We start from the raw sequence: 57671 nt of genomic DNA, 5'->3' as shown, positions 1-57671 counted from the left end.
GGCCTATTCATAGACGGTGTCGATCATGAATGGTGCTGGCGAGCCAATAAGCTCGGTTTTTCTATATTCCAGTCTTTATCAGTATGCATGCCGCACCGTCAAGGTGATGATCGTGCAAAGGTGCTAGGCCTAACCTTCAAGCAAGGTGCACCAATTCGACTTTACTACCAAATGAGGAACGTATTACTCTTAGCTAGAAGGGGGTATGTACCACTTTATTGGAAGTGCCGTCATCTTCCCGCAATACCGCTACGATATATTGTTAATCGGTTCTACTTTCCTGATGGTAAGAAACGTGGGCATTATTTACTGAAAGGGCTAATTGACGGCATCAGTGGGAAGCAAGGAAAGATTCAAGAGCGTAGTGCAAAGTAGGCTTTAAGTTGTTTATGCAATGGTTTTAGTTGGATTTTTAAAAGCATTGCTTAATGAACGTAAAGTTTCACCAAAGCTGTGCAGATGATGATTGTTGGTGCATGGTGATGAATTAAAAAGGGGCGCTTATTGAGCAAATCCTTTTATTTCAAAAACATTATTTTTCAATGGTATTACGCTAATCAGCACCAGTTGTATGTATTGTGAATTGAAATATGTGCTTCACGATGAAGCTTTTTATTTTTTATAATAGAAATCATTATGAAGTGAACTTTACGTTTTATTAATGCGTAACCGTTTCGAGCCAAAATGAAGTTGTTAGTATGGAATGTGGATTGCATACTTCATTTTAGGTTGAGGATTATCAGTACAAGGACATTAAATTATGAGTCAAGTAAAGAAAGCCGTTATTCCAGTTGCGGGTCTAGGCACCCGAATGCTTCCTGCTACAAAAGCAATTCCTAAGGAAATGCTTCCTGTGGTAGACAAGCCACTAATTCAGTATGTTGTGAAAGAATGTGTTGCAGCAGGGATCAAAGAAATCATATTGGTAACCCATGCTAGTAAGAACAGTATCGAAAACCACTTCGATACGTCTTTTGAGCTTGAAGCCACATTGGAAAAGCGTGTTAAGCGTCAGATACTTGAAGAAGTACAGTCAATTTGTCCAAAAGATGTCACCATCATGCATATACGCCAAGGTGTGGCGAATGGTCTAGGTCACGCTGTATTGTGTGCCCGTCCAATCATTGGTGATGCGCCTTTTGCGGTAGTATTGCCAGATGTAATCATTGACGATGCAGCAAGCGATCCGAAAAAAGATAACCTTGCAGATATGGTTGCTAAGTTTAATACCACTCGTGTTAGCCAAGTTATGGTAGAGCAAGTTCCTCAAGAAGATGTGACCAAATTTGGTATTGCAGACCTTGATGGCGCGGCGATTGAGCCTGGTGAGTCTGCTAAAATACACAAAATGGTAGAAAAGCCTGCCCTTGATGAAGCGCCGTCTGACTTAGCGGTTGTAGGTCGCTACGTGCTATCTGAGAAGATTTGGGACTTACTTGAGTTCACGCCTCCTGGTGCTGGCGATGAAATCCAACTTACAGATGCTATCGATGCATTAATGAAGGTTGAACAGGTTGACGCTTACTACATGAAAGGCAAGAGCCATGACTGTGGTAGTAAACTAGGTTATATGAAAGCTAACGTAGAGTACGCACTTAGACACCCAGCGTTAGGCCAAGAATTTAAAGAGTATATTTCTAGCCTAAGCATCTAAAATTACAGCTATTTAAAAGCGCGCTTACGGCGCGCTTTTTTGTGCGTGTCTTCCAAACTGAGTAACACCAAGTGAATTATTCAGTCTTTTACTACAACATAACCTTGTAGCTTAGATAGCATCTTTTCACCAATGCCTTTTACTTCGGTTATTTGTGCAACTTCTAAAAACGGCCCAACATCTTGTCGGTAAGCGATAATCGCTTTTGCCTTAGAAATACCTACGCCAGGTAATGTTTGAAGCTCTTCAATACTAGCGACATTAAGGTCGATTTTTTTAGCGATACCAACACTCACCATTGATGATGAAGCATCATTATCTAATGGGGTAGCCGATATGGCTGGTGTGTAAATAAATAGCGCAGATAAAACCATAAGGCTTGTTAATTGTCTTTTCATTGTCATTCCTTGTTTAAGGTGTACACCATTTGTACAGCGTTGATGTTACCTACAGAGGCAAATATGAAAAGACCAGTTTTGGGACAGTTTTATCGAAGTGCCAACACTAGGTTGAGGCGTGCCATATTTTTTCTTTTCTTTTCTTTTCTTTTCTTTTGTTTTCTTTTTTTTGGGGGGAAGAGGGAGAGGAAGCAGGGGAAAAATGTATGCAGTAAGAGACAGATACAAAAAAGCGGGCTTTAAGCCCGCTTTATCAATAACGTCTATTTAACCTTAAAGGCGGTCAATCAACGCTTGAGTAAATTCATTTGTACCGGCTTCACCACCAAGGTCGCGAGTAGTGCGGTCACCAGTTTCAATAACGTCTTTTAATGCGCTACGAATTTTTTCTGCTTTATCACCCATGTTCAAGTATTCAAGCATTTGAGCTGCAGCAAGAATAACAGATGTTGGGTTAGCCAAGTTCTTACCAGCAATATCAGGAGCAGAGCCGTGAACAGCTTCGAAAATAGCACAGTCTTCACCGATGTTAGCGCCAGGAGCCATACCAAGGCCGCCAACAAGGCCAGCACATAAGTCAGAAAGGATATCACCGAATAAGTTAGTGGTAACAATCACGTCGAACTGGTGTGGGTTCATTACTAACTGCATGCACGTGTTGTCTACAATCATTTCTGTAGATTCGATATCTGGGTAGCGTTCGCCCACTTCTCGAGCCACTTTCAAAAACAAACCTGAAGTTGACTTCAAGATGTTAGCTTTGTGCACTGCGGTAACCTTCTTACGGCCTTCGCGACGCGCTAATTCGTAAGCGAAAGTAACGATTTTTTCAGCGCCGTCACGAGTAATTTTACTCATTGCTTCAGCTTCGTTACCGTCTTCAGAAACCACTTGTCCAAGGCCTGAATACATACCTTGAGTGTTTTCACGCACGGTAATGATATCGATATCTTCGTAACGCGCTTTAGTGCCTTTGAACGAGATCACAGGACGTAAGTTTGCGTAAAGTTTAAATTGCTTACGCAAGCTAACGTTAATTGATGTGAAACCTTCGCCAACTGGTGTAGTTAGTGGGCCTTTAAGTGCAACTTTGTTTTTAGCAATAAGGTCAAGTGTTGCTTGTGGCAGAAGTTCACCATGCTCTTCAAGGGCAACTAAGCCTGCATCTGCGTAGTCATAGGCAAAATCACAGCCAACTTTATCTAAAATTTTAGTGGTTGCATCAATAATGTCTGGGCCAATGCCGTCACCGCGAATGACTGTAATGTGTTGCTGAGTCATGTGGAAGGATCCTCTGATAATTCTATTGTCAAAATCGTTAGGTTTACTACATTTTAGCTTAGCGAGCGAAACGCGCCAAAGAAGACCGCCTCATCTTTTTATTATTATGAAAATTAGGGGTAGTTTTTTGAAGCGGCGCTAAGCGGCGTATTTTATACGATAGCGGGGCTAAGTTATAGCCATTCGTAAAGATTAATTTTACTAGTGCAAATTAAGTGGGCAAAACAGATATTCGCCAAGTCTTTCCATCACGTTGCGGATATCTTCTCTTTTCAAGTTAATGCTTCTTACTAAGGTGTCGAAGGTATTATCTGTGGCTGCATCTCGTGCATCTAACGGGAACAAATACTCTCTGGCAAGGCCAAAAGCGAGTTGTAAAATAGCGTGTTCCTTTTTCAAAGACGCGGCTACCTCTGCGTGTCGTCTGCCTGACTGATGAATTACCGCTCGCCATGTTGCACTTTGGTGCCAATTTCCAGCAAGTTCACCTGAAATAGCGTGCCATGAAGAAACGCCTTTAACCTTGAAGGCTTTATCTATCTGAAAGTAGTCTTTTTGACAAACCGGTAGTTTCGTCGCGACTTTTAATCCTGGCAGCGTGAATAAGGGGGCACATAAAAATGTGGTTACTAGCGCGGCAGATTGAGGAGTAAATTTGGTTTTTGTTATTGATGCTAACTGCGCTGCAATACCACACGCCAAAGAGGTAAATTGTTTGCTAATGGCAAGCAACGGATATTGGTGTTGGGTTAAGCGTTCTATCAAAGCATGTTGTACCAGCATATCGCCCACTCTTTCCAAACCATAGGTTAGTATCGCTTGTTTAAGGCTTGTTACGGTGAGCTTAAGGCGATTGTCTAAGCTTGCAGTGGAAAGCAAGAATTGCTGGAAGCTGGGTACCTTCTCTACCTTCTGACATAAACTAGGTACATCCACATCAGTTTTTTGTAATTCGTCAATAATCGCTATTAGGGCAGAGGGAGGACGCTGAATAGGGAAAGTGGCGGGTAAAAAAGGCTGCTCCCCTTTCACGCTTCGGGCATTCTCACATGCTTGATATTGACCAGTGAATGCTTCAAAACTCAGGTACAGGTCTTTGGGGGCCAAAAGTGCAGTACGTTCAACCCATAGTATTTTCTCGTCTTCGTCTCTACTAGGTGAATGCACAAGCGCATGCTGTTTTTGTATATCAATTACAATGGCGGGGTGCGCTTTTACGTACACGCTAGCCCCAGGCGAAGGTATTGAAATGAGTGATGCAATAGGATGCAGGAAAGTTCGCTGCATTGTAGGTACACGCTGAGCGATAAACGCCAGAAGGCTCGACCTTGAGTGGGTTTCAGAACAATAGGAGAACACACTGGTTATCAAACTTATGCGCTGCAAAGATGTTAATTTTGCTTCGCCGACATGCTTTATTGATTGTGAGCTGAAAAGCACTTTTTGCAACGCAATAATTTGTCGCCACATGGTGAGATGATGGTCGTTGATGAACGCAAACAGTGCTTTTTTCTGACTGATTGCCTCATCTTTCGATTTCTTAGCTAAATTAGAAGAAGCCAGATTAGAAGCGACTAAATAGTACGTAGCCAAGTGAGCCGCAATAATATGCTGTAAAAAGTGGTCGTTATAGTTATTGAGCTTGCCAAACAGTGCTAGGTTCAACATATGCCGGGTGAGAGTATCAATATCACTCGTACATTTTTGAAGGGCTAAAGGAATGGCGGGGTGGGCTTGAGCAAATGAAAGTGTAAGCTTAGCTCTCTGAAGACAAGTGTTAACAGTGTTTTGAGGCGATGAAGTCAGTGCAGGTAGCGAAAGCAGAGCGTCCGAAAGCTCAGAAGCATCATTGAGCTCCATTTGGCTAGCTTTGCTGGTAACTTGAATACGCCCCGTCGCCCCACGCAATTAGTTTCTCGTTTTCAAACAATAATGGCGTGCATTCGTCTTGCGTGGTTAAACCATCAGCACGAACGTGCTGGGTACGGTAAAACATCACTTGAATAGCATTTTCATTTTGTCGTTTGGCTTCGGTAATATCAGGCGAACCAAGCAAGGCCAGCACTTCCTCTCGGGTGCTACCCAGCTTTAATTTGGTAATTTGCACGCGGTTATATTCTTCGCGGTCTTTCCAGTCCATATTTTCAGGTTTATCGGGATAAACTGAAATCACTAGAAATACAAAAGCTGCATACAATGCTATGCCAGCAAAAATGAGTCGAATTACCTTGGAGTTCATAACCCTAACTTTTCGTTTTTCTGCGCTAATATAAACAATTTACAACATGTATATAGGTTACAAACTGTAATTTCGCAGTTCCTTTGTTTGAATAACTACTTAAGTCTACAGTGTACCGTAAAAAGTTCGTCGACGGTAAGTGTTAAACGTAAGGAAATGCGTCTAGTTATTTCTCAATTGTGTAGCAAGGTGTGTATGCAGAGCCAGGAAGCTTCATTCTTTGTTGAGAAACAAAAGATTCTAATAGTGTATCAACCCGCTCCATTAACTTGGCATCCCCTGTTAGCTTAAATGGTCCATGCTGTTTAATGTGCTGAATACCTTCCGCTTTGACGTTGCCCGCCACAATACCTGAAAATGCCTGCCTTAACGCTATCGCTAGCGAGGCATTATCCTGATCATGATGTAAAGCTAAACCTGACATGCTTTGATGAGTAGGAATAAAGGGGCGCTGAAAATCTTCTTCTATTTTCAGTGACCAATTGAAGCTGTAGGCGTCGCCCATTGCTTCTCGGTACTTCTTAACTCGCCCAAGCCCTGTGCGCATAACCCGAGCTACTTCTTCAGGATCGTCAACAATGATCTGGTATTTACTCTGTGCTTCTTTCCCTATCGTCGCACCGATGAATTCATCAATGGCTTCAAAGTAAGCCTCAGAACCCGCTGGACCGGTAAGGATCACAGGGAAGGGCTGCTGGGCATTTCGTTCATTCATTAAAATGCCAAGCAAATAAAGCAACTCTTCGGCAGTACCCACACCGCCAGGAAAAATCACAATGCCATGGGCTAGGCGAACAAAGGCCTCAAGGCGTTTTTCAATATCTGGCATGATGACAAGTTCATTAACAATCGCGTTGGGTGGCTCTGCTGCGATAATGCTAGGTTCAGAGATACCAATGTAACGGCCTGCCTTATAGCGTTGTTTTGCATGCCCAATGGTAGCCCCTTTCATTGGGCCCTTCATTGCACCTGGTCCACAGCCTGTGCAAATATTCATTTCTCTAAGCCCTAACTGGTATCCCACTTCTTTTGTATATTTATACTCAGTTAGATTAATAGAGTGCCCGCCCCAGCACACCACAGTATTAAGGCTATCGTTTCCTTCAAGTGCCTGAGCATGACGTAACATGTCAAACACCATGTCGGTAATGCTCACACTATCGACAGGCGCACTTTTGTGGGTAAAAGCATACTTATTACCCATGAAAAGCAGGTCGCGAAGCACTGCAAAAATATGCTCATGCACACCAGTAACCAAGGTGCCGTCAACAAAAGCTACTTCGGGTGGATTGACTAATTCAATTTTGACGCCACGCTCTCTTCGAACCAACTTGATATCGAAATTTTCGTAAGGTGCAAATAGCACTTCATAATCATCTTCATCGACACCACTATTGAGTACTGCTAAACAACAGTTTCGAAACATGCCGTAAAGTGCGCTATTTGTTGTATCTTGCAATTGAGCCACTTCAATTTGCGACAACTGACTCATCCAACCAACAGGATTTAACTGCACTTTCTTCATACTTATTCGTCTCTGTCAGTGATAACGCGATTTCGACCGCTATTTTTAGCTTGATATAGCAAGTTATCAGCCCGTTCAAAAACGGCGTCTGGTGTGTCACCTTTTTTGAAAAATGAAGCGCCAAATGATGCCGTTATGGTGACTTTTTCTTGCTTAAATTTAAACGGTAAAGAGGCGAGTGTAGTTCTCATAGTTTCAAGCAAACTGGTGACTTTTTGCTTACTCATGCCTGGCAGAAGCAAAACAAATTCTTCACCGCCCCAACGGGCCATAAACGTGTTCTCTGTTAATTGTTGTTTAAGATTCTTGCCTACCACTTGTAGTGTTTTATCACCGGCGGCATGACCGAAACGGTCGTTGATTGACTTAAAGTGATCTATGTCGATGACGGCCACCGCCAAGTCATCGCCGTTATCTTGCCAAGACTGAACCGCCTTCGATAACTTTTCATTATAAGCTTGGCGGTTAGGCAAGCGGGTAAGCGGGTCGGTTTGACTGAGCATCATTTGTTCAGCCAGCTTCTTTTTATAGGTAAGCGTTTGCTTTTGTAGCTGCTCAATTCTGCTTTGCATTGAGCCAAGTAACCCCATTAATGACTCTTGGCCTTGAGAGTCTAACTGCGCTTGTTCATTCAATGTGCTGGCAATATTTTGAACACAGAATTGCGTATGCTCTTTAAGTGACTCCAAAGAGTCGCTGTGTGATACCGCTTCTTCAATACTTTCAATATGTGATTGCAACTGCGCATTACCAACTTGTCGCTGCTCAAACTGAGTGCGGCTGTTTTCCATACTAAGCTGAACGTCTCCGCCCATTTTGCCTAAGGAGTTATGCAAGCTTTGAATAACCTTGCCGGTTAAGCTGGCTTCAGCCATCGCGTCTTGCACTATCATTCGAAGAATAACAACACAGCTTTTCAGCAATTGGTCTTCCGACATGCCTTCCGTTAGTTTTTTCTGTATATCAACTAATTGACTATCATCAGGTTGGCGTTGGGCGTAGCTGGCAATAAGTTGGTTTAGTTCCTCTAAAATAGACTTATAAAGAGGGTTTACCGTATTGTCTTTATTGCTCTTTTTATTATTTTCTAGTGCAGGTGCTTCACCTTTACTATTTCCAACCGCAGGCTCACTTGCTGCGCTACTCGCCAATGCCGCATGATGTAACTCAATAGCTTGCTGGAACAGCTTGTAAATACTAAAAATATCCCCAACCGGCTGGTTCAGGGTTATCAATTGCTGTGTGGCTCGTTTTTGAAGTACTTGATCTTCAAACACGACTTTTTGAAGACGCTTAGTTGCACTTTCTAACAAGGCGACGGTTTCAATACTGTATTTTTTTAAAGTCAGTTCTTGATGTTGAAGCGCGCTATTAAGCTTATTGATGCTCACCGTGGCAAGAGTAAAGTTTGGCGTACCAGACAAATGCCCTCTCAATATTTGTAGTTCACTATCAATTTTGTCGGAAAAACCTTCATAAAAGGCAGACAAGCGAACGATAAATTGTGAAAGTAGCGTATTGTGTTGCTTGTAGGTTTGAAGCTGTTTGGCGTCCATAATCGTTGTTTACTCAACCTTAGGTGAAGTCATCCTGCACATTTAGTGATTTTTATTAAATCTGTGCGCTAAATTACTGGCGAGCTTGCCTTTTATTTGCATAGGGCGTTTCAAAATTTGAACGGAAAGGATTAATGTCGAGCCCTCCTCGCCTTGTGTAACGCGCGCATACTGTCAACTTCTCAGGTTGGCAGTGTTGCATAATGTCACAATAAATACGCTCTACACACTGTTCATGAAATTCATTGTGTTGCCTGAAGCTAATCAAATATTTCAGTAGCCCTTCATGATCTAAGCCTTTCCCTTCATAACGAATTTGCACACTTGCCCAGTCAGGCTGACTGGTAATAAGGCAATTCGATTTCAGCAAATGAGAAACCAAGGTTTCGGCTTTTTTATCGCTTGTTACTTTTAAGAGCGATGTGTCAGGCTCGTAAGTTTCAACAGCGATATCTAGTTCATCAAGCAGTACACCTTCAAATTCTTTGAATGTTAGTGTATTGAATTGATTGGGAAGCGTTAAGCTAACCATTACGGGTTCACCCGCACATTTTGACAGGTCTGATGCCAATGTGGCGTGCACATCCTCAGAGCTTTCAAAAGCGGTTTGATTAAAGCTGTTTAAATACAACTTGAATGATTTCGACTCTATGAGATTTGCCGAGGTGATAGGTACATAACATTCAAGCAAGGCTACGTTAGGCTTTCCCTTTTTGTTGAGCCAAGACAGCTCATACCCAGTCCATGTATCAATACCGGTAAAGGGCAGGGCGTTAGCATCCAACGATAACGTATCTCGGCTTAAGCTACGGGGCACGCCCTGAAGTAGGTCGGGGTTGTAATGAAATTCATATTCAACCTGCTTTCCCAATGAGAGATCTTTGGGGGCAGAAATAGAAATTTTATCGTTTGCCTTCGAAGTCATATTTACCTATATATTTTAACTGTTTTAGATGTGCCGTCTTACTTGAACTTGGCACCTTATACCTATAGTGTACCTCAAAAATATTGGTGTAACCCCATAATGGCCTTAACAATTAGTAATGAATTAACCCAACTTATCGGTGCATTCACTTCTCGCTACGAGGGCAGTGGTAGCCCGCTGACCATACCTTATGATAGTCAATGGCCCTCACCTTGCTACTTAAAGCAGGGAAATGAAGGAGAATTGGTACCGTGGGAGCCTAAGCGCCAAAGTGATACTCAGCATTCAGCGCTAAGTTTTAAGAATGTCGAAGAGGCATTGGACATTACGCTCAACGCAGATTTTTGTCAGTTCTTTACTCAATTCTTCAGTAATAATTTACCGGTAGTAGCTGAACATGGGTCTTGTGAGCTATTGCAAGTTTGGAATGAAGAAGACTTTGAACGGCTTCAACAAAACTTAATTGGGCACCTGTTAATGAAAAAGAGACTTAAGCAAGAGCCTACTCTCTTTTTCGCCTTAACCGATGAGGATGATTTTGTTTTAAGTGTGTTAAATAGCACTGGAGAAGTGGTATTAGAGCAAGTTGGGAGGCCACCTAAAAAAGTTATTTCGCCAAGCCTACCTGCATTTATCGCCACACTACGACCTGAATAAGGTCCTGTGTCATGCCGGTTAGAATATACACGGCATCTAATTGTTACCCATATTGGTAGCGCTGAAGTAGCTGGCACTGAAGAAAGAGGCGCTGAATGCGAGCAGCGTCATTGTCTATTAAGCGGTTCTGCTGTAATACGAGACTAGGCCCTTTTAAGGAGGGTCTATTAAGAGGGCTTAATAGATGCTTCTAGCCGCTGTTGTAGCACCGTCATTTGCTGTTCAAGCACTGCAACCCGCTTTGAAAGCGACGCAATTGTCTCTACGTCCTTCCCGTTAATAGATGCAGGATCAGATGCGCCATTGGCAGCATTGAAATGTTTAATAGCCTCAATAGCCTCTGTTACCGATGCTTTAAAAGGCGCTTTTGCTCTAAGTAGTGCAACAGAAGGCGAAGTCCCTTTTTGCACCATTTGCTGACATACAATCATTAATTTCTGCAGATTGTTATTTTGCAGTGACATTTCGTTGACCAATAAATTACAAGACGTTCAGCTTATCCATTCCAGATTGATTTCGCTAGGTTTTTTAACCAATAATTTGTGTCAAACTGACCATTAATTAAGGTAATAAACCACGCTTTATAAATACAACCACCACTAATTTAAAATAAACCTATTAAAATCAGCATCTTAAATAGTTGGTCTCATTCTTGATTACTCTATTGCATATAACAAAATTATAAACGATAAAAATCAGAGGAAACCACATGAAATCGATTATCTTACCGCTCGCATTAGCATCATCATTTTTACTTACGGGTTGCGTGGTATCTGTAGGTGGGGGAAGTGATAGCCATTACGGTACTGATGTAGAAGACCGAGAGTACAATAACCGCAAACATATCTCGAACCTTGAAAAAGGAATGAGCTATGAAAGCGTCTTAAGAAAAATGGGTGTGGCTGATTTCAACGAGCTTTATGAAAAGCAAGACGGTACCTATCGCGTATTGTTTTATCGTACTCAAAGAACCATGGGTGATGGCATAACAACGAAAGATGAATGTACCCCAATAGTATTTAAAGATAGTGGCCTAGTAGGTTGGGGTGATAGCGCTTACCACCTAATGAATTAAAGGTAACATTAATTTAACATCTTGGTGTTTTTACCGTAAAGTGACCATTAATTGGTCACTTTTTGCTTTCTGTGACTATAAATTCGTAGATTAATGAGGGCAGCACCCATGACAAATGACACCCTAACCGACAGCCAAGTGATGAATACGCAAGGGGGGGAGCAACCCACAGTCAATGACCCCATAGCCAATGACGCTATAGTCAATAAAGCAATGGAGCCACTAGTGTCTTCCCTTGAGTCTATCAAAGCAATTTACCTCGGCGTGGACGATTTGAAGGTTGCTGCTTCTATATTATTTAATGCGTACGTAGACGACCCACTTTTTAGCGACATATTTCAAGCTGAAAAAGAAGGTTATGAAAGCCGGTTGCGCTCTGCTATCAGAGAAGAGTTGAACGCTTTTTGGGTGGCAGAACAGCCTATTGTTGGGTTGTTCGATGGCGAGAGACTACTCGCGGTTGCTTGCCTTACCGCGCCAGATGCTGCATTTGGTTCTGGGCGTTACTGGCATTGGCGTTTGCGTATGTTACTTACCGCTGGCCTTTTTGGTACAAAGCAAATGCTAGAAAAAGAAGAAAAGGTACGCGCATTAGTTCCTGCTGTTAACTTTCATATGCTAAGTTTTATTGCCGTTCACCCTGATTATCAGCACCATGGACTCGGTCATACACTATTGGGTGCTATCGACAGTGTGGTGGAAGAAGATGCTAAAAGTGAAGGGGTAGCAGTGTTTGTTACAGTAGCTAAACATAAGCCCTTTTTTAACGACGATAACTATGACGTGGTGGGAGAGCTAAGCCTATCTCACGTGAAAGGAGATGTCATGTTTAGGCGAAAGCCTGCATAAAGTGTCATAAAAAATGCGCACACTGGGTTAAATTTTACGTCATTATTAATAAGGAAGTACGCTGATGCTAAGCGCGCAAGGAAGTTGCCTGTGTGGGGCTATTAACGTTGTTGCAGAGAATATTAATCCTAAATTCACAGTTTGCCATTGTGATTCTTGCAGACAGTGGGGCGGCTCGGCGCTGTTCGCATTACAATGCGGTACGCAGGTCAAATTTGAAGACACAACCTCCGCTGGCAATAATGTAAGCATTCATCAGTCGTCAGACTGGGCTTCTCGCGGTTTTTGTGGCAACTGTGGTTCCCACCTTTTTTATAGGCTTAATGAGACCGGCGAGTACAATATTCCTGTCGGTATATTTCAAGCACTAGATGGGCTGGAAATGGATATGCAGTACTTCAGCGATCAACGCCCACACTATTATTGCTTTTCGAATAAAACGAAAGAAATGACCAAGGCTGAAATCATGGCGTATTTTGCTCAAAAGTCTTAAGTTACTTGTATGCAATGCTCGCAACTTTTGTAAAAGCCAGAGCAAGCTATCCAGCGTCTCAACATTTAATTTTCGGGATCTCTTCCCAACGGGTAGTGGCTCTTTTCGTCAAAAAGTCTCTTTTCATGGCAAAATTTTGTTGAAAGCCCCTAGCGCCAAAATGCATCGTGTTTTTGCCATACCTAGTATTGGTACTATCAAGCACTGCCATTAATGCCGAGTTGTCTGTACTGGGCGTAAACAAATCGTCTTGGCGATGTGTCTCGTCGCAAATGTCCAACAGACCCACCCCCACTTTGTAATACCGCACGCCTGGAATAAACAGTTTATTGAGCGCTTCAGATGCTGCGTGAATAATATGTCGCGTATCATTGGTAGGCACAGCAAAGTTAGAAAGCGCCGATTGCTTTACATACCTGCCATCGTCATGAGGAGAATTGGCCGCAAAAAAGGTGGCGCTGTGAGCAAGGGAATGTTGAGCGCGGAGTTTTTTAGTGGCTATTTCAGCGTGGGTCGCTAACGCTGCTCTTAATTCATCTTGTGTGGTCACTCTATTTCCAAAACTACGGGTGCTATAAATTTCTTTTTTAGCGGGTCTTATTTCATCCCACGTCATTCTTAGTTCCCCTTGAAGTTCTCTAACGGTGTTCTCCAGCACAATAGAGAAATACTTACGCATTTTAGCGGGAGATTGTTGTGACAGTGTGTAGGCATTATTAATGCCCATGGCCATCAATCGTTTTTCCAAGCGCCCACCAATACCCCATACATCTGCTACTGCCATACGGGATAATAATGCCTGCTTTTCCTGTGGCGTATTAATAACCGCTGAACCTCGAAAACCGTCTAGCTTTTTTGCAGCGTGATTAGCGGCTTTAGCAAGAGTTGGAGTAGGACCAAACCCAACACCCACGGGAAGCTTTACCTCCCGCCAAATGGTTTTTCTTATCTCATACCCTAGGGCTAGCCATTCGCTATCGTTTAGGCGTGGCGAAAAGCGCATAAAAGCTTCATCAATACTGTACTCGTGCAATTCATCACAGAATTGCGCCATCACAGAAAACATTTTTGAAGACACGTCGGCATACAACTCATAGTTAGACGAGCACACAACAACCCCAGCTTTTTTGGCTTCCTCTTTTACCTGAAAGTAGGGAACAAACTTTTTAAATCCTAATCTTTTGGCGATAGGGCAGGCCGCGACCACACAGCCATCGTTATTACTCAAAACCATTACAGGTTTGTTTCGCAGGCTAGGGTTGTAGATTTTCTCTACTGATGCATACATGGACGTGACATCTACCAGCGCAAACACTACTCACCTCCTAGTCGGTGGGAAAGTTTTTTGTGAAGCCTAATAGAGCGCGTTACCACCCCTTCTATTGAAAACTCGTCGCCTTCTTTTAAAAAGTAAGGTTTGTACAATGGGGATGAAGAACGCAAGCAGCCGTGGCGTTTGTCTACACGCTTACACACGAACTCGCCGTTTAAGGTCGCCACAATAATGCACATGTCTAAAATGTCTTCAGCCCTTGAGACAATCAGTAGGTCGCCATCGTGAATGCCATCGTCCATCATCGACTTGCCTTGCGCGTAGCCAATGAAGGTAGCAGCCGGTTTGTCGATAAGGAGGGAGTCTAGACTCAAACCTAGCTCTGTATATTCTGCTGCTGGCGATTCGAAACCAACGATGCCCGCTTGCGCTGTGATAGGAATAAATTTAAGCATACACTTCTATGATACTGTTTATTTATACAGTATTTTAGTGGGTTCACACTCATCAATCAATCATAGTACATAAAATACACGTCTGAATGGCGCCTCTAATGGTCGACAAAATTCGCAATTGGTCATAATGACGACAAGCTTTGTACGACATTTCCTACAAAAGTGTAGGAAATGTGGTTTTTTTTTCGTGGTCCATATCTAGACTAAAGTCTAAGGTTGTTGATTTTTATAGTTTTTTTATTTTTAGATCATATTAACTCCTTATTTTCTCCTTAATTTATTGTAATTCTGCATAGCGGGAATTCTTGGTAGGGATATTATTAATGGCGTCACAGGGAAACACGATGAGTCAGGATGATTTTAAGGACAACCTTGGACAACTTAAGGAAGAGAATCCCTTAACAGGAGTGAGGGGAGAGGGAAAAGCAGGAAGCATCACAGGGATGATAAGCGCACCGGACGTGCTGAAATGGAATTACCAAAGGGACAAGCAAGGAAAGCGTAAGCGATAAGGAATTGCAACAGGAAGTAGAAAGGATTTGGCGAAGGATCGTCATAAAAAGGAAAGATATAGGATATATCGTAAAGGAAAGCTTGGAAGGCTTAAGCAGGGATAGTTTGCGCAGGATGCGTAAGAGCAAGGCAGCTCAGGAACGAACGGACCGCTTATGGATTGAGCAAGTTGCACAGGATGTGTAATGCAGAAAGGATGAAAGGATAGGAACACCAGCTTTTGCTGGCAAGGAACAGCCTTAGGATGAGGCCCCCACGTGTAGGATAGGTGGGATGTTAAGGATAAATGGAAAGGGACTTACGCAAGGATGGGTAACTCGCACTGGAACACGCGAGAGAAGATGGAAAGGGGCGTATATGGATTTTAATCGGGAAGATTTTAGTCGCAAAGGAACGCAGAGAGGGAAACTCAAAATTCCAGGAAAAGGGGTAGCAGAGAGGCTACCCCTTTTTTTGCGTAATTTTTAGCGTTACCACTAAAAACGTCAATTTTGCTAGGTGTTAATTTTACTAGCCATCCAGTGTTGTTCGGCACCGTTATTATTGTTAATGACTATTTGTATAGCGGGTGGCACAAGCCTGACAAACTTAATTTACCCTATGGGGTGGCAAGGTAGTTCTAATAATATGTTTACCTACCAATTCAACTTCTCCGCTGTATCTGTCTTCCCCATTGCCTGAAAACTCAAACACAAAAATGTTATGCCAATCGGGCTTACTGTAGTTGAAGGTAATGCGGGTTTTGGCTCTGGCGATACTGAGCAGTTGCAGTTGATTGTTTTTACAATACTGGCGCAAGTAACTATCGGTAAATTCCGAAATACTTCGTATGCGCCAAAACTGAAAGGCGACAAAGCCCAAGCCTAACCATAACGTTAATTCAAGAAGCGTCATTCATTATCCCTTGGTTTGCGAGAACAAAGTACCAATTGCGCTGGCAAGTAAGTCACTGCGTTCTGGGGTTCTTAGTATGCCTAGCACTAATTCACGTAACTGGGGTACTTGAACAAGATCTGAGAAGAAGCCGCGGAATACTTCGCCATTGTAGTTTTCTTTGCTATCAACCTCGGCAACCGCTTCAAAAAATAGTAACAATAATTTCTCGTCCATTTGTTGAAAATGGCGTGCGGCAATAACACTTAATATATCCAAGCGATTCAATTTCTTAGCTTCAAATTGCGAAACTAATTGCGTATAGATAGTGTCGTTTTTGGTTTCACAAGATAAACCACGTAGCGCAGCTAAACTCACTTCATCGCCGTCTAACACCGAAAGCATGCATTGGTTAAGTGGCTCAGATACGGTGGCAACTTCGGCCATTTCCATAAAAGCCCGTTGAAACGGTTCAGCAAAAAGCGAAAAGTTACTGAGCACACAGTCTTGCACTTCTTGCCCATTCTCCATGGTTTCTAGCCGAGTAACTACATCCGCAATCCCTTGTAAGGGAATATTTTGCCAATCAGCCACCTGAGGCGCTTTTACATAGGCGATAACGTGTTGTGCGCTGGCGCTAATGGGCTGGTTTAGCTTTGCACGAACCAGTGCGTTAAATTGCGCAAGTAATGACTGCGCAGGCACAAATGAATAGGGGTTATCTGGCAATGTATTGGCCGCTTCAGAGTCATCAGAAATAGATTGGCCTAGTGCATCAACGATAATTTGAAGGAAATGGTTTCGTGTAGCTGCAACAACCAACCCTTGCTCGTCCAGTGGCAATTTAATAAACCAAATATAGTGCTGGTTTGAGCTGTTCTTATTCCAAAAAACGATGCCGAACCACGCATGTTGCTGGCGAGGGAAGGGCGCAACGGTTGAACCATTCTCTATATCCAAAAACGCCTGATTGTCCAAAGCAGTGAGTCTTCGACCCATATCAAAAACAATATATTCTGTACCTGCATGCAATAAAAATTCGCTGATAGAGTTAATACTGTTTGCGTTCATTTCAGGCGTTCTCACTTCATAAAACTGATTTTAGGGCGCAAAGTTTAGCATATATTACCCGCCGACTGGCAAAGGCATTGTTCTTTTAAAGGCGCAAGCGGAATGCGTGCTGCCTCTGGTATACTGCCGCTCTGATTTACATGCCAAGCCGTTAACCCTGTTATGACGATGAAGTTGATAGAAGAATTCGAGCATCATTTAAATGCGCTAGAAGCTGCGCTGCGCCAAACGCAACGTTGGCCGAGCAAAGCACCTAGCGAAGCGCAATTAGCCAGTACTGCGCCTTTTGCTATTGATACCTTGTCTTTTTTCGAGTGGCTGGCCTATGTCTTTGTGCCTAAATGTCATCAGCTAATAGCAGTAGGCCAGTTACCAGGGAAGATGGCAATTTCGCCTGCAGCGCACATGTATGCGCCAGACTGTCCCGACCCTATCCTAGTTCAGTTGCTTGCACTTGATAAACTGACCGAACGCAATAAGAAGTAAATTATGCCTGAAGAATTTCCTTTAACCCAATGTGAAACCCCAAGTAAAAATGCTGGCAGTACGAGTGAGCAACCATATCCACCGCTCAATATTTTATATCAAGATGAGCATATCGTGGCCATCGATAAACCGCCTGGCTTATTAGTGCACAGAAGTCCTATCGACAGGCATGAAACGCGTTTTGCGGTGCAGACCTTAAGGGATCAGCTTAACAAGCATGTATTCCCCGCCCACCGATTAGACAGACCTACATCTGGTGTACTCTTGTTTAGCTTCGACAGTAAAACGGCAGCGCAGCTTGGCCAGCAGTTGATGAATAAGCAGGTACAAAAACAGTATCACGCTATTGTGCGTGGCTACGTTAAACACTCAGGGCTTATCGATTATGCGCTCAAATATCGCTACGATAAAATTGCCGATAAACACAAGCGCCCGCAACAGGCACCGCAACAAGCCACAACGGTATACGAAAGTTTAGCGAACTATGAGCTACCTTTCGCCGTAGGTAAATATGAAACCGCCCGCTATTCGTTGGTAAAGCTTTTGCCGTCCACAGGCCGTAAACATCAATTGCGGCGTCATATGGTGCATATTAGGCACCCTATATTGGGTGATACCACTCATGGCGATGGAAAACAGAACAAATTTTTGCAAACCCACTTTAGTTTTCAAAATTTGGCCTTAAGTTGTACGCAGATGGGTTTTTATCACCCGATAACCGGAAAGTGGCTATCGGTGTCTGTTAGAATGCATTCAGAAATGCAACGAGTGTTAAATGCGTGGCAAGAATATCAGGTTTAAGGTTTGGGCCATGAAAGTGTGCTGCCTAACCGGGAAACCCATACGATTTGAAAAGATGATGAGGAAGTAATGGCAACATTAAAAATTTTTGCAGGTACCGTGTATGGTAATGCGCAACATGTAGCAGAGCAGGTTGAAGAAAATCTTGCAGAGCAAGGCGTAGATTGCGAGCTTGAGAGCGACCCTTCAGTAAGCGACTTTACCGACGCTGACGCTATCTTATTGATTACTTCTACGACAGGCCAAGGCGATGTTCCACCAAATTTAGAGTTTGTTTTCTCTGATTTAAAAGATGAGTTTCCATTGCTAAATGACAAACCTTTTGCTGTTGCTGCGTTAGGTGACAGTAGTTATGGGGAAAGCTTTTGTGGTGCTGGTCGTCAATTCAACGAGTTGTTGTTAGAGCTGCAAGGCAAAGCGGTAGCTGATATGCTAGAAGTGGATGCCCTTGAAACCCTTGAACCTGAAGCCATGGTTATTGAGTGGGTTAACAGTATTAAAGGGCAGTTGGGCGTGTAACGCGTTTCGAATCAAATTTCGAAAAACAAAAAAGGGCGCTAAGCGCCCTTTTTTAATGCAAAACGTTTAATACGTGAATACAGACTTATTCAACACCGCGTAGTAGGGCATTAATTCCTACTTTAGCACGGGTTTTAGCGTCTACTTTCTTCACGATAATGGCAGCGTATAGGCTGTATTTACCGTCTGGGCTTGGCATGTTACCAGAAACCACTACTGAGCCCGCAGGTACGCGGCCATAATGTACTTCGCCGGTTTCACGATCATAAATACGGGTGCTTTGGCTAATGTAAACGCCCATTGAAATAACCGCGCCTTCTTCAACAATAACGCCTTCAACAATTTCAGAGCGTGCGCCAATAAAGCAGTTATCTTCAATGATAGTAGGGTTCGCTTGAAGTGGCTCTAAAACACCACCAATGCCTACGCCGCCAGATAAGTGAACGTTCTTACCGATTTGTGCGCAAGAACCCACCGTTGCCCATGTATCTACCATGGTGCCTTCATCAACGAATGCACCAATGTTTACGTACGAAGGCATAACAACCGCATTTTTACCCACGAAGGTACCAGTACGGACTGCAGCAGGAGGCACAATACGCGCGCCATCATTAGCAAATTGTTCAGCAGTATAGTTGCTGTATTTTAAAGGCACTTTGTCGTAGTAACGGCTTTCAGCGCCTTCAATAACGTCGTTGTTGTGTAGGCGGAAGAAAAGCAAAACGGCTTTCTTTAACCACTGATGAACAACCCATTCGCCCGCGATTTTTTCAGCTACACGCGCTTTACCGCTATTTAGCAATGCAATAGCATCGGCAACGGCTTGTTTCACTTCTGCTGGAGCAGAAGAAGGGCTAATGTTGTCGCGGTTTTCGAAGGCGTCTTCAATAATGGCTTTCAATTCATTCATGGTATCGTGATATCTTCAAGTTGATCGAGTTTAAACAAAATGCGCTTTTTCAAGCTCACTTGTTGTTCTTGGGTTAATGCTTTGCCAGCATCATTACTGACAATAAATATATCTTCTGCGCGCTCGCCGATAGTCGCAATTTTTGCCAGCTTTAAGGTGACATTGGTATCAACAAAAGCATGGCCAATTTTAGCCAAAATGCCGGGCGCGTCTAGTGCTTCTAACTCAACGAGTGTGGCTTCATCGCTCACACCGAAAAAGCGTACTTTAGTTGGCACGTCTAGCTGTTTCATTTGACGAGGTAGTTTACGCTTATTTTCGTGTGAACGGCCTGGTTTTTCAAGCTGGGTGCTAATCGCTTTTTCTAGCGATTGAATACGGGACTCAGATGTTAGCCTCGAACCATCATTTTCAAGCACCAACATACTGTCAAACACATAGCCATCGCGGGTTACGGTAACATGGGCATCGTGAATAGAGCAATTACGACTGTCTAATACGGAAGCTACTTGTGCAAATAAGGCTTTTCTATCTTTACCGAAAAGAAAAATTTCCGTGCCGCCTTTTGCACTGTTGTCATTGGCTTTAACGAGAAGCTGGTCGCTATTTGGTGTTAGCCAATCATCCTGAGCCTTAACGATTTCTTCAGTATGCCATGCAATTTGGGTGGGCTTGAATCGTACAAAATAGTCATCATCTAACCGCGCCCATAATCCATCAATCGATTCAGAGCTAACCCCGCGTTCGTGCAGAATTTGTTGCGCTTGATATTTGTGAGTGGTCACTCGCTCACTTAATGTTACTTGGCATTGTAACCCGTTATCTAATGCTTTTTGCGTCATTAAATAAAGTTCTCTGAGCAGAGATGCTTTCCAATCATTCCACAAATTATCGTTAGTTGCCCGAATGTCTGCAAGGGTAAGGGTATAAAGTAAATTTAAGTGGTTGTGGCTTCTTACCGCGCTAGCAAATTCACTGATAACGTCTGGGTCGTAAATGTCTCTGCGTTGTGCCACTACCGACATTAGCAGGTGGTTTTCCACTAGCCAGCTTATCATGGCCGCGTCGTTCGCCGGTACGTCATGCTGTTCACAGAACTTAGCAACATCAATCGCGCCTAGCGTTGAGTGGTCGCCGTTACGACCTTTAGCGATATCGTGAAATATAGCGGCAATATACAACACTTCTGGCTTGTCTAAATTACGACAGATGCGGCCGCAGCGTGGAAAATCTTTATTCTCTTTCGAGAAAAAGTAATTCACGTGCTTCACTAAGCGGTGTGTATGTTCATCCACTGTGTAGGCGTGAAACAAATCAAATTGCATCATCCCTACAATGGCATCCCACTCAGGTAAGTAAGCTTGTAAAATGCCGTACTGATGCATAATGTCCCAACCAAAATTAAAAAAGTCGGGTTGTTTAAGCAAGACCATGAGCTTTTCACGGCAGGCGGGGCGCTCTACAAAGTAAGCATTCTCAAATGCACGATGTGCGTTTCTTATTTGGCGAATACAAGTGGTGCTTAAACCTTGAACTTCAGGGGTATTAGTGACCACATTTAAAAAGTCTAAAAGGGCTTCTGGCGAAGAAAATGCATTTTCATGGCGAGGCGAAATCATATTATCGAGTAATTCGAAATCGTCGTTAATAATCGCGGTACGCTGAACACTCTGATTAAGCATGTCATACTTGAACCGTTGCAAAAGCATTTGATTCAATTCAGAAACTCGGGCAACGGTGCGGAAGAAGTCACGCATCATTTTTTCAACTGAGCTTTTTCCTTCTTCTCCATACCCCAACATGGTGGCAACATCAGGTTGGTAATCAAAAAGAAGGCGGTTTTCACTTCGCCCTGCAACCAGATGTAAGGCACAACGCATTTTCCACAAATGCATTCTACAGGTAATTAATTCGCTGTGTTCTTGCTCGGTAAAGTAACCGTGACCTACAAGGTTCCAGCCGTCATATTCTTTAAAGTGTTTTTTTGCTACCCAACCAATAGACTGGATATCCCTTAAGCAGCCTGGGTTTTCTTTGATGTTAGGTTCCAGGTTGTAGGCTGTACCGTTAAATTTAGCGTGACGTCGCTTTTGTTCATCGTACTTGGCCGAGAAAAACGCTTTACTCGTCCAAGAATTTCGCCCATTAACTTCATCCCATAGCTTTTCAAAAATAGATTCGCTGCCACAAAGCAGTCGACTTTCCACTAGGTTAGTAGCAATGGAGATGTCATCTTTTGCAAGGCTGACGGTTTCTTTGATGGTACGCACCGACTGACCCACATCAAGCTTAATATCCCAAAGCAACGTAATGAAACGACTGACTTTTTCTTGGGTAGTAGGCTTAAGGGTTCGTTTGCTCACTATCAGTAAATCGATGTCAGAATAAGGTTGAAGGTGCCCCCGTCCATAGCCACCTACAGCACATAATGCTAATTCACTTTCATTGTCTAAACCATAGAGGTGCCACAAGTGACACAAAAGGGCGTCAACAAATTGGGCACGCCCCGTGACAAGTTGGTTAACAGGAATACTATCGAATGACGCTTTTATCCATGCGTAGCTATCTTCCACACACGACTTGATGGCAACTAAGTCGTCAACCGACGTTATTTGATCAATATTTTTTATTAGGGATTGCAGCGTCAAATTACACCTTCTATGCGTACAGCTTTTTGAACACACCGAACCTTATCACGAAATGAAACGAAATCGCAGTGCCGATTAGTTGCATACCCAAGGTCTAATTGTGAATAAATATACAAAAATGTTATAGGTCTGCTGCGACTGTAGGATGTAATAAGAAGGCACTGTTTTCAAGACAGGCAAAATGATAGTTTAAAACAGCCAATGCATTAGCTTAAAAGAACAGCGCGGTAACTAGCATGCTGTCGCTTTTATAAAAAAGATTTGGCGTTACAATCGTAGCCAGTAATAGTAGCCACTAATAATAAAAAGGAAATAGAAAGGAATAAGAAAAGAAGGTGTAATAGAGGTAGAAAACATATAGCAACCAAACAAGGTTTACGCTGCTATATGTTTAGATATCCGCTATAAAACACTAGGCAAAGAGGTGTTTGTCGAAACTGACCAATGATTTGTCAGTGTGCGAAAATTTAGCTGTGCGAAATGACGCGTGGAAGGTCTTCTTCGTCACGCAGGGTTAGTACTTCTACACCGTCTTCAGTCACAAGTAAGGTATGCTCCCACTGTGCACTTAAACTTCTGTCTTTCGTTACCACGGTCCACTGATCAGGAAGAATTTTCGAGTAACGCTTACCGGCATTCACCATAGGTTCAATGGTAAAGCACATGCCTGCTTCAAGTACATCGCCAGTACCAGGTTTACCGTAATGCACAATTTGTGGCTCTTCATGGAAGCTAGCACCAATACCATGGCCGCAGTACTCGCGAACGATTGAATAGTTATGCGCTTCTGCGTGGGTTTGGCAAATATGACCAATATCACCCAGCGTCATGCCTGGTTTAACTTCTTTAATCGCTTTGTATAAACATTCTTGCGTAATGCGAGTTAGACGCTCAGCCAATATTGCAGGTTTACCTACTGTGAACATCTTTGAAGTATCGCCATGATAGCCATCTTTAATCACGGTGACATCGATATTGATAACATCACCATCTTTCAATTTTTTATCAGACGGAATGCCGTGGCAAATGCAATGGTTTACCGACGTACAAATTGATTTAGGAAAAGGCGGGTGACCATAGTTTAATGGCGCAGGTATAGCTTGCTGCTCATTAACAATATAATCATGGCATATCGTATTTAACTCATCTGTGGTCACACCCTTTTTCACATAGGGGCCAATCATAGTGAGTACATCGGCTGCTAGTTTTCCAGCAACGCGCATTTTTTCGATTTCTTCAGAGGTCTTAATAATAGCTGACACAGCGTCTCTCTATTCGTTTATTTAGGCCGTTACGCTACCGCTTGTAAAATAGGGCAGAGGTTAACGCGCAGAATTTATCTATATATAGGTATATTTTAGCCATTAGGATTGAATGTGTATAGGGGCAGTCTTAAAGAATGCAAGTAATGGCTAAACTGGCAGTAAAACTTGAGTGGATACGCTTAATATGGTATAAAGCGCGCGCCCTGACGGAATGCCCTCAAAAGCACTTGGTCAAAAGGGTAAATTAAATTTAATTAAAACACACATATACCAACACTGCGTATCGGGGTGTTCTACTTATTTTATAGGTGGGATCGATACAATGGGTATATGGAGGCCTAACCCCGAGAGGAAATTAAAATGGCAAATGTTTCTATGCGTGACATGCTGAAAGCCGGTGTGCATTTCGGTCACCAAACTCGTTACTGGAACCCTAAGATGAAACCTTACATCTTTGGCGCACGTAACAAAGTTCATATCATCAACCTTGAAAAAACAGTTCCACTTTTCAACAATGCTCTTAACTACCTATCAAGCGTAGCATCTAAGAAAGGGAAAATCCTTTTCGTAGGTACTAAGCGCGCTGCTGGCGATGCGGTAAAAGATGCAGCTGTTAAATGTGACCAGTTTTACGTTAACAAGCGTTGGTTAGGTGGTATGTTGACTAACTGGAAAACAGTTCGTCAATCAATCAAGCGTTTGAAAGAACTTGAGCAGAAAAGCCAAGACGGTACTTTCGAAAAGCTGACCAAAAAAGAAGCTCTTATGCTTCAGCGTGAAATGGAAAAGCTTGAAAACAGCCTTGGCGGAATCAAAAACATGGGCGGCTTACCAGACGCTATCTTTGTTGTTGATGCAGACCACGAGCACATTGCTATTACAGAAGCACGTAACTTGGGTATCCCAGTAGTTGGTGTTGTGGATACTAACTCTAACCCAGATGGTGTTGATTACATCATTCCTGGTAACGACGATGCAATCCGCGCAGTTCAACTATACTTGGACGCCGCTGCTGACGCTGTAATCTCTGGTCGCGAAAGCAACCTAGAAGTACAAGCTGAGCAAGACGACTTCGTAGAAGCAGCAGAGTAATTCTGTTCGCTTTACTGTCATATCAAAAGCATATGATAGTGCAACAATACGAAACGTATTGAGAGGGGCGATAACGCCCCTTTTACCTAACCGAATTTATATTTATTGCTGAGGAATTGAAAAATGGCAGTGACTGCAGCACTAGTTAAAGAACTGCGCGAGCGTACAGGCGCAGGTATGCTGGATTGTAAGAAAGCCCTGGTTGAAACGGATGGCGACATTGAGCTAGCCATTGAAAACATGCGTAAATCAGGCCAAGCGAAAGCAGCTAAAAAAGCAGGCCGTATCGCAGCTGAAGGTGTAATCCTTACTAAAGTTCAAGACGGTCGTGCGACTATGCTTGAAATCAACTGTGAAACAGATTTCGTAGCACGTGACGAAGGTTTCCTTAAGTTTGGTAACGAGTTGCTAGAAATAGCAGCAGCGAACAACATCAACGATATCGACACGTTGAATGCGTCTGAACTTAACGGTGCTAAAGTAAGCGACGTTCGCGACACATTAGTAGCGAAAATCGGTGAAAACATCTCTCCTCGTCGCGTTATTAACGTGGAAGGCGATACATTGGGTGCATACGTGCACGGCGGTCGTATCGGCGTAATCTCAATTCTTACTGGTGGCAGCGAAGAGTTGGCTAAAGACATTGCAATGCACGTTGCAGCGGCTAGCCCTCAGTTCGTTAAGCCTGAAAATGTTCCAGCTGAAGTTGTTGAGAAAGAGAAAGAAATCCAAATCGGTATTGCAATGCAGTCTGGTAAGCCAGCTGATATCGCAGAGAAGATGGTTGCAGGCCGCATGAAGAAGTTTACTGGTGAAGTAAGCTTGACTGGTCAGCCTTTCGTTAAAGATCCTTCAATCAGCGTTGCTGAGTTGCTTAAAAACAACTCTGCTGATGTTGTTAACTTCGTACGTTTCGAAGTGGGTGAAGGTATCGAGAAGAAAACTGAAGACTTCGCAGCAGAAGTTGCAGCACAAATGGAAGCGGCCAAGAAATAATTGGGCGTTTATCTTTTGCATTGTGCTAATGTCAGATAAACTACAAGGCACCTCTTCGGAGGTGCTTTTTTATAGCTAGTACCCGCGAGTTACCGTTTTGCTAGGATAATTTAATTCGCAGAGCGGTAAAATCTTTAAACGTTTACGAAAGCATTTTGTCCTATTCTTTTTACCTGCGAAGGCAGTGTGCAAACAATAGAAAAGCATAAGACAAAATGGGTTTACGAGGACATATCGAATAATGAGTATCACACCGAAATCAGCATATCGACGCATTCTGTTAAAGCTAAGTGGCGAAGCCCTTATGGGCGAAGAAGGCTTTGGCATCGATCCTAAAGTACTTGACCGTATGGCCCAAGAAATCAAAGAACTTGTTGAACTAGGTGTTCAAGTAGGTTTGGTTATTGGTGGCGGTAACTTGTTCCGCGGCGAAGGGCTTGCAAAAGCGGGCATGAACCGCGTTGTAGGCGACCACATGGGTATGCTAGCTACCGTAATGAACGGCTTAGCCATGCGTGATGCTCTGCATCGTGCCTTTGTTAATGCGCGTATGATGTCAGCTATTCCGTTAAATGGCGTGTGCGATGCTTACAACTGGGCAGAAGCAATTAGCTTATTAAAATCTGGCCGCGTGGTTATCTTTTCAGCGGGCACAGGCAATCCTTTTTTCACAACCGATTCAGCCGCATGTCTACGCGGAATCGAAATCGAAGCCGATGCCGTACTAAAAGCCACAAAAGTTGATGGCGTTTATAGCGATGATCCAGTTAAGAACCCAGACGCTACTTTATATGATCAACTTTCTTATCAAGAAGTACTTGAGAAAGAACTTAAAGTGATGGACCTGTCAGCGTTCACACTTGCTAGAGATCACAGCTTACCTATTCGTGTATTTAACATGAACGAAGCAGGTTGTTTGAAACGTGTTGTTATGGGTGAGCAAGTTGGCACCCTAATTTGTCACGCTGACAATAGTTAATTAAGAAAATAGGAAATATAACGTGATTGATGAAATTGAATTAGATGCGCAAGAGCGTATGGATAAAAGCATCAGTGCACTTAAAGGCCAGTTTAGCAAAATTCGCACAGGCCGTGCTCATCCAAGCTTATTAGATGGCATTATGGTACCTTACTACGGTACAGATACACCGCTTAAGCAAGTGGCTAACGTCATTGCGGAAGATAGCCGTACATTGGCACTGACTGTTTTTGATAAAAGTGCTATTCAAGCTGTTGAAAAAGCCATTATGCAGGCAGATTTGGGATTAAACCCAATGAGCGCTGGTGGTTCTATTCGAATTCCACTTCCTCCGCTTACTGAAGAGCGTCGTAAAGATCTTATTCGCGTAGTGCGCAATGAAGCAGAAAACGGTCGAGTTTCAATTCGAAATATCCGCCGCGATGCCAACAGCGACGTAAAAGAATTACTTAAAGAGAAAGAAATCAGCGAAGATGAAAGCCGCGCAGCGGAAGAAAATATTCAGTCTTTAACGAATGACTTCATTAAGAAAGTTGACGGCATGCTTGCTGTTAAAGAAAAAGAACTGATGGAAGTGTAACAAGTATTATGATTGGGAAGCGGTCAAACGCAGCCAAAACGACTGATACAGTAGGGCCAGCATCCGTTGCTGGCCCTAAACATGTTGCCATCATTATGGATGGCAATGGTCGTTGGGCGCAAAAGAAAGGGAAAATTCGTACCTTCGGGCACAAGGCAGGTGTTGAGTCTGTTCGAGCAGTGGTACGCTTTGCTCGTCAAACTGGTATTGAGTCTTTAACCTTGTTCGCTTTTTCAAGTGAAAACTGGAAGCGACCTGAAGAAGAAGTCAGTGTATTGATGGAACTGTTCAATTTAGTATTAAACAGTGAAGCCAAACGACTCCATAAAAATGGCGTTCGCTTAAAAGTGATAGGCGATTTAAGCGCTTTTGATAGCAAGTTAGTTGGAAAAATCCGCAAAGCGGAAGAAATGACTTCTGGCAATAACGATCTTGTCCTTAATATTGCAGCCAATTACGGCGGCAGATGGGACATTGTTAATGCCGCAAAAGAAGTGGCTGAAAAAGTTAAGCAAGGCGAAATGTCACTTCAAGACATTAATGAGGAAGTTTTTAATCAACATACCTCTACAGCAAGCCTTCCTGAACTCGATCTTCTTATACGCACAGGTGGTGAACACCGAATCAGCAACTTTTTATTATGGCAGTGTGCGTACGCCGAATTATATTTTACCGATGTGCTATGGCCAGACTTCAATGAAGATGTTTTTCAATTAGCCGTAGATGATTTTAATGTTCGCCAACGACGATTCGGTCTTACCGGTGAACAAATTGATACTGCCAGCAGCTAACTCTATGCAGGCAGGCATCAGGGCAGGCCTGAGCACAGGAGCCGAGAGCCAATTATGCTAAAACAAAGAATAATAACAGCGTTAATTCTCGCGCCTTTGGCGCTATTTTCCATACTGTTTCTGCCTATCTTCTGGTTTGAAATTGCGATTTCCGGTGTGGTTGCCATAGGGGCTTATGAATGGGCTAATATGTCCGGCATATGTGAGCGCCCTAAAAAAATACTCTTTATGGCAGCAGCATTCGCTATCTGCATCAGCTTATCTTTTATTGTCGATACCAGCGTTATTTGGTATCAAGGCCAGCTTCACGATTTATATCACGGTATTTTAGGTGTAGCGGTAGTGTGGTGGATAGTGTCTCTATTCATGGTATTAGCCTATCCTAAATATACTAAGTTTTGGCGTGAAAGCCGCAGTGTACGTACCGTGTTCGGCTTACTGACCTTAATTCCAACTTGGGTGGCGGTGATTGCCCTTCGTACCAGTTTGCACGATGTCGACCCCTTTTATGGCGCATCACTTATCTTCTACGTGTTAGGTATTGTGTGGGCGGCAGATATAGGTGCTTTCTTCGTTGGCGTTAAATTTGGTCGCCATAAGCTCCGTCCTAATGTTTCTCCGGGTAAAAGCTTAGAAGGTCTTTTAGGTGGCATCGCTGCTTCATTTGCCATTATCGCTTTTGCTGCATTGCACTACCAAGTTGAGCCTTCTCGTATTTGGTTACACCTCATTATTGGTGGCGTTACCGTAGCAGTTTCAGCATTAGGTGACCTAAACGAAAGCATGCTAAAACGCTGCGCTGGCATTAAAGACAGTGGAAAAATCTTGCCTGGACACGGCGGGGTTTTAGACAGAATAGATAGCTTAACCGCTGCATTCCCAGTCTTTGCATTCTGTTATGTAACGTGGATGGCGTGATGCAAACCGTTACTGTTTTAGGGGCAACCGGTTCTATTGGTTGCAATACCCTCGATGTTATTAATCGCCACCCTGAAAAATACCGCACCTTTGCCATCACCGGCAATGGTCAGCTTGAATTGCTTATGCAGCAAGCGCAAAAGTGTTCTCCTCGATTCGTTGTGGTAGCTGATGAAGCTAGGTACAAAGAGGCTTGTGCGCTGGCGACAGAATACAATATTTCCGCTGAAATACTTTGCGGCGCTAAAGCATTAGAAGACGTATCTTGTGCAGCCGAAGTCGATACCGTGATGGCAGCCATAGTAGGGGCGGCAGGTTTGCTTCCTACATTAGCGGCAGTGAAAGCGGGCAAAAAGGTTTTACTAGCAAATAAAGAAGCGCTAGTGATGTCTGGTGCGTTATTTATTGATGCTGCTACACAAAGCGGTTCTGAAATTTTACCTATAGACAGTGAGCATAACGCTATTTTTCAATGCCTCCCTCAAGGTTACGAGTATGGGGAATTGGAGAAGGCGGGTATTAGCAAGATTTTGCTAACAGGCTCAGGAGGCCCTTTCAGAGAACGCGATTTAAGTTCCTTCAATGCTATTACGATTGATGAAGCGAGTAGCCACCCTAACTGGTCTATGGGGCGTAAAATCACGATAGATTCGGCCACTATGATGAACAAAGGGCTTGAGTTTATTGAAGCTTGCTGGTTATTTGGTGCATCGCCAGACGACATTCAAGTAGTGGTTCATCCACAAAGTTTTATTCATTCAATGGTGCAATATATAGATGGTTCGGTTATTGCGCAGCTGGGTAATCCAGACATGCGTACACCAATCGCCTATGGTCTTGCCTATCCTTCTCGTATTGATGCTGGTGTGAAGCCGTTAGATTTTTCTGATTTGGCCAATTTCAGCTTTGAAACCCCTTGTTTTACACGCTATCCAAACTTAAAGTTAGCCATCGATGCATGCCGAGAAGGGCAAGCGGCTACCACCCGTCTGAATGCCGCTAATGAAATAGCGGTAGCCTCTTTCCTAGAGGGCAAAATAGGATTTACGGATATAGCAGTCGTTAATGAAGAAACCTTAAATAAAATGGAACCGGTAACTGTTTCATCTATCCAACAAATCCTTGAACAGGATACTGCGGCTCGTGCGGTTGCAGACCAAGTCATTAGAGGTAAGTTCACGTGTTAGGATTTTTATGGAGCTTAGGTGCATTCATCGTAACGCTCGGCATATTAGTGGCTGTCCATGAGTGGGGCCATTTTTATATTGCCCGTCGCTGTGGTGTGCAAGTTGAGCGTTTTTCTATTGGATTTGGCAAGCCGCTTTGGCGCAAAACCAGTAAGGCTGGCACCGAATATGTTATTGCCATGATCCCGCTCGGTGGTTATGTACGCATGCTTGATGGGCGTATAGATGATGTGCCCCCAGAATTAGAACACAAAGCGTTTAACCATAAGCCGGTATTACAGCGAATGGCCATTATTTTTGCAGGCCCTGCGGTGAATTTTATCTTTGCCGTTTTTGCGTTGTGGCTAATGTACTTAGTTGGCCTTCAAACAGTGAAGCCGATTATTGGAAGCATTGAACCTGAAAGTATTGCGGCTCAGGCTGGAATTAATCAGGGCGATGAAGTGATTAAAGTGGGAAGTCGCAGCACCCCAGATTGGGAAGCAGTGAACCTTGAAATGGTGTCTCATGTTGGACAAGAATCTGCGCTAGTTACCGTTTTAACCCAAGACAAAAAAGAGAAAGAAGTAACATTTACAATTAAAGGTTGGAACTTTGACTCTGATAACGAGTCTCCTTTAAGCAGTCTAGGAATAACTCCTTTTCGACCAAATCCAACGCTAGAGGTTGGTTTTGTTGGAGAGGACAGTGCAGCGCAAGAGGCCGGTTTACAAACAGGTGATAAATTACTCGCATTAAATGGCGACGAATTAACCACTTGGCAGGCCTTAGTTGATGTGATTGTTGAAAGCCCTGGTGAATCGGTTGATTTGTCGATTGAAAGGGATGGACAACCCCAGCAACTGCGTGCAACGATAGCGCGCCGCGATACACCAGAGGGTCAAACTGGGTATTTAGGGGTAAGTCCAACGTTTGAACCTTGGCCTGAAGGGTATGTGTTTACTCATCAATATGGCATAGTAGAGGCAGTTGGAAGAGCGTTAGATAAAACGTGGCGCTTAATGACACTCAGTGTTGATATGATAGGCAAGTTATTCACCGGTGATGTATCGGTGAAAAACTTAAGTGGGCCTATATCCATTGCTCAAGGAGCTGGAACCAGTGCCGGATACGGCTTGGCTTACTTTTTGAGCTTTCTTGCCTTAATTAGTGTGAGTTTAGGCATAATTAATTTACTACCCTTGCCAATGCTAGATGGTGGTCACCTAATGTTTTACATTGTGGAATGGCTTACCGGCAAGCCTGTGCCTGACGCGGTACAGGAGTGGGGTTACAGAATCGGTGGCGTGCTTCTGTTTATGATAATGGGTATCGCTATTATGAACGATATTGCTCGCATAGCCTGATGAAAGTCAGGAAACATAAAACAGCTAACATAAAACGCGGCCAGGAAAAGAAAAATAGATGAAGTTAAAACAGTTAGTAGCAGCCGGAGCCATTTTTTCCAGTGCTAGCTTTGCCAATGCTGCGGCGCAGAATAGTGAATTCGTTGTAGAAGACATTCGAGTAGAAGGTCTACAGCGAGTAGCGCTAGGAGCAGCCTTAACCTATTTGCCAGTTCAGGTTGGTGATGAGCTAAATACCTTTCGGGTAACACAGCTTATTCGTTCTCTGTACTCTTCAACGCATTTCGAGAACGTCGAAATTTTGCGTGACGGCAACACATTGGTAGTACGCGTAGCCGAACGCCCCACAATAAGTAACATTATTTTTGAGGGCAACGACGATATTAAAGATGAGCAACTCCAAGAAAGCTTAGACGGCAATGGCGTACGATTAGGTGAGCCTTTAGATAAGACTGTTCTAACGTCTATTGAGAATGGCTTAAAAGATTTCTTTTACAGTATTGGTAAATATAACGCTGACGTCACAGCGATTATTACCCCGCTTCCTCGAAATCGTGTCGATTTGAAATTACTTTTCGAAGAAGGTGACGCGGCTAAAATTCAACAGATCAACATCGTTGGTAATGAGATTTTTACTGATGCTGAGTTGATGGATCAGTTTGAGTTGCAGTTCGATACACCATGGTGGGATTTCTTGTCGGAAACTCGCTATCAGCAACAAACGTTGCAAGGTGATATGGAATCACTACGTAACCACTATTTAGATCGTGGTTACCTTCGCTTCAATGTAGATTCTACGCAAGTATCTATGACCCCTGAAAAGTCGGGCATTTACGTGGCTATGAACGTGAGTGAAGGCGAGCAATACACTATTTCAGAAGTGGAACTAGTGGGTGATGTGCTTGGGCATGAAGAATATATTCAGCGTGTACTACCACTTACGCCAGGTGAGCTTTATAACCAAGCTGAAGTGACTTACACAGAAGAGTTTATTAGTAAGTACCTTGGGCGATTTGGTTATGCTTATCCAACCGTGACCACAGTACCAAACATCAACGATGAAGATAAAACGGTTAAGCTGACACTGTCAGTTGACCCTGGCAAACGTATCTACGTTAAACGTATTAAGTTCAACGGTAACGTGGTTACTGCTGATAACGTGTTACGTCAGAATGTAAGCCAGATGGAAGGCACATGGTTATCAAATAACTTACTTGAGTCTTCTAAGAACCAATTATCTCGTTTGACGTATATGGAAGAGGTTGAGTTTGAAACCATTCGAATTCCAGGCCAAGACGATCAAGTAGACGTTAACTTCAACGTTAAAGAGCAACCTTCTGGTTCATTTAACGCAGGTATCGGTTACGGTGACCAAACCAAGTTAAGTCTTCAAGCGGGTATCCAACAAGATAACTTCTTGGGTACAGGTAAACGTGTAGGCTTGAACTTAAGTACGGTTTCTTATCAACGTTCAGCACAAATCACGTATAACGACCCGTATTTCACCATTGATGGCATCAGCTTAGGTGGTTCACTAGGGTATAGTGAATTTGATGGCTCAGACTTTAACGTTATTCAGTACAACTCTAAGCAGTGGTCTGTAGGTGCAAATGTCGGTTATCCGATAAATGAATTTAACCGAATCAACTTCGGACTAACGTACAGCAACGTAGAGCTTTATAACCGTGGTTATTATGAGCAAACGGAACAGTTTTATAACCAGTTCCTTGACGGAGATGATCCTGATGCGCCCATTAAATACCATAGCTATCTTGCCAGCGTAAGTTGGAGTCGTAGTACATTAAACCGTGGTTTATTCCCTACGGCTGGCTCGTCACAGCGTGCCTCATTTAGTATCACTACACCTAATTCAGATGTGAACTACTTCAAAACCTTGTTTGATGGGAAGTGGTATTTCCCACTGTCTAGAAATCAGCGTTGGTCAGTACTTGCAAGAATTAGAATGGGTTACGGTAACGGCTATGGCGATGTAGACGGTAACGAGCAAATATTGCCATTTACCGAAAACTTCACCGCAGGTGGTTCGGATTCACTTCGTGGATTTGAAAACAACACCGTAGGTCCGCGGGGTATCATTCGCTCGCCAAGTGGCTCTTTAACCGGCCCTGATGGCGAAGTGTACCCAACCGACCCTATTGATGATGTAATTACATTATCAAGCCGCAGCCTTGGTGGTAACGCGATGGCATTAGGTGGTCTTGAGTTAATTGTTCCCACACCTTTTGTGGAAGCAGATATGGATAACTCGGTACGAACCAGTCTATTTGTGGATGTGGGCAACGTGTGGGATACTGAGTTCGATTACGACCAATACAAAGACTTTAGTCAATCTAGTACTCAGTATGGTTCATTGATAGACTATTCTGATTGGTCACTGTATCGTAGTTCTGCTGGTATTTCGGTACAATGGATTTCACCAATGGGACCGATGGTATTTAGCTTCTCAAGAGCTATTCAAGAACGTGATGGTGATGATGCTAAATTCTTCACCTTTAATATCGGTCAAACATTCTAAAATATTAAACGGGGCCCTAGGCACCCAGATAAAAAAGATGGATAAAAGGAGTTCCTTTTGAAACAGTTGGTTAAACATATTGTTGCAGGTGCAATGCTTGGTAGCGCACTAGTTAGTACTTCAGTAATGGCAGAGCAAAAAATTGCTGTTGTTGATGTTCAGGGCATTTTTCAAGCTATGCCTCAGGCTGCTGAAATCCAAAACGCCATTCAAGTGGAGTTTAAAGACCGCATCGAAGAAGTTAATCAACTTCAACGTGATGGTCAGTTCTTCGCAGAACGTCTTCAACGCGACGCAGCAACAATGAGTGCTCAAGAAAAGAAAGAACTTGAGCAAAAAATGTTGGCTGTACGTGAAGAGTTAGCAGAAAAAGCACAACCGCTTAAGCAAAACATTCAGCGTCGTAGCAACGAAGAACAAAACAAATTATTCAGCCTTATCAAGCAAGCAATTGATTCAGTTGCCGCTAAACAAGGTTATGACATTGTACTTAACGCAACGGCAACGCCTTTCGTAAAAGAACAATACGACATGTCAGAGCAAGTATTAGAGCAGGTTAGCAAAGTAAACTAAGGCAGTAATGCTTACAGTTTGTCGCTAATTTCATCAGACCAACGCCCGAAAGGGGTTGGTCTGATTTGTTTTTTGCGCCTAACAGCGTATGGTTGCCGCCGTTTTAGTAATTTACGGCGAGTTTGTGACCATGAAGCAGTTTTTAGGTCATGCTTGCACTATAGGAGATAGTTTTTGACCACTTCACTCAATACCATAGAAATCCAGGAAATTCTGTCGTTACTTCCTCACAGATACCCGTTCCTGTTGGTTGATCGAGTAACAGACTACGTTCTGGGTGAATCAATTAAAGCATATAAAAATATCACTTTTAACGAGCCTTGCTTTACCGGGCACTTCCCAGGCCGCCCTATATTTCCAGGCGTGCTGATTCTAGAAGCCATGGCACAAGCCGCGGGCGTTCTTGGTTTTAAGACCATGGGCCAAAATGATAAATTGTATTTATATGCAGGAATTGACAACGCTCGATTTAAGCGTCCTGTTGTACCTGGAGACAAACTAGAGTTTGATGTTGCCTTGGTAAAAGAAAGACGGGGCATCTGGAAGTTTAAAGGCGTTGCAACTGTTGATGGCGAAAATGTATGTGTTGCAGAGTTTATGTGTGCAATGAGAGAGATGACCTAACGTGATCCATCCTACTGCGGTAATTTCAGATAAAGCATCTATTGGCGAAAACGTCACTATTGGTCCATTTTGTGTGATTGATGATGATGTGACGATTGGCGATGGCTGTGTATTGAAGTCTCATGTGGTCGTTCGCGGCACCACCCGCATTGGCAAGAATAATACTTTCTATCAATTTTCATCTATTGGTGAAGATTGCCAAGACAAAAAATATGCTGGTGAACCCACAAATCTAATTATTGGTGATGACAACGAGTTCCGTGAAGGCGTAACTGTGCATCGTGGCACCATTCAAGATAACAGTGAAACTATTATTGGTTCACGATGCTTGTTTATGGTGAATTCACACATTGCCCATGATTGCGTGTTAGGTAATGACATTATTTTAGCCAATAATGTGGCTGTTGCTGGGCATGTTCACATTGATGATTTCGTTATTGTGGGCGGTGCGGTTGGCATTCACCAATTTTGTAAAGTGGGTGCACATGCGTTCTTAGGTGCCGGCGGTATTATTCTTCGCGATACGCCTCCTTTTGTGATGGTGAGCGGCACTAAAAATATTCCTCAGGGCATCAACTCTGAAGGTTTGCGACGTCGTGGTTTCGATAAAGATGAAATAATGGCCATCAAACGTGCTTATAAAGTCATTTACCGTGAAGGTAATACGGTGGCTGAAGCGGTAGAGATTCTTTCTTCGCAAGAAGCAGGTTCTAACGGTGTTGCACTAATGACTGCGTTTCTAAAGAACGCAGAGCGCGGCATCATCAGATAATATGAGCCCGCTATCATGAGTAAACCTTTGCGTATCGCCATGGTGGCAGGCGAGCCATCAGGCGATGTACTCGCAGCTGGTATGGTTGGCGAATTAAAACGCCTATACCCTGATGCAATTATTGAGGGGATAGGCGGGCCTAATATGCAGACTCAAGGTTTTCATAGTTTATTTGATATGGAAACCTTATCTGTAATGGGCTTAGTTGAAGTACTGTCCCATCTACCCGCTATTTTAAAAGTCAAAAAAGCGCTGCTCGCACACTTCTCTGAAAACCCGCCTGATATTTTTGTTGGCATAGATGCCCCTGATTTTAATCTACGGGTAGAAAAAGAACTTAAATCGAAGGGTATTAAAACCATTCATTACGTTAGCCCGACTATTTGGGCGTGGCGTGAAAAGCGGGTGCATAAAATTGCGAAGGCCGCAGGCCGAGTGCTGGGTTTATTCCCTTTCGAGCAGCAAGTTTATGACAAGTACGATGTGCCCTATACCTTTGTTGGTCACACTATGGCAGATAGCATAGCGCTAACGCCTGACCAACAAGCGTCTCGCAAAACACTCAATCTACCTATCGATAAAGCAGTTTTGGCGGTACTACCAGGTTCTCGTCGTGGTGAAGTAGATACGCTTCTGCCTATTTTTATTGAGACGATGGAAAAAATTGCCGCACAAAGACCGGATATTGAATTTGTGATCCCCGCTGCCAATGCGCATCGTCTAGAACAAATTAATAGCATGTTGAACGAGGCTAACAACGCAACTCAAAGGCTACCTATTCACGTTACTGAGGGGACGTCTCGCGACGCCATGATTGCCAGTGATGTCATATTGCTCGCCTCAGGCACGGCTACATTAGAAGCCATGCTGTGTAAACGGCCTATGGTAGTGGCGTATAAGCTTTCGCCAATAACCTACAAAATTATGCAGCGTTTGTATAAAGCGCCTTTTTTCGCCTTACCCAATTTATTGGCTAATGAAGCGTTGGTACCGGAACTGCTTCAAGACGACGTCAACCCTGACACATTAAGCCAGCAAGCCCTAACTTATTTTGGCAGTGACAACACTGACTTAATTTCCCGTTTCACCGACCTCCACCATACGCTAAAATGCAATGCTGATAAAACAGCAGCACAAGCTGTAGTGGAGGAATTGTTTGCATAAGTTAATAGCCGGCGTAGATGAAGTTGGTAGAGGCCCACTTGTTGGGGATGTGGTAACCGCCGCCGTTATACTCGACCCTGCCAACCCCATAGTAGGGTTAACCGACTCTAAAAAGCTCAGCGAAAAAAAACGGGTAGCGTTAGCCGCTGAAATTAAAGCGAAAGCGCTTTATTGGCATATAGGGCGCGCCACACCAGAAGAAATCGACACCCTTAATATTCTCCATGCTACCATGTTAGCAATGAAGCGTGCTGTGGAAGGTTTAGCGGTAACGCCAGACTTTGTTCGGGTTGATGGCAATCGCTTACCTGATTGGGCTTACGCTGCAGAAGCTGTGGTTAAAGGCGATAGCTTACACGCTGAAATTTCTGCCGCATCCATCATTGCCAAAGTAGAACGTGATAACGATATGCTGGTACTGGATGAATTGCATCCTGAATATGGTTTTGCTGGCCATAAAGGTTATCCTACAAAAGCGCATTTTGAAGCACTCGCCACCCATGGCGTGATTGATGGTTATCGCAAAAGCTTTAAACCAGTTAAGGCACTACTACAAGAGATTCAATAATTATGTCCTCGCCTTTTATTCATTTACGCGTACACAGCGATTATTCCATGATGGATGGGCTTAATAAGGTTAAGCCCATACTTGGCAAAGTGTCTGAGTACAACATGCCTGCTGTGGCGATTACCGACCAAATGAATATGTGTGGTTTGGTAAAGTTTTATTCTGGTGCACATGGGCTTGGCATTAAACCTATTATTGGTACCGATTTCTGGGTGACCAATGAAGCCTTTGGCGATGAGCCGTTCCGTCTTACCTTGCTTGCGATGAATAACGAGGGCTATAAGAACATTACGGTTCTTATTTCTAAAGCCTACTTGCGAGGTCACGTTGCGCATAGAGCAGTTATCGATCAAGATTGGCTTATTGAACATGCTGAAGGCGTAATTATACTCTCTGGTGCTCAGTTAGGTGATGTTGGCGTAGCCCTGACTAAAAACAACACCAGCTTGTTGGCAGAATCGTTGGCCTTCTATAAAACCCATTTCCAAGACCGTTTTTATCTTGAGCTTATTCGCACTGGTCGCCCTGGTGAAGAAGATTACTTACATCGCGCGGTAGAATGTGCCGAGCGAGAAGGCTTGCCAGTAGTAGCAACCAATGAAGTGTGCTTCATTAATAAAGAAGGTTACGACGCGCACGAAATACGAGTGTGTATTCATGATGGCTACACCCTAGATGATACTCGCCGTCCTAAACGATACAGCGACCAGCAATATCTTCGTACCAGCGAAGAAATGGTGGAGCTCTTCAGTGATATCCCTGAGGCCATAGAAAATACGGTTGAAATCGCTAAGCGATGCAACGTGACAGTACGTTTAGACGAATACTTTTTGCCCCAGTTTCCTACTGGTGGCATGACCACTGAAGATTTCTTGGTCAAAGTGTCCGAAGAAGGGCTTGAGCGCCGGTTAGCGTTCCTGTTTCCTGACGAACAAGTACGTGCAGAAAAACGCCCCGAGTACGACGACAGACTCCGTATCGAGTTAGAAGTAATCAACCAAATGGGTTTCCCTGGCTACTTCCTTATCGTAATGGAATTCATACAGTGGAGTAAGGATAACAACATTCCAGTAGGCCCTGGTCGTGGTTCTGGTGCGGGCTCTTTAGTGGCTTATGCATTAGATATTACCGACCTTGATCCCCTTGAATTCGACTTGCTCTTCGAACGATTCCTTAACCCTGAGCGGGTATCAATGCCGGATTTCGATGTCGATTTCTGTATGGATAGACGTGATGAAGTTATCGATCACGTGGCTGAGCTTTATGGCCGCCAAGCGGTATCGCAGATTATCACCTTTGGTACCATGGCCGCAAAAGCCGTGGTGCGCGATGTGGGCCGTGTACTAGGTCACCCTTACGGTTTTGTCGATCGTATTTCAAAGCTTATTCCACCTGACCCAGGCATGACCCTTGAAAAAGCGTTTGCTGCCGAGCCTCGTTTACCCGAAGTGTACGAGCAAGATGAGGAAGTTAAAGACCTCATCGATATGGCACGTATTCTAGAAGGGGTAACGCGAAATGCCGGTAAACATGCTGGTGGTGTAGTTATTGCGCCAACCACTATTACCGATTTTGCGCCGCTATACTGCGACGATGAAGGTAATAACCCGGTTACTCAATTCGATAAAAACGATGTTGAAACTGCAGGGCTGGTTAAGTTCGACTTCCTGGGGTTACGTACCCTAACCATTATCCAATGGGCCATTGATATGGTGAAGGAAGGGAAGGGTATCGACATTGATATCACCTCTATTCCTTTAGCGGATGCAAAAAGCTTCCGCACTCTGCTAAATGCAGAAACTACCGCGGTGTTCCAGTTGGAATCTCGCGGTATGAAAGAGCTAATAAAACGCCTTAAGCCAGATAGCTTTGAAGATATTATCGCATTGGTAGCCTTGTTTAGACCGGGACCTTTGCAGTCGGGCATGGTAGATAACTTTATCGACCGTAAACACGGCCGTGAAGCTATTTCTTATCCCGATGCTGAATACCAGCACGAATGCTTGCAAGAAATTCTAGAGCCTACCTACGGCATTATCTTGTACCAAGAACAGGTAATGCAGATTGCGCAGGAAATGGCGGGCTACTCCCTAGGTGGCGCCGATTTGTTACGTCGTGCTATGGGTAAGAAAAAGCCAGAAGAAATGGCTAAGCAACGGGGCGCGTTTGCTGAAGGGTCGAAGAACAATAACATCGACCCAGATTTGGCGATGAAAATTTTCGACTTGGTAGAAAAATTCGCAGGCTACGGGTTTAACAAATCTCACTCTGCTGCTTACGCCCTGGTGTCTTATCAAACCTTATGGTTAAAAGCCCATTATCCTGCTGAATTCATGGCCGCGGTAATGTCGGCCGATATGGATAATACCGATAAAATTGTTACCTTGGTAGATGAATGTAGTCGAATGGGTCTTGAGTTATTGCCCCCAGACTTAAATGCGGGTAAGCATAAATTCACCGTCGATGAGAAAGGCAGAATTGTATACGGTATTGGCGCTATTAAAGGGGTAGGTGAAGGCCCCATTGAAGCCATTATCGAAGCCAGAGAAAACCAAGGTGCGTTTAAAGATTTATTCGATTTTTGTGCAAAAATTGATATTAAGCGTGTTAATAAACGGGTGCTGGAAAAACTAGTACTTGCCGGCGCGCTAGATAATTTAGGGCCTCACAGGGCTGCACTCATGGCATCTTTACCTGATGCTATCGCCGCCGCTGGGCAGCACGCTAAAGCGGAATCGTTTGGACAGTCAGACATGTTCGGATTGCTGACTACCGAGCCTGATGAAGTAGAGCAAGCTTTTGCCGATGTTCCGCTATGGCCAGAGAAAGTATGGTTGGAAGGTGAAAAGGATACCTTAGGTTTATACCTTACAGGGCATCCTATTAACCAATACGTAGAAGAAATTAGGCATTACACTGATGGAAGGCTGGTCGACTTAAAACCCACAGGCAAAGAACAAATGGCAAATGCTGTTGGCTTAGTGCTTGGGGTTAGGGTAATGACCAATAAACGAGGAAGACGTTGGGCTATTGTCACACTAGATGATAAAAGTGCGCGAATAGACGCTCGTTTTTTCCCAGATACCTTCGAACAGTATGAATCTATGCTAGAAACTGACAGAATATTGCTCATAAAGGGACAGGTCAGCTTTGATGATTTCTCTGGGGGCAATACAATCACCGCCCGTGATGTAATGGACATTGTTCAGGCACGGGAGAAAAACGCGAGAGCATTGGCGTTAAATGTTGAAACCCAGTTGCTTGAACCGAAAAAGATTAATCAAATGCAATCTATCTTGCAGGCCTTTAAAGGCGGAAGTTGCCCGGTGCATTTATTAGTAACGCACCCCGATGCAGAAGCACTGATTACGTGTGGTGCACGGTGGTTTGTTACACCAGAAGATCAACTTTTGCACGATCTCAAACAATGTTTGGGAGAAAAAGCCGTTTCAATCCTCTACCATTAATGGGTAGAGTTCGATAGATTGACTATCTCGCGTTGGCATTGACAAGCGCAGTACGAATAGGACATACAATGAGTATACAGTTTTTGGACTTTGAACAGCCGATAGCCGAATTAGAAGCAAAAATTGAAGAGCTTAGGTTAGTAAATCAAGGCGGTGAATTCGATGTTGGTATTGAAGAAGATATTAACAAGCTGCGCGGTAAGAGCGCAGAGCTAACAAAAAAGATTTTTTCTGACTTAGGCGCGTGGCAAGTATCACAGCTTGCCCGTCACCCTATGCGCCCCTATACGCTAGACTACATCCCGCGTATTTTTACCGACTTTGACGAGTTGGCAGGTGATAGAGCTTTCGCTGATGACAAAGCCATACTTGGGGGGCCAGCTATGCTAGATGGCCAACCTGTGATGGTGATTGGTCATCAAAAAGGGCGCGACACCAATGAAAAAATTAAGCGTAACTTTGGTATGCCTAAACCTGAAGGTTATCGCAAAGCACTCCGCTTGATGAAAATGGCGGAGCGTTTCAATTTGCCAATCATTACTTTCATCGATACCCCAGGGGCTTACCCAGGTGTAGGCGCGGAAGAGCGCGGACAAAGTGAAGCCATTGCGAAAAACTTGTTTGAAATGGCTGAGCTTACGGTGCCAATTATTTGTACCGTTATTGGTGAAGGTGGTTCAGGTGGTGCGCTTGCGATTGGTGTTGGCGACCGTGTGAACATGCTGCAATATTCAACTTACTCGGTTATTTCCCCTGAAGGTTGTGCGTCTATTTTGTGGAAAAGTGCAGAAAAAGCACCTTTAGCCGCAGAAGCAATGGGCGTAAGTGCAGGCCAGATTAAAGAGCTTGGGCTTATTAATAGTATTGTTGAAGAGCCGCTAGGTGGCGCTCATCGTGACCACACTAGCATGGCTGCGAACTTAAAAGCGGTACTTAAACAGCAGCTAAGCCAACTTAAAACCTTAGACACGGCTGACTTGATGGAAGAACGTTATCAGCGTCTTATGTCTTTCGGCTACTGCTAGTCAAACGCAGAAAGCTAGAAGAAAGTTAGCAGAAAGCTAGAAGAAACTAGTACAGTGAGTGTATAGAATGGGCATAGCAAGTGAGTGAGATTGTAAATCACATCTGTGAGTCTATCACTACCGCATTTGCTAACACATCATTTGAAGCGCCACCTCTTCTCGTTGTTGCTTACAGCGGAGGGGTGGACTCTTCCTTACTGCTGCATGCCCTGCATGCGTATCGCGAGCAAACCTCTACGGCTGTCCACGCCGTTCATGTACACCATGGGTTGAGCGACAATGCCGATACGTGGCTACGCCATTGCCAATCTGAATGCGACAAATTAACAATTCCGCTAAACCATTATCATGTTGCCGTTAAAAGTGGCGCTCGTAAGAGCCTTGAAGCTGAGGCCAGAGATGCCCGCTATAAAGTGCTACATGAGTTTTGCCATGCAAACAATGGCGTGCTTCTTTTAGGTCAACATGCTGAAGATCAGCTTGAAACCGTACTGTTACAGTTAAAGCGCGGTGCGGGGCCACAAGGGCTGTCAGGCATGGGAGCGCAACAGTGGCGAAGTGGGGTACTTACCCTTCGTCCCATGTTAGCACTTAAGAAAAGCGATATTGTTGATGCCGCGAATCGCCTTGATTTGCAGTGGGTCAATGATGAGTCAAATGCCGATGATCGCTACGACCGTAATTTTCTTCGCAATCAGATTATCCCAGCGTTATCTGAGCGATGGCCTCAACTGTCAAAAACTGCACTAAGAAGTGCCCAGCTATGTGCCGAGCAAACGGCCTTAGTAACAGAGCAGGCTGAAATATATCTTAGTCAGTGCTTAGTGACAGATACTCAGTTAAAAGGCGCTGAGCTGCTTACCTTGTCTAAAAACTGGCAACGAGCCGTATTGCGCCAATGGTTTTCAAAGCAATCGGTGTTGCATCCCTCTCAAGCACAATTAGCGCAAATAGAAAATATGCTATTGGCGAAACAAGATGCTGCGCCTGAAGTGTCGTTTTCTTGGGGAAAAGTAGCAAGGTTTAATAGCGACCTTTATTGGTTATTAAAACCAAACAGCCAGATACCGCATACCCTTGATGTAAAAGATAGCGTCGACACCGAATTGTTTTGGTTGAGAGAACCCCTAACGCTAAGAGTGACGAATAAGCTATCGGGCGCAGTAACCATTAAAATGGGCGTGAAGGGACTACGTGTAAAGCCAAAAGGTGCACAGGTATCGAAGATACTTAAAGATTGGTTTAAACAGTGGAAGGTTCCTACGTGGGAAAGAGCCGAGGCGCCTATACTCTTTTTAGATGAAGAGGCGGTGGCGTTGGTAGTAAATCGAAAAGTCGTTATCTTGGACACCATGCCACCGATGTTAGCTGTTGAAATAGTGGGTGTAGACTAAAGTCTATCTTTGTGAGTAATAAGGTGTCGGAGCCGGAAAATATTTGCCAGTGGGCAAAAGTAAGCTGTGACTTCATGGCAGCCGTGCCAAAAGATGCTTACTTACTTAGATATATTTATTATACCTAATATACGTAAGAAGTGTCCTCTCTACGCTGCAATAACCACTGTGGTACTAGCGTTATTTTTACTGAAGCACTGTCGCTAATTTCCGCCAACAATATTAAAAACGCTCATAGTGAAAAAACGCTACGCAGGATACTTGATTCACTAAACCTATATGAGCGGATGGTTTAAGCGGCTAAGTAGCTATTTTTACCAGATTGCTTCACTTTGTATAACGCAGCATCGGCGCGGTCAAAAAGCTTACCGGTATCGTCACCCTCACGGTAAATAGCGCCACCTAAACTGCACGATACATTCATGCGTCTCAAGTAACTTGATTGGTTAATGCTAAGCTGAATACGCGATGCGGCACATTCTAACTGAAATTGTGTTTGGCAATCTAAAAGGCAGCAGAACTCGTCGCCACCAAATCGAAATGCTTCATCTTCATCTCTTAGTACGTGTTGTAACTGAGACGCTACATGGACTAAAACATTATCACCTTCTCGGTGACCGTGGCCGTCATTAACCGATTTGAAATTATCTAAGTCTATGACAAGTAATGAAAAGCCTTCCTCGTGACGCTGAGCCCACCCTAATTGACGTACTAGTGCCTGATCGAAGCCTGAGCGATTTCCCAAGCCTGTTAGCACGTCTTTAGTCGTCATCTGGTGGAGGCGTAAAAAAGATTGTGCTTGAGCGACTTGTTTAGCAAATAGTTCATGAAGTTGCTCTAGTGCATTTCGTTCAGAGAGGGAAAGCGGTACTGCGAAATAATAATGCGCAGTTGCGAGTTTACCTTTCTGAGAGGTAACACCTGGCAATGGTATCGCCACAAGTGTTGACGATAGTTTGGCATTTCCGTATACCCAACGGGTGTCTAAATCCGATAAGCTTAAACCGGCCAATGAGAAAAAACCATTCAATTGGCGAAAGTAAATTTCACCAAGCTTTTCCAATTCCAGCGTAGACAAAATCTCGCTGATGAAGGAGGTTATTTCACTGGCAGATAACGCCTGACCCGTGCTAGCAGGAGGATAAAAATTGTCATGTTGTGTGCTATCGTAGATAGTAGTAGAGAAATCCACGGAAATGCCCCTTTAGCAATACGGAAAAATATACATAAGTGGAAAGTGTCAAAATTTGCCGCTTATGCTAATTTGTTAATAGGTATTAGCAATCTTAATGCCAATTCCTGCAATATTGCTTGGCGATATAGGCTAATAAAAATGTAGGGTTGCTAGGGCTGCTGTAATACTTTGATGTTCAGTCGTATTTTAATTCAGGTGAGCGCAAATTTTAATCAGCGTGGAACATTGAAGCCTCAAATTAACGGTAGGGAGATGTGAAGTGAGTGCCGGTTTTTTGAACGTAATTGCGTTAATGTTTATTGCCGTTTGTAGCGTGGCTATTTTTAAGCGCATCCATTTACCGCCAATTTTAGCGTATTTATTTGCAGGTATATTAGCGGGTCCACAGCTCTTTGCGCTTTTCGCTCACCCTCAAGAAATGCATTTGCTGGCTGAAACCGGCATCGTTTTTTTGCTCTTCTCACTAGGGCTGGAATTTTCCCTACCAAAGCTAGTGGCCATGCGCTCATTAGTATTTGGCGTTGGGGTTGGTCAAATGCTGCTGACCACCGCGGTATTTACCAGCATTCCTTATTTATTCGGGTTACCTATCAGTGCTTCCATTATTATTGGTGGGGCGCTGGCACTTAGCTCTACCGCTATAGTCATCAAACAAGCAACTGAAATGGGTATTCTCAATAACAGAAGAACCCAGCTGGCTGTGAGTATTCTGCTATTTCAAGACCTTGCCGTTGTTCCATTCCTTATTGCTATTCCTTTGCTTGCTCAAAGTGGCGAGGTCAGCATTGCATTTGCCTTAGGCGAGGCGTTGCTAAAAGGTATATTCGTCATCGCGTTTTTAATGTCGGTAGGTAAGTGGGTGTTACCCTGGGTCTTTAGGGAAGTGGCTAAAACCCGAACCGATGAGCTCTTTGTTCTTACCACAATTTTAATCGCGCTATTGGCTGGCGGCCTGACCTATTACTTTGGGTTGTCTATGGCTTTGGGCGCCTTTCTTGCGGGAATGATGTTGGGTGAAAGCCAATACAAATATCAACTTGAAGCCGATATTCGCCCCTTTCGCGATATTTTAATGGGCTTGTTTTTCGTTACCGTTGGCATGCAACTCGATATAAATGTGCTGTGGAGTAACTTCTTTACCATTGTTCTTGGCGTTGTTGGGCTGATGATTATCAAAATTCTTATGGTAAGGGTGGCCGCTGCGTTTGTGAAAACAAATCCTCTGGATGCATGGTCGGCGGGTATTAAGCTATGTCAGATTGGCGAGTTTAGTTTCGTTATTGCTGCATTGGCGACCACTTATGGGGTGCTGACCACTGGGCAATCTTCTCTTATTGTCAGCATGGGCGTATTGAGCATGGCGCTAACGCCTTGGTTAATGAACAACAGTTTGGTATTTGCAAAGCGTATTGTGGCCAATAAGAGTGAAGACAATGCGCACAATACGTTAATAGTGGATAACGATTTAACCAACCATGTTGTGATTTGTGGCTTTGGCAGGGTGGGGCAATCGGTAGCTCGCATGCTGAAGATGGAAGGCATTGCATTTATAGCGATTGATATGGACCCGGTTCGTGTGCATGAAAGTAGGAACGCTGGTGAGCCAGTGCTGTTTGGCGATGCCAGTCAAAAAGACATTCTTAGTAGCGCCAATGTTGAAAAAGCAAAGCTTATCTTAGTCACCTTTGACCAACCTGATAAAGCAAAACAAGTTATTAGTGGCACCCATCAAATAGATAACACCGCCGATGTTATGGTGCGAACTAAGCGAGACTATCAGTTAGATGGTTTATATTCTGCGGGGGCAAATCAAGTCGTACCCGAGTTGCAAGAAGGTAGTTTGATGCTTATTTCTCAAGTACTGCATTACGCCGGTGTGCCCATGTCTCGAATTTTAAAGCGTGTTCGCGCGGAACGAAAAGGGCGATACGATCACTTGCATGGATTTTACCCAGGGGAAACCACAGAAATAAGCTATGGCACTGAGGATAAACTTGAATTTATTCATGCTGTAGTGCTGTCAGAGCATGCAGCATGTATGGGTAAAAAAATTAAAGATATCGACTTTGCCAGAATGCGGGTGAATGTGCGTGGATTAAGAAGAAATGGTACTGAAGTAAAAGACCCCGATCATGAAGCTGTGCTACAACCCCATGATGTGCTCGTTATTGCCGGCAAACCTCGGCGCGTAGAACGCGCTGAGAGGAAATTACTGGAAGGCAGCTAGCCGCTCGTAAAATGCTTAAGACCGCTCTTGATGATTTACAGCAAGTGAAAGCATTCAGAAACAAGTGCTTAGAAAAAGTGTTTAACAAAAAAGTTTATGCAACCTTATCTTTTTCTAAGTCCGCAAACTGCTTTTTCAGGTCGTATTTTTCATCGGTAACAATTTTTTCAAGCACAGAAACCCGTTCCTTGAGTGAAGCAATTTCAGATTGATAAGCTTCTGCTGCTTTATCTGACGCCTTATTTGATTTTTTAGTTTTTGATGAGCCTGTGATACTCACAATGGCCCAAGCGATAATAGCAACAATAAAAATAGCGGTCAGATTCATGGTACTTTCCCTTCAGTTTGTTTTAAATTGTTCTGCATTCAGTGTAGGTGAAAAAAGTAACTTTCTTTCCTACAAACCAAGCTTACAAAGCGACTACGCTAAACATACTTTTTTCGTTACTATAGCGCTTATATATACGCTTGTTCGGAAAAAAGTGTAAATAAATACGTAACTATGCATTAAAGCTTTTTGCGCATTAAAGCTTTTTGCCTACTTCATATAGAATAAGCGAATGGACATGCATGTATTTACGTTAGCGCTCTGTAATTCGTAAGTATATCTATACCAAAGATAGCAAGATGACTGCCATTGTTGTAAATTCACTATTAATCAAAGGTTTATAGTGATTTGTATTTATTGAATTATGCTGGTGAAAATCTAATTCACGAAAAATTAGTTAAATTAACGAATGAATGACGAAATTAACAATTCTAAACGCATGGTAAAGCATACAAAGTGGATGCAGTACGCTCTTACCCTAGCGGATAAAGCAGAAGCAATGGGAGAGGTGCCGGTAGGTGCCTGTGTTGTACATAATGGTGAGTTGATTGGTGAAGGGTGGAATACGCCTATCGCAGATAGCGATCCTTCCGCTCACGCAGAAATGAATGCGGTAAGAATGGCGGCAAAGCACTTACAAAACTACCGTACTACCGATGCTACGCTTTATGTCACGTTAGAGCCATGTTCGATGTGTGCCGGAATGTTGGTTCACGCCAGAATTAAGCGAGTGGTATTTGGTGCCAGCGATGCTAAAACAGGGGCGGGAGGGTCAGTGATGAATATTTTGAACCATCCATCACTTAATCATCAGGTTGATGTAATACCAGGGGTGTTGGCCGACGACTGTGCTGATAAAATTTCAGCATTTTTTAAACGTCGTCGAGCACAAATAAAGCTAGATAAAAAAGCCAAACAGGCGGCGCTTAAGCATTGCGGGTCAGCTGAGTAAACATCTCACTGGTGACAAACAGTTTGCGGCGTTGTAGTACTTTTTGATGCATTCTTTTTAGCATCACTCTACGTCTATTATTATTTTTCAATTTTATTCCTTTCCTAAATAATTTGTTTCTTTTCATTTTGCCCTCCTTGTTAATACAAATTGGGAAATTGAATAAGGCATATTGTCATTTCATCGTTTCTGCATTTATGCCTTAACCAGCCGATAAAGCGAGTTACATTCGATGGTACTGATCTTAGATGACACCATAATGACAAAATTCAATATGGCGTTAGCTAAATTCTTCCTTGTTCGTCTAGCCAAAGTAAACTGTCGTAATATCGGCGAATATTATCCACATACTGAAGCGCTTCATCGCCCCGTGCGTACCCATAACGTGTTGTTCTGTAGTACTTCTTTTGCCTTAGCTGTGGAAGTCGTTGTTTAACGTCTACCCAGAGATCAGGATTGCCACCCTGACGCTCTGTAAGAATTCGGGCATCTTCTAAATGCCCTAGACCAAGGTTATACGCCGCCATTGCCATCCAAGTTCTATCTGGATCGCCAATTCGTGCAGGAATTCTTCCTAACAAGCTGGCGAAGTAGCGAGAGCCTCCGCGAATACTTTGTTCTGCGTCGGTACGATCTTCTACATCCCAATCATTGGCTGTGTCTAACGTCAGCATCATTAAGCCGCGAACGCCAGTACGAGAGATTGCATCGGGATCCCAGTGGCTTTCTTGGTAACTCATAGCGGCTAACAAGCGCCAATCTAAGTCTCCAGCATATTGCTGAAACATACTTTTATAATCTTTTAACAGCGATTCGGCAGATTGATTAAATGCACGGCTGTCTACGTAGTCAAATTGCCTAATGTGACCAAAATACTTTTCTTCTAATACGGTAAACCAGCCTGATTGATGCACGGTACCAAAATATTCAATAATGGCGGCTTTAATGGAATCGTCTAATTCAGGGTTTAGTGCCCATGCCATCGGCATTTCTTCTCGTACGGTTAATCCGACGGCCAAATTGGGGTGACGTCTTCGTTGCAGGGCAAGTCGGTTACTATCGGCAAGGGTGTAAGCAATATCGCCCGTCGCCACTTTTTGTAGCAACTCTTCGGCATCAGAATCTTCAGTGGTAACTAATAGCGATTCACTTGAGCCGTTTAAAACTGCAAGTAGCTGCGCTTGACTGCTACCTGACACAGCAACGACAGGGTCCACAAGGCTATCGAGTTCACGAGGTCTTGTGGTACCCGCACGGTATACTAAGTGTTGAGCAACGGTTTGATATGCTGGCCCGTAAGTAAAGCGCATCAATAAGGCATCGGTAACTGCATCACCCGTGGCGACAATATCAAGGTTGCCTTCGGCAAGTTGCTCTAGCATGGCGTCGTAACTGTAGAAGGGATATAAGTCGAGCGTTACCCCGACATAATCTGAAAAGCCGGCAAGTAATTCATATTCAAAACCTTGTGGACCTTCGGCGCCATTATAATAAGTAGCAGCACCGTAAAGCGTGCCCACTTTTATCGAACCACGCTCTATTAATGATAACAAAGCGTTCGGAACGGTAGGAGAGCCACAACTTGTAGCGAAAAAGCATAATGCGATAAAAAAAGATGTTTTTAATCGCTTTTTGTAATGTTGTAACGGCATAAACCTTTTCTTATTGTTGTAAATTGGGTCTTGGGAAAAAAAACTGCAACATAGCCTATGTTGAAGGTTACCAATAGAGTATAAATCCTCTATAATCCGCGCCGAAATATTCATCAATTACAGAGGCAACGCGTCCCATTGATGGTCGTTGTTTCTGAACAACTAGGTAAAGCAATATGTTGGTCCTTCGAGGCGCTCCCGCACTATCAGAGTTTCACCAAACTAAACTGATTGCAAAGCTGGGTCAATCCGGCATTAAGGTGAAAAACCTATATAGCGAATATATTCACCTTATCGATTCAGAAGGTGAACTCTCGCAGCAGCAATTAGAAATACTTAAAAAGCTGCTTACCTACGGGCCTGCCCGACAAACCCAAACGCCAACTGGCAACCTCTTCGTGGTAACACCCCGACCAGGCACCATCTCTCCTTGGTCTACTAAAGCAACTGATATCGCAAACAATTGTAGTCTGAACACGATTAATCGTATAGAGCGAGGCTGTGCTTTTTATATAGAAGCAGAGCAATCGCTTAGCGATGCTGACTATAGTCTTGTTGCTGCCCACTTGCATGATCGCATGACGGAAACCGTTTTTCCTGATACGGCGGCGGCAGAAGTATTGTTTGCACATACCACGGCGAAAACCTTTACTTCAGTAGCGATACTAGAAGATGGCAAGCAAGCGCTTGTGGATGCCAATATTCAACTTGGTTTAGCACTGGCTGATGATGAAATAGAGTATTTATTCGAAAGCTTTACGCGTTTGGCGCGTAACCCTACTGACGTAGAGCTTTACATGTTTGCGCAAGCGAACTCTGAACATTGCCGCCATAAGATTTTCAATGCCAGTTGGACAATCGACGGTGAAGAACAAGACAAATCTTTGTTCAAAATGATCAAGAACACATTTGAAGTGTTACCCGATCATGTTTACTCGGCCTATAAAGATAACGCTGCGGTGATGTCAGGCTGGGAAGCTGGGCGTTTCTTCCCGAATCCACAAACACACCAATACGAATACCATCATGAGAATATCGATATTCTGATGAAGGTGGAAACCCATAACCACCCAACCGCTATTTCGCCTTTCCCAGGCGCGGCAACAGGTTCAGGTGGTGAAATTCGTGATGAAGGTGCTACCGGTCGTGGCTCTAAGCCTAAAGCAGGTTTAGGTGGTTTCAGCGTGTCTAACTTACGTATTCCAGGGTTAGAACAGCCGTGGGAAAAAGACTACGGTAAGCCACAACGCATCGTAAGCGCGCTAGATATTATGCTAGATGGCCCGCTAGGTGGCGCAGCATTTAACAACGAATTTGGTCGTCCGAATTTGCTTGGTTACTTCCGTACCTACGAGCAAGAAGTAAATAGCTTCAATGGTGTCGAAGTACGTGGTTACCACAAGCCTATTATGCTTGCGGGTGGTTTAGGTAATATTCGCCGTGAACATATTGAAAAAGGCGAAATTACCGTAGGTGCCAAACTTATCGTGCTTGGCGGCCCTGCAATGAATATCGGCCTTGGTGGAGGCGCAGCCTCTTCAATGGCATCAGGTCAGTCAAATGAAGATCTGGACTTTGCTTCGGTACAGCGTGAAAACCCAGAAATGGAACGTCGTTGCCAAGAAGTTATTGATGCGTGCTGGCAATTAGGCGATGACAACCCCATTCAGTTTATTCACGATGTGGGCGCGGGTGGTTTATCAAACGCACTGCCTGAGTTAGTTAATGATGGCGGTCGTGGCGGTAAGTTTGAACTGCGTAACGTATTGTCTGACGAACCGGGTATGACACCACTAGAATTATGGTGTAACGAATCACAAGAACGTTACGTGATGTCGGTAGCGCCAGAAAACATGCCGGTATTTGAAGCGATTTGTGCCCGTGAGCGCGCACCTTATGCCGTAGTAGGGGAAGCCACTGCTGAACAAGAATTGAATGTAAACGACAGCCAATTCGATAACCAGCCTATAGACATGCCCCTTGATGTGTTACTTGGCAAGCCGCCTAAAATGCATCGCGACGTTACCAGCAAGCCATTAGAAACCACTGGTTTTAATGAAAGCGACATAACACTAGCTGACGCAGCAACACGCATATTATCGCTACCTACTGTGGCGGAAAAAACCTTCCTAATTACCATTGGCGATCGCTCGGTAACAGGCTTGGTTAACCGCGACCAAATGGTTGGCCCTTGGCAAGTACCTGTGGCCGATGTAGCGGTTACTGCCACTGCTTTTGATACTTATCACGGTGAAGCCATGGCGATGGGTGAGAGAACCCCGGTTGCCTTGTTATCTCATGGTGCGTCAGCGCGTTTAGCGGTAGGTGAAGCGTTAACCAACATTGCTGCAGCAAATATTGGTGATTTAACCCGTATTAAGCTTTCAGCAAACTGGATGGCCGCCGCAGGACACCCCGGTGAAGACGCTGGTTTGTATGAAGCGGTAAAAGCCGTAGGTGAAGAACTTTGCCCTGAATTGGGATTAACCATTCCGGTAGGCAAAGACTCCATGTCGATGAAAACCGCATGGCAAGAGGAAGGCAAAGAGAAAGCGGTAACATCACCGTTATCGTTAGTGATTTCTGCTTTCGGTGCCGTAAAAGATATTCGTAAAACGGTAACACCAGAGCTTCGCACCGATAAGGGCGACAGCCAACTATTGCTAATCGATTTAGGTGAAGGCAAGAACCGCCTTGGCGCGAGTTGTCTTTCACAAGTGTACGAGCAATTAGGTGATGCACCTGCCGATGTGGTTTCTGCGCAGCGTTTGAAAGCCTTCTTTAATGCGGTACAAACGCTAATTGAGAAACAACTGGTAGTGGCTTACCACGACCGTTCTGATGGTGGACTATTTACCACGGTAGCCGAAATGGCCTTTGCCGGTAAAACCGGTGTAAGTGTTGCGCTAGATGGCATTTCAAGTTCAGAAGCGGGTTCAGACTTATCTATATTGTTTAACGAAGAGCTTGGTGGCGTACTTCAAGTGTTAGACAAAGACATCGAGGAAGTTAATGCGGTACTCGCGTCTTTTGATTTAACGGATGTTAGTCATTACATCGGTACGTTAAATACCACCGACACTATCGAATTTACTCGTGATAACGTGGCAGTGCTAAACGATAGTCGCGTAGCCATGCGAACTACGTGGGCACAAACCACCTTGGCGATGCAAAAGCTTCGCGATAACCCAGTATGTGCTGAACAAGAACATGCCGCTAAGCAAGATGCCGCCGACCCTGGCTTACACGCTGCGCTTACGTACAACGTAAATGAAGATATTGCTGCGCCATATATCGCGAAAGGTGTGCAACCTAACGTCGCCATTTTGCGTGAACAGGGCGTAAACTCACACCTTGAAATGGCTGCTGCATTTAACCGCGCTGGTTTTAATGCTGTTGATGTACACATGAGTGATATCTTGGCTGGTAAAGTGACGCTGGAAAGTTTCGCAGGCTTGGCCGCGTGTGGTGGTTTCTCTTATGGCGACGTGTTAGGTGCCGGTGAAGGGTGGGCGAAATCAATCTTGTTCAACGAACTTGCACGAGATCAATTCGCTGCCTTCTTTGACCGAAACAGTACTTTTAGTTTAGGGGTGTGTAACGGTTGCCAAATGCTATCTAACTTGAAGTCGCTTATTCCTGGTACCGAACATTGGCCGCACTTTGTTGCGAACCAATCGGCACGTTTCGAAGCCCGTGTTGCCATGGTAGAAGTGACTAAGTCTGCTTCTGTGTTGTTGCAAGACATGGCCGGTTCGCGCATGCCAATTGCGGTATCGCACGGTGAAGGCCAAGCAGAGTTTGCAAGCGACAGCGCGCTTTCGTCTGTAGCATCGCAAGTGGCACTTCGTTATGTAGATAACTACGGCCAACCCACTATGCAGTACCCAGCTAACCCGAATGGTTCGCCTGAAGGTATCACTGGGTTAACCTCTAGTGACGGACGCAGCACTATTATGATGCCGCACCCTGAACGTGTGTTTAGAGCGGTGGCTAACTCATGGCGTCCAGACGATTGGCAAGAAGATGGTGCATGGATGCGTATCTTTAGAAATGCACGTCGTTTTGTAGGATAAAAACGCGCTTAAGCTTAGTAGAGGTAAGATGTTCTTATCTCTACTTTTTCACTTAAATGAGCGTGAAGCGTGTCAATAGATTGGCAAAGTGTCAAAAATTTGTACTGAGGGCTTGTCTTCGATAAGTCACTGATCTATTGTAGTGCAATGCAGGGATTGCAGACTGGTTACAGGAGTTTGTTTTAAGGGTTGTACCAACAAAAAATATTGTTGGTGTTGATAACAAGAGACGACGAATGAATCGTTCATCAAAAGGGTTTGGCTTAACCGGAGTAGCCATAGCGGTTGTGCTGATGTTTGTTACTGCTGTTTTCAGCAGTTCAGCTAAATCTGCCGACGTTACTTCAACGCTAGTTGTGCAGTCTTCAGTTAAGTAGTCTGAAAGTGAAATTCTAACGCCAGTATCTGTTTTCAGATACTGGCGTTAATCACTCAGCTTTACCAATTCATTTTATAAATCTTGCGCTATTAGCCTTTCCTATTTTTCTCTCTGTTGATCAATTTCTGATCTGGATGTTTCTTCAATAATACATACGTAGCTGCAAATCCGCCGTGCATAGGTTGCGCGGTGTGGTAGGCAATAACCTCTTCTAACTCAAGCAACCAGTGATTAACAAAACTTTTCTTATAAGCAGGAAAAGGTTTACTCTCTTCACCCTTGCCGTGCTTAATCAATAATGCCCTCACACCTCGTTTATGTGAGTCGGTTATCGCTTTGTATAGTGCATCTCTACTTTGCTCAATCGTCATGCCACTTAAAGAAAGGGTTTCTTCTAATGGGTATTTACCCATGCGTAATTTTTTGAACACACCATCTTGAATACCTGGTTGTTGGAATGAAATGAAATCGTCAGGCTTTACAGGTGTTACCCCTTCTAGACTTAGCGGGCTTTTCAACTTTTCCCTTTCACTGCGTTGACTTGCAGCGCGCCTCTTTTTTTCAGCTATCGCACTCTCTGTATCGTGCAATAACGCTTTATTTGAAGGTTTAATGGGTTTTACATCCTGCATCTCAGCAAAGAACGAATGTAAATCATCATTTTTTTCAAAATCAGTCATAGTTTTCTCCCACACTCAGCGAAGCGTTATTTTCATGAATGTATTCGCTACGCCAATACTACTTTTCAACGTTGACCTAAATAAGCACTGTTTTACTAAGATTCAATATGGGGCTGTTTGTTGAATATTCTACTCTCGTATACCATGGGTTTATCCTAAAAGTAGCATCATTTTAAAAGCCGAAGTCGAGATGTTTTTTTAATTATTGACGACTGAATCTTATACGTAGCTAATTTGACGATGGGTTACTATTAATGAACGTGGCTTAAACGCAGTTTAAAAGTAAACAAATCACAGGGACAAGTATGAAAACAATGCGTCGAATAATCACTATCTTAGTGTTTTGCTTAAGTGTCACGATGCCAAGTATGGCGCAAACCAATAATAATGAAATAAAACAGGTGATTGCTACGAAGGTAGCGCCGCCGTTTGTCATCAAAAACGAAGAGGGTTCTTTTGAGGGGATAAGTATTGCGCTTTGGGAGCAAATTGCAGAATTAACGGCTACCGATTATGCGTTGACCGAAGCCTCTTTGGTTGAGCTGGTGGCGGGAGTAGAAAGCGGTCGTTTTGATGCGTCTGTTGCTGCGCTTACCGTCAATGCGCAACGAGAATCGATCATTGATTTTACGCACCCCTTTTATACTACGGGATTAGCTATCGCCGTGCCTAGCGAAGGAAATCGGTGGATGTCAGCCGTGAAAGGTTTTTTCAGCTGGGAATTTTTAGTTGCACTATCAGCTTTGTGCGGTTTGCTACTAGCGGTAGGAGCGTTACTGTGGCTGTTTGAAAGAAAGCGCAACGCCGAGATGTTTGGCGGCTCAACGCAACAAGGCCTTGGTGCCAGCTTTTGGTGGGCGGCGGTGACAATGACCACAGTAGGGTATGGCGATAAGGCCCCTGTTACCTTTGGGGGGAGGGTAATCGGCTTCATTTGGATGTTCGCAGCCATTATTTTAATCAGTAGCTTTACCGCAGCCATTGCCACAAGCCTTACCGTAAGTCAGCTATCTTCAAGTGTTGAAGGGCTTGAGGACTTACCTAATGTGCGGGTGGGCACCTTGGCAAACTCTGCAAGTAGCGCATTTTTACAAAAAGAAAATATCGGATTTAAGCGGCTTGAAAGCGTTGAAGAGGGTTTGTCGCAATTGGCATCAGGCAAGCTCGATGCATTGGTTTACGATAAGCCCATTTTACAGTACTTAACTAACAACAACTTTGGTGACAGTATTCTTATTTTACCTGAAGTCATTGAACGTCAGGATTATGCTATTGCACTACCAGAAAACAGTGCCCAAAGAGAAAAAATTAATACCGCGTTACTTAGAGTAATAGAGACGGACGAGTGGCAAGAGATATTGGACAATTATCTTGGGAAATAGCACCAGATAGGAATACATTCCGTGATTGCGGTTAAGCGTAGTGGCGTCCCCAGCTGGAATCGAACCAACATCTAAGCCTTAGGAGGGCCTTGTTTTATCCATTAAACTATGGGGACAGACAAGGCTATTATACGACCTTAATTCTCGAACGGAACCCTTTGGTTTAAAAACCTTTTTAGTAAGTTAAAAAAGCCTGCATCGTCGGCAAAATTGTCGACGATGCAGCTTATTACATTGGTTAATAATTTAAATATCCGTAGGAGGAAGTTTCTCCACAGCTGAGCGCAAAATATCGGAATCACTTATCGAAATAGAGGAATCTGTACTTTCCTCTGTGTTCGGTAACGCTTCATTACCTGCTTCCTCGGCATTCACTGCAGAAGAAAGTGTTTCGAGTTCCGAAGGTTCTGATGCGGGAAGTACGAGGTCTTCAGGTGGTAATTCAACATCAACTAACGCTAAAGTAACGTTGGTATCAAGCGATCCAACAGGTACAACATCATTTTCTCCAGGTAAGTCAATTGATTCATTTTGTATAGTTGCCGCTTCAAAGACTGGAGGTACTATGCCCGCCTCGGCCTCGTTAGAGGAACCTTTACCTTCATCAGTCAACGACACTTCTTCTATAGGCGCAGTCGGTAACACCACGCTTCCCAAATCTTGGGCACTTAATAAAACAACACTTTCTTCTGGAGCCGCGTCAGCTTCTAAAGAGGTCGCTTCAACACCTGACGTACTTGCGGGCTCTTCTGCGCTAATATTACCACTTGAATCTGAACTAGATTCCAAAGTAACTAGGTTGCCAGCAGCATCTGTCATTGAAATGGATATATCGACAGAGGCGAGACCAAAGATATCGAGCCCTAAACCAATTATTTCGTAACTCCCATCGGACTGAATTAGTACTGTTTTAGCTGTAAGTGGAACTGTTACTGCACTAAGTAAGACTACCGTAAGACTAACGGTTAGTTCGTAGCCAGCATATTCAGGGGAAACGGAACCAAGAATTGATCCTTCTCCAGAAGTATCAAATGTAGTAATTCCTATATTAGGTGCCACATTAATCAGCTGCGTTAGTGAATCAGTATGGTTGCCACCTGCACCATCACTGACACTGACTCCTACATCTAAATCACCTAATGAGACACTGTCTACTGGGGTTACAGAGAAAGTTCCATCATTTTGCACTATCGCAGTAAGCACTGTAGTAACGCCTGCATCATCAAGAAGGGTGATCGTAACTGTTTCACCTATACGCTCACTGGTGCCACTAATAGTTGGGGTTGATGTTGTCCCATCTATTGGGTTTAGTTCCAGCAATG

General features: G+C 43.8%; 52 protein-coding genes and 1 tRNA gene (1 of these 53 running past the window's edge). 32 read left to right on the top strand and 21 right to left on the bottom strand.

What is annotated here, in order from left to right; all coding sequences use genetic code 11:
* Both J8L84_RS05025 and galU read left to right on the top strand, forming a co-directional pair.
* A protein-coding gene (locus tag J8L84_RS05025) for a glycosyltransferase family 2 protein (protein ID WP_211069737.1) crosses the window boundary here: on the top strand, positions 1-375 show its final stretch. The gene continues 495 nt to the left of window position 1, outside the view; only the last 375 of its 870 coding nucleotides appear in the window; its start codon lies off the left edge, out of view; its stop codon occupies positions 373-375.
* Between the two features lie 385 nt (positions 376-760).
* Positions 761-1654, top strand: a complete 894-nt coding sequence (gene galU, locus J8L84_RS05020) for a UTP--glucose-1-phosphate uridylyltransferase GalU (protein ID WP_211069736.1) — start codon at positions 761-763, stop codon at positions 1652-1654.
* Between the two features lie 80 nt (positions 1655-1734).
* On the opposite strand, the gene J8L84_RS05015 is transcribed toward galU, so the two are convergent.
* The 7 genes from J8L84_RS05015 to queF all read right to left on the bottom strand — a co-directional run bounded on the left by J8L84_RS05015 (position 1735) and on the right by queF (position 9578).
* Positions 1735-2052 carry a helix-hairpin-helix domain-containing protein gene (locus J8L84_RS05015; RefSeq protein ID WP_211069735.1) on the bottom strand — a complete coding sequence of 106 codons (318 nt, stop codon included), beginning with the start codon at positions 2050-2052 and terminating at the stop codon, positions 1735-1737.
* Between the two features lie 273 nt (positions 2053-2325).
* On the bottom strand, positions 2326-3333 hold the full coding sequence (locus J8L84_RS05010; RefSeq protein WP_013785212.1) for an isocitrate dehydrogenase: 1008 nt from the start codon (positions 3331-3333) through the stop codon (positions 2326-2328).
* Between the two features lie 201 nt (positions 3334-3534).
* Entirely contained in the window at positions 3535-5241 is a 1707-nt protein-coding gene (locus J8L84_RS05005) for a histidine kinase (protein WP_211069734.1), read from the bottom strand.
* Positions 5198-5572, bottom strand: coding sequence for a DUF3192 domain-containing protein (locus J8L84_RS05000; RefSeq protein WP_013785210.1), 375 nt, complete (start codon positions 5570-5572; stop codon positions 5198-5200). The genes J8L84_RS05005 and J8L84_RS05000 overlap by 44 nt, the downstream gene beginning before the upstream one ends.
* Positions 5573-5738: 166 nt before the next feature.
* On the bottom strand, positions 5739-7097 hold the full coding sequence (gene ppnN / locus J8L84_RS04995) for a nucleotide 5'-monophosphate nucleosidase PpnN (protein ID WP_211069733.1): 1359 nt from the start codon (positions 7095-7097) through the stop codon (positions 5739-5741).
* Positions 7098-7099: 2 nt separating this feature from the next.
* Positions 7100-8653 (bottom strand): GGDEF domain-containing protein, encoded by a 1554-nt coding sequence (locus J8L84_RS04990; RefSeq protein WP_211069732.1) that lies wholly within the window; start codon positions 8651-8653, stop codon positions 7100-7102.
* 73 nt (positions 8654-8726) lie between these two features.
* On the bottom strand, positions 8727-9578 hold the full coding sequence (queF, locus tag J8L84_RS04985) for an NADPH-dependent 7-cyano-7-deazaguanine reductase QueF (protein ID WP_211069731.1): 852 nt from the start codon (positions 9576-9578) through the stop codon (positions 8727-8729).
* A gap of 99 nt (positions 9579-9677) precedes the next feature.
* On the opposite strand from queF, the gene syd reads away from it, so the two are divergent.
* The gene (gene syd / locus J8L84_RS04980) at positions 9678-10235 is read left to right on the top strand and encodes a SecY-interacting protein (protein WP_211069730.1); all 558 of its coding nucleotides are present in this window, start codon (positions 9678-9680) and stop codon (positions 10233-10235) included.
* 167 nt (positions 10236-10402) lie between these two features.
* Here syd and J8L84_RS04975 read toward each other — a convergent pair whose 3' ends face one another.
* Positions 10403-10699 carry a hypothetical protein gene (locus J8L84_RS04975; protein ID WP_211069729.1) on the bottom strand — a complete coding sequence of 99 codons (297 nt, stop codon included), beginning with the start codon at positions 10697-10699 and terminating at the stop codon, positions 10403-10405.
* Positions 10700-10944: 245 nt separating this feature from the next.
* Here J8L84_RS04975 and J8L84_RS04970 point away from each other — a divergent pair, with 245 nt between their 5' ends.
* From J8L84_RS04970 to J8L84_RS04960, 3 genes are all read left to right on the top strand, one after another.
* Entirely contained in the window at positions 10945-11310 is a 366-nt protein-coding gene (locus J8L84_RS04970) for a DUF3192 domain-containing protein (protein WP_211069728.1), read from the top strand.
* 213 nt (positions 11311-11523) lie between these two features.
* Positions 11524-12159, top strand: coding sequence for a GNAT family N-acetyltransferase (locus J8L84_RS04965; protein WP_211070026.1), 636 nt, complete (start codon positions 11524-11526; stop codon positions 12157-12159).
* A gap of 64 nt (positions 12160-12223) precedes the next feature.
* Positions 12224-12652 (top strand): GFA family protein, encoded by a 429-nt coding sequence (locus J8L84_RS04960; RefSeq protein ID WP_211069727.1) that lies wholly within the window; start codon positions 12224-12226, stop codon positions 12650-12652.
* 58 nt (positions 12653-12710) lie between these two features.
* Here the strand turns inward: J8L84_RS04960 and J8L84_RS04955 are convergent, their stop codons facing one another.
* Together J8L84_RS04955 and J8L84_RS04950 are read right to left on the bottom strand one after the other, a co-directional pair.
* Positions 12711-13967: a Y-family DNA polymerase gene (locus J8L84_RS04955; RefSeq protein ID WP_211069726.1), complete on the bottom strand. Its 1257-nt coding sequence runs from the start codon at positions 13965-13967 to the stop codon at positions 12711-12713.
* Entirely contained in the window at positions 13967-14380 is a 414-nt protein-coding gene (locus J8L84_RS04950; protein ID WP_211069725.1) for a S24 family peptidase, read from the bottom strand. The genes J8L84_RS04955 and J8L84_RS04950 overlap by 1 nt, the downstream gene beginning before the upstream one ends.
* Before the next feature lie 344 nt (positions 14381-14724).
* On the opposite strand from J8L84_RS04950, the gene J8L84_RS04945 reads away from it, so the two are divergent.
* Positions 14725-14892: a hypothetical protein gene (locus tag J8L84_RS04945; protein WP_211069724.1), complete on the top strand. Its 168-nt coding sequence runs from the start codon at positions 14725-14727 to the stop codon at positions 14890-14892.
* A 589-nt stretch (positions 14893-15481) separates the two neighbouring features.
* On the opposite strand, the gene J8L84_RS04940 is transcribed toward J8L84_RS04945, so the two are convergent.
* Positions 15482-15787: a DUF3301 domain-containing protein gene (locus J8L84_RS04940; protein WP_013785197.1), complete on the bottom strand. Its 306-nt coding sequence runs from the start codon at positions 15785-15787 to the stop codon at positions 15482-15484.
* 3 nt (positions 15788-15790) lie between these two features.
* Positions 15791-16837, bottom strand: coding sequence for a DUF3549 family protein (locus J8L84_RS04935; RefSeq protein ID WP_211069723.1), 1047 nt, complete (start codon positions 16835-16837; stop codon positions 15791-15793).
* Positions 16838-16999: 162 nt separating this feature from the next.
* Between J8L84_RS04935 and J8L84_RS04930 the strand changes: the two genes are divergently transcribed.
* From J8L84_RS04930 to J8L84_RS04920, 3 genes are all read left to right on the top strand, one after another.
* Positions 17000-17323, top strand: a complete 324-nt coding sequence (locus J8L84_RS04930) for a YqcC family protein (RefSeq protein WP_211069722.1) — start codon at positions 17000-17002, stop codon at positions 17321-17323.
* 3 nt (positions 17324-17326) lie between these two features.
* A complete protein-coding gene (gene truC / locus J8L84_RS04925; RefSeq protein WP_211069721.1) occupies positions 17327-18124 on the top strand; it encodes a tRNA pseudouridine(65) synthase TruC in 798 nt (265 codons plus the stop codon).
* A 69-nt stretch (positions 18125-18193) separates the two neighbouring features.
* Entirely contained in the window at positions 18194-18643 is a 450-nt protein-coding gene (locus J8L84_RS04920; protein WP_211069720.1) for a flavodoxin, read from the top strand.
* Positions 18644-18728: 85 nt separating this feature from the next.
* Here J8L84_RS04920 and dapD read toward each other — a convergent pair whose 3' ends face one another.
* The 3 genes from dapD to map all read right to left on the bottom strand — a co-directional run bounded on the left by dapD (position 18729) and on the right by map (position 23463).
* Complete coding sequence (gene dapD / locus J8L84_RS04915; protein WP_013785192.1) at positions 18729-19553, bottom strand: 2,3,4,5-tetrahydropyridine-2,6-dicarboxylate N-succinyltransferase; 825 nt, start codon at positions 19551-19553, stop codon at positions 18729-18731.
* On the bottom strand, positions 19550-22201 hold the full coding sequence (glnD, locus tag J8L84_RS04910; protein ID WP_211069719.1) for a [protein-PII] uridylyltransferase: 2652 nt from the start codon (positions 22199-22201) through the stop codon (positions 19550-19552). Before glnD ends, dapD begins: the two co-directional genes overlap by 4 nt.
* Positions 22202-22668: 467 nt before the next feature.
* A complete protein-coding gene (gene map, locus J8L84_RS04905) occupies positions 22669-23463 on the bottom strand; it encodes a type I methionyl aminopeptidase (protein ID WP_211069718.1) in 795 nt (264 codons plus the stop codon).
* Between the two features lie 363 nt (positions 23464-23826).
* Between map and rpsB the strand changes: the two genes are divergently transcribed.
* The 17 genes from rpsB to tilS all read left to right on the top strand — a co-directional run bounded on the left by rpsB (position 23827) and on the right by tilS (position 43478).
* Complete coding sequence (rpsB, locus tag J8L84_RS04900) at positions 23827-24558, top strand: 30S ribosomal protein S2 (RefSeq protein ID WP_211069717.1); 732 nt, start codon at positions 23827-23829, stop codon at positions 24556-24558.
* A 123-nt stretch (positions 24559-24681) separates the two neighbouring features.
* Complete coding sequence (gene tsf, locus J8L84_RS04895) at positions 24682-25554, top strand: translation elongation factor Ts (protein WP_013785188.1); 873 nt, start codon at positions 24682-24684, stop codon at positions 25552-25554.
* Between the two features lie 241 nt (positions 25555-25795).
* Positions 25796-26533 carry a UMP kinase gene (pyrH, locus tag J8L84_RS04890; RefSeq protein ID WP_013785187.1) on the top strand — a complete coding sequence of 246 codons (738 nt, stop codon included), beginning with the start codon at positions 25796-25798 and terminating at the stop codon, positions 26531-26533.
* Between the two features lie 22 nt (positions 26534-26555).
* Entirely contained in the window at positions 26556-27113 is a 558-nt protein-coding gene (gene frr, locus J8L84_RS04885) for a ribosome recycling factor (RefSeq protein ID WP_013785186.1), read from the top strand.
* A gap of 8 nt (positions 27114-27121) precedes the next feature.
* Positions 27122-27904: a polyprenyl diphosphate synthase gene (gene uppS, locus J8L84_RS04880; RefSeq protein WP_211069716.1), complete on the top strand. Its 783-nt coding sequence runs from the start codon at positions 27122-27124 to the stop codon at positions 27902-27904.
* Positions 27905-27958: 54 nt separating this feature from the next.
* Positions 27959-28822, top strand: a complete 864-nt coding sequence (locus tag J8L84_RS04875) for a phosphatidate cytidylyltransferase (RefSeq protein ID WP_057793430.1) — start codon at positions 27959-27961, stop codon at positions 28820-28822.
* The gene (ispC, locus tag J8L84_RS04870; protein WP_211069715.1) at positions 28822-30009 is read left to right on the top strand and encodes a 1-deoxy-D-xylulose-5-phosphate reductoisomerase; all 1188 of its coding nucleotides are present in this window, start codon (positions 28822-28824) and stop codon (positions 30007-30009) included. Before J8L84_RS04875 ends, ispC begins: the two co-directional genes overlap by 1 nt.
* Positions 30003-31355, top strand: a complete 1353-nt coding sequence (rseP, locus tag J8L84_RS04865; protein ID WP_211069714.1) for a sigma E protease regulator RseP — start codon at positions 30003-30005, stop codon at positions 31353-31355. The genes ispC and rseP overlap by 7 nt, the downstream gene beginning before the upstream one ends.
* A gap of 58 nt (positions 31356-31413) precedes the next feature.
* A complete protein-coding gene (bamA, locus tag J8L84_RS04860) occupies positions 31414-33891 on the top strand; it encodes an outer membrane protein assembly factor BamA (RefSeq protein WP_057793427.1) in 2478 nt (825 codons plus the stop codon).
* 57 nt (positions 33892-33948) lie between these two features.
* The gene (locus J8L84_RS04855; protein ID WP_013785180.1) at positions 33949-34464 is read left to right on the top strand and encodes an OmpH family outer membrane protein; all 516 of its coding nucleotides are present in this window, start codon (positions 33949-33951) and stop codon (positions 34462-34464) included.
* Between the two features lie 174 nt (positions 34465-34638).
* Positions 34639-35088: a 3-hydroxyacyl-ACP dehydratase FabZ gene (gene fabZ / locus J8L84_RS04850; RefSeq protein WP_013785179.1), complete on the top strand. Its 450-nt coding sequence runs from the start codon at positions 34639-34641 to the stop codon at positions 35086-35088.
* Position 35089: 1 nt separating this feature from the next.
* Positions 35090-35860 (top strand): acyl-ACP--UDP-N-acetylglucosamine O-acyltransferase, encoded by a 771-nt coding sequence (gene lpxA / locus J8L84_RS04845; RefSeq protein WP_211069713.1) that lies wholly within the window; start codon positions 35090-35092, stop codon positions 35858-35860.
* A gap of 15 nt (positions 35861-35875) precedes the next feature.
* Positions 35876-37024 carry a lipid-A-disaccharide synthase gene (gene lpxB, locus J8L84_RS04840; RefSeq protein WP_211069712.1) on the top strand — a complete coding sequence of 383 codons (1149 nt, stop codon included), beginning with the start codon at positions 35876-35878 and terminating at the stop codon, positions 37022-37024.
* Positions 37017-37592 carry a ribonuclease HII gene (rnhB, locus tag J8L84_RS04835; RefSeq protein ID WP_211069711.1) on the top strand — a complete coding sequence of 192 codons (576 nt, stop codon included), beginning with the start codon at positions 37017-37019 and terminating at the stop codon, positions 37590-37592. Before lpxB ends, rnhB begins: the two co-directional genes overlap by 8 nt.
* Before the next feature lie 2 nt (positions 37593-37594).
* A complete protein-coding gene (gene dnaE, locus J8L84_RS04830) occupies positions 37595-41059 on the top strand; it encodes a DNA polymerase III subunit alpha (protein ID WP_211069710.1) in 3465 nt (1154 codons plus the stop codon).
* A 68-nt stretch (positions 41060-41127) separates the two neighbouring features.
* Positions 41128-42084: an acetyl-CoA carboxylase carboxyl transferase subunit alpha gene (gene accA / locus J8L84_RS04825; RefSeq protein WP_211069709.1), complete on the top strand. Its 957-nt coding sequence runs from the start codon at positions 41128-41130 to the stop codon at positions 42082-42084.
* Between the two features lie 80 nt (positions 42085-42164).
* Positions 42165-43478, top strand: a complete 1314-nt coding sequence (tilS, locus tag J8L84_RS04820) for a tRNA lysidine(34) synthetase TilS (RefSeq protein WP_211069708.1) — start codon at positions 42165-42167, stop codon at positions 43476-43478.
* Positions 43479-43770: 292 nt separating this feature from the next.
* Here the strand turns inward: tilS and J8L84_RS20640 are convergent, their stop codons facing one another.
* Positions 43771-44670 carry a GGDEF domain-containing protein gene (locus J8L84_RS20640; protein ID WP_211069707.1) on the bottom strand — a complete coding sequence of 300 codons (900 nt, stop codon included), beginning with the start codon at positions 44668-44670 and terminating at the stop codon, positions 43771-43773.
* Positions 44671-44932: 262 nt separating this feature from the next.
* Between J8L84_RS20640 and J8L84_RS04810 the strand changes: the two genes are divergently transcribed.
* Positions 44933-46900 carry a cation:proton antiporter gene (locus tag J8L84_RS04810; protein ID WP_211069706.1) on the top strand — a complete coding sequence of 656 codons (1968 nt, stop codon included), beginning with the start codon at positions 44933-44935 and terminating at the stop codon, positions 46898-46900.
* A 94-nt stretch (positions 46901-46994) separates the two neighbouring features.
* Here the strand turns inward: J8L84_RS04810 and J8L84_RS04805 are convergent, their stop codons facing one another.
* Positions 46995-47228 carry a hypothetical protein gene (locus J8L84_RS04805; protein WP_057793414.1) on the bottom strand — a complete coding sequence of 78 codons (234 nt, stop codon included), beginning with the start codon at positions 47226-47228 and terminating at the stop codon, positions 46995-46997.
* Positions 47229-47637: 409 nt separating this feature from the next.
* Between J8L84_RS04805 and tadA the strand changes: the two genes are divergently transcribed.
* Positions 47638-48180, top strand: a complete 543-nt coding sequence (gene tadA / locus J8L84_RS04800; RefSeq protein WP_211069705.1) for a tRNA adenosine(34) deaminase TadA — start codon at positions 47638-47640, stop codon at positions 48178-48180.
* 284 nt (positions 48181-48464) lie between these two features.
* On the opposite strand, the gene mltF is transcribed toward tadA, so the two are convergent.
* Positions 48465-49832 carry a membrane-bound lytic murein transglycosylase MltF gene (gene mltF, locus J8L84_RS04795; RefSeq protein ID WP_211069704.1) on the bottom strand — a complete coding sequence of 456 codons (1368 nt, stop codon included), beginning with the start codon at positions 49830-49832 and terminating at the stop codon, positions 48465-48467.
* Between the two features lie 176 nt (positions 49833-50008).
* Between mltF and purL the strand changes: the two genes are divergently transcribed.
* Positions 50009-53908, top strand: a complete 3900-nt coding sequence (gene purL, locus J8L84_RS04790; protein WP_211069703.1) for a phosphoribosylformylglycinamidine synthase — start codon at positions 50009-50011, stop codon at positions 53906-53908.
* Between the two features lie 236 nt (positions 53909-54144).
* Positions 54145-54285, top strand: a complete 141-nt coding sequence (locus J8L84_RS04785) for a hypothetical protein (protein WP_013785166.1) — start codon at positions 54145-54147, stop codon at positions 54283-54285.
* Positions 54286-54376: 91 nt separating this feature from the next.
* Here J8L84_RS04785 and smrA read toward each other — a convergent pair whose 3' ends face one another.
* A complete protein-coding gene (gene smrA / locus J8L84_RS04780) occupies positions 54377-54967 on the bottom strand; it encodes a DNA endonuclease SmrA (protein WP_211069702.1) in 591 nt (196 codons plus the stop codon).
* Between the two features lie 305 nt (positions 54968-55272).
* Between smrA and J8L84_RS04775 the strand changes: the two genes are divergently transcribed.
* A complete protein-coding gene (locus J8L84_RS04775; RefSeq protein ID WP_211069701.1) occupies positions 55273-56349 on the top strand; it encodes a transporter substrate-binding domain-containing protein in 1077 nt (358 codons plus the stop codon).
* Between the two features lie 41 nt (positions 56350-56390).
* Here J8L84_RS04775 and J8L84_RS04770 read toward each other — a convergent pair.
* Both J8L84_RS04770 and J8L84_RS04765 read right to left on the bottom strand, forming a co-directional pair.
* Positions 56391-56465 (bottom strand) — tRNA-Arg (locus J8L84_RS04770).
* Positions 56466-56595: 130 nt separating this feature from the next.
* On the bottom strand, positions 56596-57671 hold a 1076-nt coding region (locus J8L84_RS04765), incomplete at its 5' end, for a hypothetical protein (protein ID WP_211069700.1).

The sequence above is a fragment of the Alteromonas sp. MMG017 genome (assembly GCF_018100795.1).
Taxonomy (GTDB): Bacteria; Pseudomonadota; Gammaproteobacteria; order Enterobacterales; family Alteromonadaceae; genus Alteromonas.
Note: the sequence above shows the minus strand (reverse complement) of the source record. Positions and strands in the feature narration are given on the sequence as shown.

What these genes read in the sequence shown, in the direction of transcription:
- galU (WP_211069736.1), top strand. Translation starts at nt 761, where the DNA reads ATGAGTCAAGTAAAGAAAGCCGTTATTCCAGTTGCGGGTCTAGGCACC.
- J8L84_RS05015 (WP_211069735.1), bottom strand. Translation starts at nt 2,052, where the DNA reads ATGAAAAGACAATTAACAAGCCTTATGGTTTTATCTGCGCTATTTATT.
- J8L84_RS05010 (WP_013785212.1), bottom strand. Translation starts at nt 3,333, where the DNA reads ATGACTCAGCAACACATTACAGTCATTCGCGGTGACGGCATTGGCCCA.
- J8L84_RS05000 (WP_013785210.1), bottom strand. Translation starts at nt 5,572, where the DNA reads ATGAACTCCAAGGTAATTCGACTCATTTTTGCTGGCATAGCATTGTAT.
- ppnN (WP_211069733.1), bottom strand. Translation starts at nt 7,097, where the DNA reads ATGAAGAAAGTGCAGTTAAATCCTGTTGGTTGGATGAGTCAGTTGTCG.
- J8L84_RS04990 (WP_211069732.1), bottom strand. Translation starts at nt 8,653, where the DNA reads ATGGACGCCAAACAGCTTCAAACCTACAAGCAACACAATACGCTACTT.
- queF (WP_211069731.1), bottom strand. Translation starts at nt 9,578, where the DNA reads ATGACTTCGAAGGCAAACGATAAAATTTCTATTTCTGCCCCCAAAGAT.
- syd (WP_211069730.1), top strand. Translation starts at nt 9,678, where the DNA reads ATGGCCTTAACAATTAGTAATGAATTAACCCAACTTATCGGTGCATTC.
- J8L84_RS04975 (WP_211069729.1), bottom strand. Translation starts at nt 10,699, where the DNA reads ATGTCACTGCAAAATAACAATCTGCAGAAATTAATGATTGTATGTCAG.
- J8L84_RS04970 (WP_211069728.1), top strand. Translation starts at nt 10,945, where the DNA reads ATGAAATCGATTATCTTACCGCTCGCATTAGCATCATCATTTTTACTT.
- J8L84_RS04965 (WP_211070026.1), top strand. Translation starts at nt 11,524, where the DNA reads ATGGAGCCACTAGTGTCTTCCCTTGAGTCTATCAAAGCAATTTACCTC.
- J8L84_RS04960 (WP_211069727.1), top strand. Translation starts at nt 12,224, where the DNA reads ATGCTAAGCGCGCAAGGAAGTTGCCTGTGTGGGGCTATTAACGTTGTT.
- J8L84_RS04950 (WP_211069725.1), bottom strand. Translation starts at nt 14,380, where the DNA reads ATGCTTAAATTTATTCCTATCACAGCGCAAGCGGGCATCGTTGGTTTC.
- J8L84_RS04945 (WP_211069724.1), top strand. Translation starts at nt 14,725, where the DNA reads ATGAGTCAGGATGATTTTAAGGACAACCTTGGACAACTTAAGGAAGAG.
- J8L84_RS04940 (WP_013785197.1), bottom strand. Translation starts at nt 15,787, where the DNA reads ATGACGCTTCTTGAATTAACGTTATGGTTAGGCTTGGGCTTTGTCGCC.
- J8L84_RS04935 (WP_211069723.1), bottom strand. Translation starts at nt 16,837, where the DNA reads ATGAACGCAAACAGTATTAACTCTATCAGCGAATTTTTATTGCATGCA.
- J8L84_RS04930 (WP_211069722.1), top strand. Translation starts at nt 17,000, where the DNA reads ATGACGATGAAGTTGATAGAAGAATTCGAGCATCATTTAAATGCGCTA.
- truC (WP_211069721.1), top strand. Translation starts at nt 17,327, where the DNA reads ATGCCTGAAGAATTTCCTTTAACCCAATGTGAAACCCCAAGTAAAAAT.
- J8L84_RS04920 (WP_211069720.1), top strand. Translation starts at nt 18,194, where the DNA reads ATGGCAACATTAAAAATTTTTGCAGGTACCGTGTATGGTAATGCGCAA.
- dapD (WP_013785192.1), bottom strand. Translation starts at nt 19,553, where the DNA reads ATGAATGAATTGAAAGCCATTATTGAAGACGCCTTCGAAAACCGCGAC.
- rpsB (WP_211069717.1), top strand. Translation starts at nt 23,827, where the DNA reads ATGGCAAATGTTTCTATGCGTGACATGCTGAAAGCCGGTGTGCATTTC.
- tsf (WP_013785188.1), top strand. Translation starts at nt 24,682, where the DNA reads ATGGCAGTGACTGCAGCACTAGTTAAAGAACTGCGCGAGCGTACAGGC.
- pyrH (WP_013785187.1), top strand. Translation starts at nt 25,796, where the DNA reads ATGAGTATCACACCGAAATCAGCATATCGACGCATTCTGTTAAAGCTA.
- uppS (WP_211069716.1), top strand. Translation starts at nt 27,122, where the DNA reads ATGATTGGGAAGCGGTCAAACGCAGCCAAAACGACTGATACAGTAGGG.
- J8L84_RS04875 (WP_057793430.1), top strand. Translation starts at nt 27,959, where the DNA reads ATGCTAAAACAAAGAATAATAACAGCGTTAATTCTCGCGCCTTTGGCG.
- ispC (WP_211069715.1), top strand. Translation starts at nt 28,822, where the DNA reads ATGCAAACCGTTACTGTTTTAGGGGCAACCGGTTCTATTGGTTGCAAT.
- bamA (WP_057793427.1), top strand. Translation starts at nt 31,414, where the DNA reads ATGAAGTTAAAACAGTTAGTAGCAGCCGGAGCCATTTTTTCCAGTGCT.
- lpxB (WP_211069712.1), top strand. Translation starts at nt 35,876, where the DNA reads ATGAGTAAACCTTTGCGTATCGCCATGGTGGCAGGCGAGCCATCAGGC.
- dnaE (WP_211069710.1), top strand. Translation starts at nt 37,595, where the DNA reads ATGTCCTCGCCTTTTATTCATTTACGCGTACACAGCGATTATTCCATG.
- accA (WP_211069709.1), top strand. Translation starts at nt 41,128, where the DNA reads ATGAGTATACAGTTTTTGGACTTTGAACAGCCGATAGCCGAATTAGAA.
- J8L84_RS04805 (WP_057793414.1), bottom strand. Translation starts at nt 47,228, where the DNA reads ATGAATCTGACCGCTATTTTTATTGTTGCTATTATCGCTTGGGCCATT.
- tadA (WP_211069705.1), top strand. Translation starts at nt 47,638, where the DNA reads ATGAATGACGAAATTAACAATTCTAAACGCATGGTAAAGCATACAAAG.
- mltF (WP_211069704.1), bottom strand. Translation starts at nt 49,832, where the DNA reads ATGCCGTTACAACATTACAAAAAGCGATTAAAAACATCTTTTTTTATC.
- purL (WP_211069703.1), top strand. Translation starts at nt 50,009, where the DNA reads ATGTTGGTCCTTCGAGGCGCTCCCGCACTATCAGAGTTTCACCAAACT.
- J8L84_RS04785 (WP_013785166.1), top strand. Translation starts at nt 54,145, where the DNA reads ATGAATCGTTCATCAAAAGGGTTTGGCTTAACCGGAGTAGCCATAGCG.
- smrA (WP_211069702.1), bottom strand. Translation starts at nt 54,967, where the DNA reads ATGACTGATTTTGAAAAAAATGATGATTTACATTCGTTCTTTGCTGAG.
- J8L84_RS04775 (WP_211069701.1), top strand. Translation starts at nt 55,273, where the DNA reads ATGAAAACAATGCGTCGAATAATCACTATCTTAGTGTTTTGCTTAAGT.